Raw genomic sequence first — 48,692 nt, forward strand, 5'->3', positions numbered from 1 at the left:
GAATAAGAGGGGTCTATCATGTGGTTTGAAGCAGTTTGTTTTGCCTTTTGCAGAATAAGAGGCGTCTATCATGTGGTTTAAAGCAGTTTGTTTGGCCTTTTGCAGAATAAGAGGGGTCTATCATGTGGTTTGAAGCAGTTTGTTTTGCCTTTTGCAGAATAAGAGGCGTCTATCATGTGGTTTGAAGCAGTTTGCTTGGCCTTTTGCAGAATAAGAGGGGTCTATCATATGGTTTGAAGCAGTTTGTTTGGCCTTTTGCAGAATAAGAGGGGTCTATCATGTGGTTTGAAGCAGCTTGCTTGGCCTTTTGCAGAATAAGAGGGGTCTATCATGTGGTTTGAAGCAGTTGTTTTGATTATTGCAGAATAAGAGGCGTCTATTAATCGGAATGGTTTTTTGAAAAATACATATTAAATAGATGAAAGCAGGTTATAACAATGGCAAAAGTAGTTGGGTTTGAATTAAACTGTCAGGATCCGGAAAAAGCGGCTGAGTTTTATTCCAAAGTTTTTGGGTGGGAGATAGAAGAGCCGAAGTGGGGCTATCGACCGGTCCATACTGAAGAGAATCAAAATCAAACAATTAATGGGGGAATCAGTAAAGGGCCAAGTGATTACCCGCATGGAACCAGGATTCAGATTGAAGTAGAATCGATTGATGAAACCATATCACTTGCAACAGAGAATGGAGCAATGGTTGTAAGAGCTAAAATGGAGTTTGATGACTTTTATCTTGCCTATTTGGCGGATCCGGTTGGGCTGGGGATCGGACTAATACAGAAAAAGCGATAATGGAGAAGGATTAAGGTGCCTGCCTTGTTTCTGTCACTGTAAAGGAGAACGTTAAAATGGAAATATTGATTGAAAAAGCAATGATGAAAGATGCAGTGCAGTTAACAGACATTATGAAAGCTGCATTTGATGAGGAAGCTCAAAAATGGCTTACAGGTGATGAACAAATATCAGATTTTAATATTCAGCCTCCCGGATATGATTCCCTGCAAATGACGAAATATATGATTCAGGAACTGGATTATTATAAAGTAATTTATAAAAATGAATTAGCAGGCGGGATTATCGTTACGATTTCCGGAAAATCATATGGACGGATTGATCGGATTTTTATGCGGCCTGATCTACAGGGGTGCGGAATTGGTTCAGCTGTCATTACGTTTATAGAAAATCATTATCCCTATGTGAAGGCATGGGAACTCGAAACATCGGCCAGACAAATTAATAATCATCACTTCTACGAGAAAATGGGCTTTCAATTATCTTTTAAAACGGATGAAGAGTATTGTTATGAGAAACGAACCGGTCCTTCGAAACAGGATCTTAGAGATTCTCAATTTGAGAACTCCGATATGGGAAACACTGAATTTTACAAAGTGAATATTGCGGAAAGTTCGTTCAGCAACAGCAGCCTGAGTAAAGCACATTTCAGCAATTGTAATTTAAGTCATTCAAAGTTTCAAAATATTAATCTCCAAAAAACGCTGTTTGCCGACTTGAATCTATCCGAAAGCAGGTTCATGCATGTTACATTAAGCGGAGTGCAATTTACTGAGACAAATCTTCGGGGTGGAGAGAATCCCGTTTCATTTCATGGATGTAACCTGGAAGGGAGTAAAATAACGAACTGCCGTATGAAAAATGTTGAAATTTCCGATAGCAGCATTGCTGGAATGAAGATCAATGGTATTCCGGTGGAAGATTTATTGCGTGTTTATGAACAAAATAAATGAGGGCCGCACGATTCTGTATTATGATAACTTGAAATGAAGCGGGGAGCTTTTGGCATGAGTAAGCTTGATGTAATGGAAATGGTTAATCAGTTATTAGAAGAAGCAAAGTTCCTATTAAAGGATAATTTTAAAGGTTTTTATTTGCATGGCTCACTGGCGATGGGCGGATTTAACCCTGATAAAAGTGATGTTGATATTTTAGTTGTAACGTATCATTCCTTGTCATCTGTTATTAAAAGTAAGATGGCAAAGTTACTCTTAAAGTGCTCCAATGCACCATTCCCCATTGAAGTCAGCTTTTTGAATGAAAAAGATCTCAGCAATTGGCAGCATCCATGTCCATTTGATTTTCACTTTAGTGAATTTTGGCGGGAGAGATTTGAAGAAGAAGTGGATCCGCATAGCGTTTCAGGATATGATCCTGACTTGGCTGCTCATATTACAATCCTTCATCATCGAGGGATTTGTGCTGCTGGCGAATCTATAAAAGCAACCTTTCCTAATGTGCCGAGAGAGGACTACCTGTCTTCTATCCTGGGGGATTACCGTGATTGCCTTGAAAATCTTAAAGAGGATCCTGTTTATAGTGTCTTAAATATGATTCGGGTATATTGGTATCTCAAGGAAGATGTTATATCATCCAAGTATGAAGCCGGGGAGTGGGCACTGAAGTCAATGCCGGATGAGTTTATATCTGCTATTCAAAAGATAGTGGGAATATATTGTTCAGCTGCAAATGATCATACTGACATAGATTTTACTAAGCTTTATGATTTAAGAGATTATATTGATGGTGAAGTCCAGAAGCTGCTAAGCTGGTATGGCACTTAGTCGAGAGGAACAATGGCGAAAAGGCGAGTGATAAAGGGAATTGGTGGTTAATCCTGCGTCTGCTTTTGCTCCGAAAACGGCTTCCTCTGACTGCATCTTTTATTTTTCCCATTATGTACCTAATGAGTCACGATCTTACTGAAGATAAAAAGGAGGTCATACTATGAGCTTAGGTTCAACATATCTAACGATCGTAAAGAAAAGATTTCAGGCTGTGAAGGAATTGGCGGATATAACCATTCAGCGGCTTTCCGGGGAGGAGTTGAATTGGACTTTCAATGAAGAGTCCAATAGTACAGCAGTAATTATCAGGCATATGAACGGCAATATGGTTTCACGGTGGACAGATTTTTTGATCTCAGATGGAGAAAAGCCTTATCGAAACAGAGATGAGGAATTTTCAACAGCTACTGCTTCAAAAGATGAACTAATTTTGATTTGGGAAAGAGGATGGAAGGTGCTGTTTTCCGCGTTAGAAAGTTTAAAAGAGCAGGATCTTCTTAAAAATATCACTATTCGAGGCGAGAGCCATCTAGTTATAGATGCAATAGAAAGGCAGATGGCACATTATTCTTACCATGTTGGACAGATTGTTTATATCGGCAAACTAATAAAAAGTGGTGAGTGGGAAAGCCTCAGTATTCCTAAAGGGAAATCAGATCAATTTCTTAAGGAGATGCTCGACAAACATAATGACGGTAAAGGAATTGCATCCATCTAAAATTGGAGCAAAGTCTTTGAGTAAACCAAGCATAACGATCTTGGCAGGAATTTTGCTGCTGCCGACATTCATAGCGATTTTCTCACGAGCCATTATCCGTCTCGCCGATGCAGAAGGGTCAGTGCCTTCGCTGCTAAAAGTCGGGTTTAGCTTGAAATCGGCAAAGACAGCAATCAGCCATTTTAAGTTTCCGGGAATCTCCTATTTAAATGGACTTAAATTCAGTAAAATACCCAAACGGCTATTTTTATTCAATATGTTTGTAACCGCCATCTATACAATTGGAGTGCTGTCAGCACTATATGCTTCGCTGCTTACACATGATAGCTCAAGAACAGCTATTATGGCATCTGGCCTGATAAACGGTGTAGCAACAATCCTGCTATCGATTTTTGTAGACCCGAAAATTTCTGTCATGTCAGATAATGTGGTGCGCGGAAAAGCCAAGTATACGAGTTTAAAAGGAATCTCCATTATGATGGTTACCTCCAGAATGATCGGGACTGTCCTTGCTCAGATCATATTTATACCCCGGGCCTATTATATTGCCTGGGCTTCAAAGTTTTTTGTATAGAAAAAACGGCACTGCTCATTCAGTGCCGTTTTCGATTTAGATACTTTCGCTTTTGCGCTTGCTGATGAATTTGTAAGCAAAGAAAATAATGAGTCCCGCAAGGATAATCAGGACTAGAGGAAGGGCGTAGCTATTGAAAATTTCCTCTGCTTCTTTATAATGAGGGCCAAGTTTAAACCCAAGATAAACATAGAATGCGGTAATCGGAAGCATTGCCAGGAATGTATAGATTGAGAACTTCCACACATTCATTTTGGCCATTCCGCATGGAATCGATATTGCTGTACGGACAACCGGCATAAAGCGGGCAAAGAAAGCGACCCCTGAACCGTACTTCTCAAAGAACTTGTCCGAAGCATCAATCTGTTTTTGTGAAACTAAGAAGTATTTTCCGTATTTTAAAACCATGGGACGGCCGCCATATCGGCCCAGCGCATATAATGTCAGCGGCCCGATCGTTCCTCCCACAGTGCCTGCTAATACAACCAGATAATAATTAAAGTCACCCTGGAAGACCCAAAAGCCGGCCAAAGGGAGAACCACTTCTGCCGGAACAAATTCAAAGCAGAGGGCAAGCAATATTCCAAAGTAAGAGAACTGTTTTAAAAATTCAATTAAGCTGATAACAATTTCTGACATAGCCACACATCCTGTAAATTTATAAAAAGGTAATTCTTCAAGTACATAAGTCAGTCTAACGGGTAATAGGAAAACAATCAAGTATTTATCGCTGTCTAACGGTCAGTAAGACCCCGCTTCAAGACTCAGAAGAACCAAAGGAGGATAAGTGGGGGGTCAAACTGCCCGTAAAGGCCCGAAAGAAGGATAAAGACTAAGAACGCCACGTCCTCCCAAAAGCTGCCGCTTTCGGTCGTGCGATGTATCGCTGCCGTAGCTTTCCTTGTCCTGTGGCAACGTCTTTGTGACCCACTTCCTCCCAAAAGCTGTCGCATTTGGTCGTGCGATGCTCATGCTGACGAAGCCTTCCTTGTTCTGTGGGCCTCAACTAACAATCAGCAGGGAGAAAAGCACTCCCTGCTGATTGAAGTTTCACTTTATATAGACACAAAAATGGCGGCTGCCGAAATCGGAGCCGCCGTTTTTCTTAAGCTAGCTGGGGATTGCTTTTGAAAACCTCCAGATAATGAAGCTGATGTCCATCTTTTTCGTGGACTTTAAAAGTAAATCCATCCGCTTCAATCTCTGTTCCTATCTCTGCTTCCATATGCTGTGTAAGGAACCAGCCGCCAATAGTATCCACGTCTTCATGCTCAAAATCCGTGCCAAGCAGATTATTGACATCTTCAATAAGAAGCTTGGAATCAAGGATATAATGGTTATCGTTTAGCTTTCGTATCTCAGGAACTTCATCTTCATCAAATTCATCACGGATTTCACCGACTATTTCTTCAAGAATGTCTTCAACGGTCACCAATCCGGAAGTTCCGCCATATTCATCCATTAAAATGGCAATATGGATGCGTTCTTTTTGCATTTTTACAAGCAGGTCATGAATTGGAATGCTTTCAATGACATGGATGACCGGGTTAATAAAGGAGTCAAGATCAAGATTCTCCGGGGTAATCCTGTCTGTAAGACTGGCTGTCAGAAATTCTTTTACATTAATAAACCCGCGGATATTGTCCTTATCCCCATCTTCAACAGGGTATCGCGTGTAATTTTCTGTTTGGATGGTTTCCATGATTTCTGCCAGTGTATGATCTGAAGCAATCGTAATCATCTCTGTGCGCGGCACCATGATTTCTTTTGCAATTCTTTCATCAAATTCAAAGATATTGTTCACGTACTTTAATTCATTCTTATTGATCTCACCGCTCTTATAACTTTCGGATAAAAGAATTCGCAGTTCTTCTTCAGAATGGGCCATTTCATGCTCAGAAGCCGGCTTTAAACCAAATAGGCCAACAAGTACCCGGGCTGATCCATTTAAGAACCAAATGAATGGGAACATCACTCGGTAGAACCAGATAATCGGTGCTGCGAACGCCATTGTAACTGCTTCCGCTTTTTGAATGGCAACGGTTTTAGGTGCAAGCTCTCCTACAACGACATGCAGGAAGGTGACTAAAGCAAAGGCAATACCAAATGATAAAATATGGGTAAGTGACTCTGCTATTTCAAACCTCTCAAATAACGGATGCAATAACTTTTCAACCGTTGGCTCACCAAGCCAACCGAGACCTAATGCGGTGATAGTAATCCCCAATTGGCAGGCCGATAAATATTCATCCAGGTGCGTGACGACTCTCTTTGCCGCTATAGCCCTTTTATTCCCTTCAGCAATCAGCTGATCAATTCGGGAAACACGGACCTTTACAATCGCAAACTCGGTTGCTACGAAGAATGCGGTTAATGCTATTAATAATGCAATCAATAATAAATTTATGGTTGTCAACAAGCAGTCTTACTAAAAAGTAAGACATACACCTCCTAAAATGGTAATAATACTTAATAAGTTCACTACTTAAATTGTGCCCAAACAAATATCCATAATGCTCCAAAATTCAAAAAACCAATATCAGTTCAGCAATAAAAGTAGTGACTGAATTAAAGATAAGCTTTCATGTGAAATATTTTTTTTAACGTATTCATATTTTTCCGGATCTGATTTTTTCAGCTGAGAAAGTGCTTTCGTCACATCCTCCTCCAGATCCTGAATTTTTAGCCTTAGCTCTAGTACATCTACCTCTTCGGAAAATTGGCTGATGACTTTTTTCTTGATTTCCTCCAGTGACAAACCATCTGCTTTACATTTCTCGATAAAAGCAATACGTTCGATGGAGGAGTGGTCATAATAGCGATAATTTGAAGGTGAACGTTCTGCTTCTAAAAGACCCAGGGAAGTATAGTAATCAATCGTTCTCTTCGTAACCTTTGCTTTTTCAGCCAATTCTCCTATTCTTAACTTCTCAGCCCCATGAGGTTTCCTCCAAACTGTTACGTGATGGTTATGAATCTAATTATACTAAACTATCATAGAAAAGCAATGAAATTGAATGAAGAGGGGGAGGAAGAGCTCCGAAAAAAATAACACCGGATAACCGGTGTTATTTTTTGATCAGGCTTTAACAGCCTCTTTTTTTGCTTCTGTTTCCGCGACAATCACTGCACAAGCAGCGTCGCCTGTAATATTGACAGCTGTTCTCGTCATATCAAGCAGACGGTCAATACCAATGATTAATGCGATACCTTCAACCGGAAGGTTAACGGATTTAAGAACCATCGCCAGCATGATCAGGCCGACACCCGGCACACCTGCAGTACCAACGCTGGCAAGCACTGCGGTAAGAACAACCGTGATAAGCTGGGTAAGTGATAAATCCACATTGAATACCTGTGCGATAAATATAGTGGCAACACCCTGCATGATGGCTGTTCCATCCATGTTAATCGTTGCACCAAGCGGCTGCACAAAGCTGCTGATTGATTCAGGAACTTTCAGATTTTTTTGGGCAGTACTCATGGAAATCGGCAATGTGGCATTACTGCTTGAAGTACTGAACGCTACTCCCATGGCAGGTGCAAATCCCTTAAAGAAGGTTAATGGATTTCTTTTTGCAATGAGTGCGATTGAACCGCCATAGGTGATAATGGCATGGACAAGAAGGGCAAGAACGACCACGATCATATAAAGTCCCATTGCCTTAATGGCATCGAGACCCTGGCTTCCAACAGCAGAAACAATAAGTCCGAATGTTCCATATGGCGCAAATTTCATAACCAGATTAACAAGATACATCATTATGTCATTGCCCTGTTCAATCAGGTTTAAAATGCCTTTTGTTTTATTGCCGAGCATCGTTAAGGCAAATCCGACAAAAATGGAAAAAGTAATAATCTGAAGCATGTTTCCTTCCGTAAAGGCTTTTACCGGATTGGTCGGAATAATATTTAATAGTGTCTCTGAGACAGGCGGAGCTTCTTCAGATTCATACTCCACGTTTGTTACGTCAAATTCCCCGACATTTCCCGGCTGGAAGACATATGCCAAAGCTAGTCCGATAATAATCGCTATACTTGTAGTAACTAAGAAGTAGGATATCGTTTTGACACCTATTCTTCCTAATTTCTTTGGATCACCAAGCCCGGCTGTACCAAGAGTAATGGAAAAGAATACAATCGGGACAACCAGCATGTTGATTAAGTTTAAAAAGATTTTTCCAAGTGGTGTAAACACAAACTTGTCAAGCTCAGGAAATATTCCAGGCGCAAACAAATTAATCAGTAAACCTGTAATTCCCCCTGCAATCAAAGCAATAATAATTTTAGTAGATAATTTCATACGCTTTCCTCCAATGAATGATGTAAAAAAATGTAAAATACAGACACGGAAAATAATGTCCTTCCCTATATTACCCCCAAATAACATAAACCTAACTTAAAAAAGGCAACAAAAAAACACAGAGGTAATAACCACTGTGCACTTATGCAGTGTTTCCCTCTCAACACGCTTACGAGGTTAGCTGTCGGGTTCGGGTCTTGAGAGTACCCTACCTGTAAAAGGATTCACCCCAGGTACTTTATGAAAAAGTACAATTGGTTCCCCCGCTCAAATAAGATTAAGCGAAAAATATAATGTTTTTTTAATATATTAACAATAATCATAAAAGTTGTAAATCATAAGATTTTCTTATCCATGATTACTATTAAATTAATAGTAATTTTTATAGAAAAGAACAAATAAGATCAGAAGTTAAGCCAGCTCAAAAGAGGGTGTCTTTTCTTGTCCGTCACCTTTAGTTCCTTCTTATTCAGCTTGTCTTCATGTTCAGCCAGCCACTCTTTTAACTCCTCTTTATCCTTGCATTGCGTATAATAAGTCTCCCCGTTTTTACCGGTGGCACTCACAACATATCTGCATGTATTTCCCATAATGCACCCTTTTCAAAGTAATTTCTTTTTGAATTATAACAAGATATATGGGAATGTCCACTATATTTTTATAATGAGTATGGGTACATGAATTATGGGAAAAATAATCCTATTTTCGCAAAACTGTAATAAAGCCGTCCAGAATATCGTGACTCACAGTAAATCCTTTGCTTTTATAAAATTCAAGGGCCTCTGTATTTCCATTTGATACATAAATAAAATAATCTTCCACATCATTAAATTGACTTAACCATTCCATCGACATGTTAAAAAGAACTGAACCAATTCCGTATTGCCGATAGCCATCTTTAATAAAGAATTGAGATAAGCAGCCAACATTTTCTTTCCTGACTGAAGTTAGATCAAAAAAAGTGGTGAAATCATTGGAGTAGGCTTCCTTAGGAGAAACATTAGAATAAACATAGCCCACGATTTTTTCATCGTCCTTAACAATTACAATATAATTATGTATAGCAGATTTTATGGATGGAAGCAATCTTGTTTCAAAATTCATGCTGTCAAAACGCTCAGGTGTTATATGTGCCTTAGATTTTTGAAAAGCCATCAGCTCATTGCATAAATCCCGGCAAAGGCTGATATTGTCTTCTGTTATCACTTCATAGTTTAAATTCATCCCATTTCCCCCTTTAGCTAACATTTTATATTGGAATGCCTATATTCGTCCAAAAAAAGAGGGAAAATATTTTTGATAGAGAAATTATTTTTTAAACTAATATAAGAAGAGGGACCATCATGATTAAGGAAATAAATATTAAAGACCGAAAAGCGGCTGAGCAGGTTCTAAGCGTACAGCTTCCCGCGTATAAAATTGAGGCTGAAATTATTGGTTATCCTGATTTGCCCCCTTTGAAAGATACTGCTAATACCCTGCAAATTACAGGAGAGACCTTTTTTGGGTATTTTACTGGTAAAAAATTATGCGGGGTGATTTCGTTTAAACAGGAGAAAGGTGTTTTAGATATACATAGACTCATTGTGCATCCTGAATATTTTAGAATGGGAATTGCACAAGAGCTGCTGAATTACATTGAACGGAGGCCGATGATTGAAAAAATGGTTGTCACAACCGGCTCTAAGAATACTCCAGCTGTCGCATTTTATCTGAAAAGTGGATTTAGAGAGGTTGAAAAAATAAAAATAAATGATTCACTGACTATTACTGCTTTTGAGAAATTATTATAGGAAAGCCGTGAAGGTTGAAAGGAGCGAATATATGAATTTTAACTTAAGAGAAGCTATTGAAATTCTTGAACGTACACCGGATACGCTGGATGCATTACTAAGCGGTCTCTCTTCAGAATGGCTTTATGGCAATGAAGGGGAAGGCACTTGGAATGCAGCCGAAGTGGTTGATCATTTGATTGATGGCGAAGAGAAAAATTGGATTCCGCGACTGTCATTTATTCTGCAGGAAGGGGAAAGCAAGCCATTTCCTCCATTTGACCGTTTTGCTCATTTAAGTTTGTCAGGGGATCTGCCGCTGGAAGAAAAGCTTGAGATCTTTAAGACTCTTAGAATAAAAAATTTGGCCACACTGAGGGGGATGCCTGATCTGGAAACTCATTTCGAAAAGAAAGGCCTTCACCCTGCATTTGGTCCAGTAAGAGTCAGGGAATTGATTTCAACTTGGGCTGTTCATGACCTTACACATATTACACAGATTACAAGAGTATTGGCAAATAGGTACAGGACTAATGTTGGTCCTTGGGTTGAGTATTTGGGCATTCTAAAAAAGTAAGCATTACACGATTGTTAAGTATTGTAAATCAGCAAAATTTCGGGACCAATACATCATGCCATGGCCGAGTGTGTTCATTTATACTAAGGGTTGATTGTGACTTTTCTGTTTATTCTAAGTCCTTTCAAAACATTATGGAGGCGAATGAATGCTGAATCGTAAGAGAAAAGGTCTGCTGTTATCGTTGATTCTATTTGCTGCCATTCTCATTGTAATGCAGCCCATCCAAGATTCAATAACAAAGGCAGCTGCGGGAGATGGGTCCTGGTCATCACCTTATTCGGTTTCACAGGGAATCAATGCACAAAATAACTCATCCAAAACTGTTCAAGGCTATGTGGTTGGACAGCCGACTGCAACAAATACGGTTATCACCAGCGGGTTTCCAAATGACTATGCTTTAGCCCTGGCGGATAGTCCATCAGAGACTAGCTTGGCTAAAATGATTTATGTTCAAATCCCATCCTCCTTTCGCTCAAGCTTTGGTTTGAAATCAAATCCATCTCTGATGGGAAAGAAAATGAAAGTAACGGGAACGCTGACTGCCTATTTTTCTCATCCGGGGCTTAAGGACGGTACTGCTTTTGAACTGGATGGCGGTGGAGCAACTGACCCGGAACCCGGACCTGGCGGGTATTATGATGCTGCAAATGGGAAAACAGGTGAGTCTTTAAAATCAGCTCTTCATAACATCATTGATGACCATACTGAAATTTCCTATTCCAATGTATGGGAAGCTCTTCGTGAAACAGACGAAGACCCGGCTAATCCGAATAACGTCATTCTCTTATATACCGGCCGTTCTCAGGGCAAATTCACCAATGGATCTGGAGTCAATGACTGGAACAGGGAACATGTGTGGGCTAAATCGCACGGGGACTTTGGCACAGCGATGGGGGCGGGAACTGACCTTCATCATTTGCGGCCAACAGATGCTTCTGTAAATAGTTCGAGAGGAAATCTAGACTTTGATAATGGGGGATCCCAGCATTCTGAAGCACTTGGTAATTACTATGACTCAGATTCCTGGGAACCACGGGATGCTGTAAAAGGCGATGTAGCCCGGATGCTGTTTTATATGGCTGTCCGCTATGAAGGTGACAGCGGAGAAGTGGATTTGGAGCTGAACAATGCAGTCAATAACGGTTCTGCTCCTTATCATGGCAGAATGTCTGTCCTGCTCGAGTGGCATAAGGAAGACCCAGTCGATGATAAAGAACGAAGAAGAAACGAAATCATCTACTCTGATTACCAGCATAACCGCAATCCGTTTATAGATCATCCTGAGTGGGCATCTGCGATATGGGAATAATGCACTATCCGTTTTAGTAAATAATTCAGTTAAAATAACATTTTAATTCACAGGTAAATTAACACAGTAAAATACACACAAAAAAGCTCGGAGCATATGGCTCTTGAGCTTTATTTTTTGTATGTGGCATATTCCAATAAAGTACTCAATGAATGCTTAATAATGATTAATGTCTTTTACGATTTCCTCCCAGTAATCCCAGGCTTCAAGGTATTCCTGAAAATCACTTGGATGATGTTTTATGCAAGTTGCCATTCTAAGATATAAACCAACTAGTGCCTCTTCATATAAAACAGAAGGATTTATTTCAGTTTTAGATTTCAAAAAGGCTGCTGCACTAAGAAGGGTTTCTTTTGTTAGTTCCTCTGGGGATGAACAAAAAGCATATATTAAATCATATAACGGCTCGCCAATAACAGGGGTGGGGTCAATTACACCACTTAATTCTCCATTACGAAAAATGAAATTATGTACTCCGCAATCCCCGTGCAGTAAAAATGGCTCTTTGTCTTTACTGTTTTTTTCAGCAAGGTCCAGTACGAGATTATAATGACTATTATCTAATCGTGAATGGAGGATTTTATTTGCTTCATCGATGCTATCAAGGATAAAACTCTGCCAAGATTCTGATGGCTGATCCGCCCAGCCCCAGCCTTCACTGCTTTCAACGGGTTTGTAATGATTTAAAAGCCCTTGCACCAGTGTTTGGAGGGTTTCTTTTTTGTTTTTTCTAACATAATTGGCAGTGCCTTCAATGAAGGAATAAATGATGTACTTGTATAATGGTTCAACGAATAAAAGTTTTGGCAATAAATCAGTCTTCTTGTAATCATTAAGGAAATTTGCCTCCGATTTAATAATTTGTGGTTCATTTTTCTTAATGACATACTTTATATCCTCAAAATGCAGAAGGTACAATTCACTTACCGTACCACCATTTAATTGTTCATGATAAGTTGGCTTTGAATGGAAAATGTTATTGTCCATTAGCTGATGTATTATTTCTTGTATATTCATATTTCTCCCCCTTTCTAGGATACCTCTTCTGCTTCTCTCTATATATTATTATAAGTTACCTGTTGCTTGCTGTTTCTCAAAAAAAAATCGAGTATAATTGCGAATTCATTTTCATACTCGATTCCGAATGTTAATTCTATTATTTCTCCAAGATATCTGACCTGCTTGCCGTTCTAGGTACTTTAATATTTCACAAATTATCAATATATTCTGAAATGAATAAGGGGGTTAAACGGTTATAATTAAATTAAGGGGAAAGCGTTTTCATTCCTCCTTTCAAATTTTATAAAAGGCGAAAGGGTGCTGAAAATGAACTATTTAGAAATAAAGAAGAAGCTGGAAGCTGCAAAACAAGAACTGGAGATCAAAATGCACGGTCAGGCTGCATCAGAGAGTGAAAAGGAAACTCTTCAAAAAAGGATTGACAACTATGAGTATATGATTGAATTAACAGAAATGAATCATTTTGAAAGAGGGAATATAATCAGTTAGGGAGGCGGTGCTGAAAGCCGTTTCTTTTTTTTGTGAAAGGCCATGATGAAAATAATATTGATTTTTTTAAAAAAAACAAACGGGGCAGCCGTTTTCGCTTCTTTTATTGAGAGAGAATAGTTAAAAAAACTTATTCCTAATATAATTAAAACTGTTCAATACTTGTATAATGATAATAAAATTATTAACTCAATTATTAGGAGATGTTAAATTGGATTTCTTAGGTTTTATTACTTTGTTGATAGCGGGCTTTACTGCTTGTGCTGAGTTTACTTCATACGCTTTAGTGCATCCAGTTATCCGTCATTTACCTCAAAAGCAACATATATTTTTTGAACAAGCTTCCCTGAAAACATATGGACGTATTATGCCTATATTAATGCCTGTAAGTGTCATTCTAACCTTATCCTTTGCAGTATTTACTAAAGAACTTGGAACAATCGAGCTTGCAAGCCGTTTTTCTTCTGCTGGAATGTTCATCTTAGCAACAATAATAACTATTAGATATAATGTTCCTATTAACAAGGCAATCAAACAGTGGGATGGAGATAACCCACCCGCTGCTTGGAAGGAAATAAGAAAACGATGGATGTTCTTTCAATCTATTCGTTCTTGGTTGCTTCTTATTGGCTTTGTGTTACTTTGTTTCTCAGTTACAATTTAATTAATATTACATATAAAGGATTAAACATTTTGTCATTACCTTATTGAACAAACGGGTGTGCCAGTTCAATAAGGAATGACCAAAAGGACCTTATAAGGGGGTCTTTTTCTTTTGTTCAAAAATTAATATACCTTTAAACAAAGCTTTATGAAAAAAAGATTGACAAGAGATAAACATGGGAGTAATTTATATTTATTAATTTCATAGCAAACCTTTTTGCTGAATCATTTGAGCGGGGGAACCAATTTTGATAAACCTTGTTTATCTTGGGGTGAATCTTAGCATATTAAAGCTAAGAAGGGATACTCTCAATCCCTAATCCGACAGCTAACTCCGTAAGCCAAATCGAGAGAAGGGTTAATGGAAACCATTGGCCATTCTTTATTAAGAGTGGTTTTTTTGTGTTCATTTTTCAAAAAGAAGGGAATTTCTTCAATGAAAAAACAGTATGCTGTATTTGGTTTAGGCCGCTTTGGCGGCAGTCTGGTAAAGGAATTCCATGAGTTGGGTGTGCAAGTTCTTGCGATTGATGTGGATCAGGAGAAAGTGGATCAATACGCACAGTTTGTGACATACGCCGTTCAAATCAATGGTATTGATGAAGCTGCCATTAAACAGACGGGAATTAAGAATATTGATCATGCATTTGTTTCATTTGGTGAAAACATTGAGTCCAGTATATTGACATCATTGCTGTTAAAAGAATTGGGAATTCCAAAGGTCTGGGCGAAGGCACATAATGAGTATCATGCCAGAGTGCTCGAAAAAATTGGCGTTGATCGTGTGATTCATCCGGAGCGGGATATGGCAAAGAGGATTGCCCACCATATTGTTTCAGAAAAGATGATTGATTATATTGAGCTGTCTGAAGATTATAGTATGGTGGAGATTGTGGCTACAAATAAGATTGCCAACAAATCTCTATCAGATCTGAATATAAGGGCTAAGTATGGCTGTAATATCGTGGGGATTCAGCGCGGGAAGGAAATAATCGTTACTCCGCCCGCTGAAGAGGTCATTTTAAAGGGAGACGTCCTGATTATAATGGGACACAATAAAGGGATTGGCAGATTTGAGAGGCATGGAGTTTAAGCTTTTCAATTATGTTTACCATTTAAATGAGGAGATTATGGACCATGTACAAAGAAACCAGAAGGAGTAGAAGAATTAAGCGGCCCGGCACCTGGATCAGGATGAATCCTGCTCAGGCTTTATCTGTTGGCTTTTTAATACTAATAGCGATTGGCACCCTGCTGCTTATGCTGCCTTTTTCCACTAGTGACAGGCATCATCTATCGTTTATTGATGCATTATTTGAAGCAACTTCTGCTGTATGTGTGACAGGTTTAGTCGTCGTAGATACACAAACAACTTTTACGGTTTTTGGCCAGGTAGTTCTTATGGCGCTTATACAAATAGGCGGACTTGGTTTTATGACCTTTGGAGTTCTCATTGCCATTATGCTTGGGAAAACTATTGGCTTAAAGGGGAGGCTGATGATACAGGAATCATTAAATCAGCTTACAATTGAAGGGATGGTACGTCTTGTAAAATTTGTGGTGGCTTTTACTCTGATTGTAGAAGCAATTGGTGCAATCATTTTGGGTGTTCGCTGGGCTGAAGATTTTGGGTTTCCACAATCTTTATACTATGGGGCTTTTCATTCGGTCTCAGCTTTTAATAATGCAGGGTTTGATATAATGGGCGACTTTAGCAGCGTCACCGGTTATGCAGGGGACTTTACTGTCATTATGACGTTAAGCTCGCTGTTCATCATTGGGGGGATTGGCTATATCGTGCTGCTTGATTTAAAAATCAATAAAAGTTTACGGAAACTTTCTCTCCATACGAAATTGGTTTTGCTGATGACACTGATTCTTAATATTTTAGGCACAGTTTTCATATTCTTTTTGGAATTCAATAATCCCGCGACAATTGGTGACTTGGGAATGAAGGAAAAACTGTTAGGATCTTATTTTCACGGAGTCGTTCCAAGAACAGCTGGTTTTAATTCGCTTAATACGGGTGAGCTGACAATGGGCTCGCAGCTTATTACCATGCTTCTAATGTTTATTGGCGGAGGATCAGGCGGAACCGCAGGAGGCATTAAAGTAACAACTTTTGCCTTGATCCTGCTTGCTGTCAGAGCGCTCATTAAAGAAGATGAAGAAGTTAATCTGATGGGCAGAAGAATCCCTAAGGAATTAATTTTTCGGGCATTTACGATTACAGTGTACTCTATGGGATTAATAGCACTGGTTCTATTTCTTCTTTCTTTGACAGAGAATGCACCGTTGAATATGCTTTTATTTGAAGTTATTTCCGCTTTCGGCACAGTTGGGATGTCTCTTGGCTTAACTCCTGAACTGAGTCCATTAGGAAAACAATTAATTGCTTTGATGATGTTTGCTGGCAGGGTGGGTCCTTTAACTCTTGCTTTCGCACTTGCCAGAAGAAGAGAAAAAGCTAATTTTAAATATGCTGAAGAAAAAATCATGATTGGATGAGTAGATGATGATTTAATGAAAATAAGAAGAAAAATAGACGTAATAAGTAAAAAAAAAATTGAGATTGTGCAGGATAGAGTGGGATGCTCTTCCTGTTTTTTTGTGAAGCTTGAAGCCGGAGATTAGTACAGTGGGGGGGAATGTTCGTCATCAGGCGGTCAGGCCGAAAAAGAGTGCAGCGAAAAGAAAAAGATCCCATGCTAGTGCGAATACCAAATTTCATGCATCTAAATCGATTCAGTTCCTTTTATAATAATATACATATATTTCTGTTTACCGGCCGATGGTTATTTTCAGTGAGTCATACAGGGGGAAGATGATGGCAAAGATTATGCAGATTTCAGATGAACTGAAGGAATGGATTACGGGTGCGCTAAAAAATGAAGTGAGTCCGATTTCCCTTGCAAATGCTTTGATCAAGAAGGGATTTTATAGCCGGTTTTCTTATGAGACTTTATTTAAAATTGTTGGAAATGAAGCAATTGGGACGACAGAAGGGCAGCAGATTCGATATAATTATGAAATCCCGGAAATAGGCAGGAAGGGGAAAATCTTGCATGCCAGTGACAGGGACGTCAAAGTGCTTTCCAGGAATGAAAAGCCGTTTGTCCTCCACTTGGATTCTGTGCTCAGCTCAGTAGAATGTGATGAGCTCATCAGTCTTTCAAGGAGCCGCCTGCAGCCATCCCGTGTAGTGGATACGGGTTCTGGAGTTGAAGGGCAGGTTCCGGCAGAACAAGCAGGAGCATGGCTTTCCGCTTCAGGGAAAATGAGCTGGTCGAAAGGATCGAAAAGAGGATAGCCGAATTGACGGGTTATCCGGCAGAAAATGGCGAATGCCTCCAGATCTTAAACTATGGATTGGGTGAAGAATATAAGCCTCATTTTGGTTTCTTCCCTCCCCATATGGTGGATGCCGGCAAGGGCGGACAGCGAGTTGGCACATTCCTCATATATTTGAACGAAGTGGATGAGGGCGGTGAAACCGTTTTTTCTAAAGCCGGACTTTCGATTGTTCCCAAAAAGGGGTCGGCCATTTACTTTCATTATGCCAATGAGCTGGGGCAGCTGGACCAATTATCAGTCCATAGCAGTCTTCCTGTCAAAAAGGGAGAAAAATGGGCGGCAACCAAATGGATTAGGGAAAGAAATATTTACCAGAGTTATTAAAGCAGGCTGTTTCGGCATGGTTTGTTTGCATTATATATATTATTTACTGAGTTTATTGGAGCGGAAGGTGCGAGATCCTCGAAAATGCTATCGTATTTTCTTCGTGCGGTGTTTACTCCAGGAAGCTTAATCAACGTCCAGCGGGAGCAGCGGGACAGGTGAGACCTCGCAGAAGCGGAGCGTCGAGGAGGCTCACCGACCGCCCCGTGTTTCCCTGAGCAGCCTGGAGCGTAAATCAGCGGACAACAATTTATACGGAAAAGAGCTTAAAAGAAAAACCAAAAGGAAGTTTGATAAGGTGAAACTCATCAACAAACTATTCTCAAAGCAAAAAACATCTTCAATTGAATTTTGCCAGCGGAATCTGGATGAATTTTTAAAAGAAGATAATTTAACTGAATTTAATGAATTCCTGAGCCAGAAGAATATTATTTATAAAGAATACGAATGTCAGAGCAAATGCAAAGAATGCAGGCTGTCTCCCTATGCTGTAGTGGACGGAAAATTGATTGCAGCGGAGAATTCGGATGAATTATTAATAAAACTGAAAGAAGAAGTAAAGAAATAAAAGGAATCGGAGCAATCCGGTTCCTTTTTTCATACAATATTCAAATAATTGTTTGAATAAGCTCACAGACGAGGTATAATATATTCAAATGAATGTTTGAATAATGAGGGGAGAAAAAATTGGGCTCTAAAGATACATGCGAAATTTACTGCTTTGATGAAGACAAAGTGAACCGCATTCAGGGGGAACTGGTGAAGGAAGATCTTTCAGGTGCTGCCCAATTATTTAAGGCTCTTGCTGATGAGAACAGGGCAAAAATTTCTTATGCACTAACCCGGGATGAAGAGCTGTGTGTCTGTGATATTGCCAATATCATTGGCGCGACAGTTGCAACGGCATCCCACCATTTGCGGACATTGCATAAGCAGGGAATTGTTAAGTTCCGGAAAGAAGGGAAATTGGCTTTTTATTCATTGGATGATGATCATATCAGGCAATTAATGATGATTGCACTTGAACACAGAAATGAGGTGAAAGCCAATGTCTGAACAAGCTGGAATTGCGGAGAAAGAGACGGTAACCTACCGTGTTCAGGGCTTTTCCTGAGCAGGCTGTGCCAAGACGTTCGAAGAGAACGTGAAACGCCTGGATGGCGTTTTAGATGCGAATGTGAATTTCGGAGCTTCCAAAATAACCGTTACTGGGACAGCTTCAATGAAGGCGGTCGAAAAAGCCGGAGCCTTCGAAAATCTGAAGCTGCGTGCCGAGAATGAAAAAGCGGTTGTGCGCGAGCCGTTCTGGAAGCAGAAATCAAATTATAAAGTCTATATATCAGCTCTTATTCTCATTATCAGCTGGTTTTTAAGCGAACAGTATGGAGAGGATCATCTATACCCGATCACAGGGTATGCAGCAGCTATAATCATAGGCGGTTATACTTTATTCCTGAAAGGCTTCAAAAATCTTGCGAGATTGAATTTTGACATGAGCACCCTGATGACGATCGCTATTATAGGTGCAGTGATCATTGGCGAGTGGGGAGAAGGAGCGATGGTTGTCATCCTTTTCGCCATCAGTGAAGCCCTTGAGCGTTTCTCAATGGAAAAAGCGCGTCAGTCCATTGAATCATTGATGGACATTGCCCCTAAAGAAGCATTGATCAAACGGGACAATGAAGAAATGCGGATTCATGTGGATGATATTCAAATTGGTGACATCATGATTGTGAAGCCGGGAGAAAAATTGGCCATGGATGGCGTGGTCTTGAAAGGAACCTCTTCCCTGAACCAGGCAGCGATTACAGGAGAGAGCGTGCCTGCCGTTAAGACTGCAGGTGATGAGGTTTTTGCAGGTACACTAAATGAAGAGGGATTGCTTGAAGTAAAAGTCACAAAGCATGCTGAAGATACCACCATCGCTAAAATCATTCATTTAGTTGAAGAAGCACAGGCGGAAAAAGCGCCTTCCCAGCAGTTTGTCGATAAATTTGCCAGGTATTATACGCCTGCCATCATTGTTTTAGCACTTTTAATAGCGGTTGTTCCTCCGCTGTTTGGCGGGGATTGGAACGAATGGATTTACCAGGGGCTAGCAGCACTCGTTGTCGGCTGTCCGTGTGCGCTTGTCGTATCTACACCGGTAGCCGTCGTTACGGCCGTCGGTAATGCAGCAAGAAACGGTGTCCTGATTAAGGGCGGCATCCACCTGGAGGAAACAGGGGCGCTTAAATCGATTGCATTTGATAAAACAGGCACATTAACAAAAGGTGTTCCTGCAGTTACAGACATCATCACTATTAAAGGTGATGAAAGACAGCTCCTCCAAATCACGGCTGCCATAGAGAAAGGGTCACAGCATCCCCTTGCTTCAGCAATCATGAAAAAAGCAGAAGAAATGGGCACTGATTTTACCGGGCTGGACACAGAGGAATTCACCTCTATTACCGGAAAGGGAGTAAAAGCCGCAGTGAATGGTGTCCTCTACTATGCCGGCAGCCCCAATCTGTTTGAAGAGCTTCATAGCGGCATGGAAAGCACTATTCAAAAGCAAATAGCAGATCTGCAGACCCAGGGTAAAACCGTTATGATTCTAGGGACAGCAAGCGAAATGCTGCTATTAATAGCTGTTGCAGATGAAATACGGGAGCATTCGAAAACGGTCATCAGCAAACTAAATGATATGGGAATTAAAACAGTTATGCTGACAGGCGACAATCACAGAACGGCTTTGGAGATCGGAAAGCAAGCCGGCGTTTCCGAGATTAAAGCGGATTTGCTGCCGCAGGATAAACTGGCTGTTATTAAAGAACTTCGTGCCGGCCATCAAAGTGTGGCAATGGTCGGGGATGGCGTCAATGATGCGCCTGCTCTTGCTGCTGCGTCTGTCGGGGTTGCCATGGGCGGTGCCGGAACAGATACAGCACTAGAAACAGCAGATATTGCCCTAATGTCAGATGACTTGAGCAAATTGCCTTATACGATTAAACTCAGCCAAAAAGCGTTAAGGATCATCAAGCAGAATATCACGTTCTCACTTGGAATCAAGGCACTGGCTTTATTGCTGGTTGTTCCGGGCTGGCTGACCCTATGGATTGCCATATTCGCGGACATGGGAGCAACCTTGCTGGTCACCTTGAATAGCCTGCGGCTTCTCAAAATAAAGTGAAACTTCAATCAGTGGGGGTTTCACTGATTGTTAGTTGAACCAATCGGGCCTTTACGGGCAGTTTGACCCCCGCTTATCCTCCTTTGATTGCTCTGAGTCTTGAAGTGGGGGTCTTACTGCCCGTTAGACTGCGATAAAGAAATGAAAAGAGTTATGCCTTCGGGCATGGCTCTTTTTTGTGATCTGGAATAAATAAAAAAGAAGGAGCATTATTGCTCCTTCCCTGCACCAAGCTCTTCTGCCAATTCCACAATCGCTTTGTTGATTCTCCAGACGAAATAAAGATGATGAATCAAATCACGCTGGGATTGCTGCCTTGGTGGTGCCATTCGTTCAATTTGTTCTCTTTCCCGGTCCAGACTATAGACAAGTGTGCCGTCTCCGCTTTCTTTAATCAGGTCCATTAATGTTTCAATATTTAATTCAAGTTTCTCCTCAATTCTTGTGAAAACATCGACCAGCTCATCAGGATAGTCGAATCCTTTCCGGTAGGAGGAAGCCACCAGATGTCTTGCATAGTAATTGATGGCTGAAAAAAGGGTGATCCATCTGTTAACGTCAGCATGGCGTGGCGATCCGGGTTTCTTTATCAGCGATTGCGCTTCGACGTTTATGGTTTTAAGCTTTTGATCCAATAAGAAGCCTTTGCCTGAAAGCTCCTTAACATTCACATCTTCCCGGAAGCTTCGCACATATGCCGTGACATACGGTTTCAGTTCTTGAAGATAATCATTTATCGTATCGGCCACTTTATCCTTCGTTTTTTTAGGAAAAATAAATAGAGATACGCCGAATGCAATGCCGGCACCGGCAATCGTATCGATAACCCTGGCACTGATAAGGGAGAATGATATTCCGCCAAGTAAAAGGTCATACATAAAAGCGACCAGCATCGTAATAAACATGCTCATTAATGTATAAGAGACTTCAAATAAATAAAAAGAGAAGAAAACTGCTGCAAAAATGAGCGTGATTTCCAGCACAGAATGGCCGCTGACCACTCTGGCAAGCGTAAATCCAATCACTGCCCCGATAATCGTTCCAACTGACCGCTGAAAACCTTTCGTATAAATGCGCCCGATTGATTCGGTTCCGAGCAGAACGATAAAGGCTGTTAAAAGAACCCAATAAGGCTGGTCAGGCGAAAGAATCTGTCCAGCAATGATGGATATGATGGCAGCAGTTAATGCCTGAAATGCTTTTTTGGTGGAAGGTTTGAGGCTCTTATCTTCTTTAGATGATTCATCCTCATCGGGCGTCTCTTCAGATACTTCTATTTCATTGTCTTTTACTTTATGAAGCGCCTGCTGTATAGTTATGCCGCCCTCAATGACATGGTTTGCAAGGGACTCGATCCGCCTGATCAAGTAAAGCCATCCTGCCGGTTTGTCTTCCCTGTTGAACAAATCCATAATAAGCAGGCGAAGTGCCTGTACAGCAAGCTCTGCTTCACGAAGATTTTGTTCTTCATATTGATGGGCAAGAACTTCAGCGTCACGGAGAGAGCGGGTTACCCAGACCAGGAGGTTTCTCAGCTCTTCTATGTCAAGGGCATTCGCTTTTTTTAAGTTCCGGATGGAGTCAGTCAGCGTTTCAATCAGCATGCCTGTATCAAATATATATAACCTCAGCTGGGATGGGGTCAGCCCGGGCCATAATTTCTGCACATCATCCTCATTGATATACTCTGAAACGATTACAGCATAATCCCGGAGTTTCAGCACGTTTCTCCGCAATTCTTCCCGCTGATGAGCAGTCATACGCTCTTCCTGCATTCCCTCAATTAAGAGATTGAAGGTAAAATTACTTTGGAAATGAAAGGAGCGGATGCTTCTTTTCAGGTTTTTCGCGGTGTCCTGAAAAAGAATGAAATTGAACAGGAAAGCATACGCGACCCCAATCCAGATCCCGAAGTAAAAGGAAGGAAGCTGGCTGGCTGATAATTGCAGAATAGATGAGAAATAAAGTGTCATGAATGCGATCATGCATAATGAGAAATAGCGGACACCAAAGCGGGTCAAATAAAAGCTTAAAAATATTAATGCAACCATTGAAATATCGGTAAAGATTGTGCTTTCTGCCAGCAGTGAACCGATTGATACTCCTGCCATTGCTGAAAATCCAAGGAGGCCGGTTGTGAGCATTTTCCCTTTTTTAGAGTCATCCATCACAATCATGATGCCAAGCATGCCGGCCATTCCGGAAACAATTGCCGGAGTAAGGGCGAGAGCGGCATCTGCCCCAGCCAATTGGATAAGAAATAAAGTTGTAAATACTGACGCCATTAAACTTAAGGTGGCTCGTCCGGCTTTTTGAAATCGGATAAGTCCGGGATCGGACGCCAGCAAGCTTCCAAGCCACCGGTATTTGATTTGCAGCTGCTTCATTGTTTCACCAATCTTTTTTTAGAGAGTTAAAGTGTATTTTACCATTCGTACTTTTATTATCCAAATGAACCAACTTAAGCTTTTTCTGTTTTTTAGGTTTTAAAATCGAACAAATGTTCTATAATAAAGTATGGAGGGATTTATTATGCCGCTAAAAGATAGAGGGAAAATAAAATGGCAGCCTGCTCACTTCATGCCGGAACACCGGGCGATGCTAAGAAAGCTGGAAAGAGATCAAATGGCGCAAAACAAGCCGCTCATTGATGAATATGAATTGGAGGAATATGAAAACAAAATTCACTATGCAATGGAATATGCTTATCTTTTGAAAGTAAAAGTCTGGCGGGAAGGATTTTTCCTCGAATACAAAGGAAGGGTAAACCGACTGGATGGCATCAGCAGAAAAATTTATCTGCAACTGGAGAGCGGGGATCTTGAGAAAATTAACTTTGATGAAATAGCCGGGGCGGAAGTGGAAGAATGAATAATATTTTATAATTGCAGCAGACTCGAGGAACTTACCTCGAGTTTTTATATGGGCCGTGGACCGCAAACAAATACACCCACTTTTTTCAATTTTTAGATATAATAAGAAAGAGCAGCTGGGAGTGAGTAGCGTTAAAGTACATCAAACATTTTTTCGTTATAAGGAGTCTTATCAATGAATGAATTGTTAACAGATTTACTTGATGATCTGCAAAAGTCAAACGGTGGCCATATTCTTTACCACTATGATCAAATGGATTGCTATCTTCAGTATGCGGTCTCATACATAACGGCTGGTGTCAGATGCGGCGGACATGTTTTGTTTGTGGAGAATGATCGGAATTATTTTCTTATTGAAAAAGAATTAACTAATATGTTGGGAGAAGAGGAATTAAACAGGGTTCATTTTACGAACAATTTTGATTTTTATTACTCTAACGGTAATTTTAATCCTGGTACAGTGTTCAACTTTTTTCATAAACACATTCAGCCATATTTAGATAGCAATACTAAGATATTTACATGGGGTTTGGTTGAGTGGGGGAACGTGAAGGACTACATTCCGTTAGTGGAACAATATGAAAAAAACCTAAGCAATGCCATTTCTGACCATGGCCTGATTTCCCTGTGTGCTTATGATAACAGAAATACGCCTCCGGAACTAAAGGAGAATTTAATGCGCTGCCATGATGTGCTCATAACAGATAGAGAGTATAAATACCTATAAAATGTTTTTAGGAGAAACCGATGGAAAAGATCACATTTCATGATATTTATAAACCGGGACACAGTGTTCTGGAAAATGACCTAATTATTCATAACCATAATCCTGACATGCTCCTTCAGTATGACAGCAATTTTATTGCCTTTAAAAGAATGCCTTCCGTTCAGGAGTTTGAAGAGGCACATCAATATTTAAGAGATTTTCATCAGAAAAAGGGCCAAAAGCATGTAAGATTTTATTTTCCGGATGATGAGGAGCTTTCTGGAGAGCTTGTGGCTTTCTTTCAGCAGGATAAAGATTATACGGTTGGGTTCCTGGAGTTATTTGCGATTCTTCCGGCTGAATTTCCGGAAGTCCAGGAAAGGGAAGAAATTAAAATTGAAAATGTTACGGATAAAACATGGAACGATTATTTGGAATTTCAGTATGAGCAGGATTCGGTATATGGGGAAAACTTCGCAGAGAAAAAGAAAGCTCAGCACTTAAGAAATTACAAAGATGAAAGTATTCAGCAGCTTATTGCATTTTATAAAGGAAAGGCAGCCGGATCTGTTGATGTCATTATCAAGGAACGAACAGCTGAAATTGATGGATTGATGGTCCATGAGGATTTTCAAAAGAAAGGCATCGGCAGCTCCCTGCAGAAATCCGTGATGGATCAGTATAAGGATAAAACGATCATTCTTGTGGCGGATGGAGAAGATACTCCAAAAGAGATGTACCGAAGGCAAAATTACCGGTATATTGGAAAGCAGTATAACTTATTAAAAGTATACGAATGAAGGGAAACCTGGTTCAATATTAGCCAGGTTTTTTTGTGTCAATAAAACATTGTTTTACAGTAAGAAGCTTGAAGAGTATTGATTTCGTGGTGAATTCCGGAAGATTTGTCGAAAAAAATCAGGAAAAAAAGAATAAGTACACATTTCATACGTAACAGTGTTATGTTACAATCGAATCATCAGAAAGGAGTCCTGGAATTGAGCGATGAATTAATTTCAAAAAAAGAGGTTCTGGATTTAACTGGGATTTCATATGGACAGCTTTACCGGTGGAAAAGGAAGAACCTGATACCTGAGGACTGGTTTGTCAGGAAATCAACTTTTACAGGGCAGGAGACTTTTTTTCCAAAAGAGAAAATACTCGAGCGGGTTGAAAAGATACAGAAGATGAAGGATACCCTTTCTTTGGATGAGCTGGCTGATTTGTTTTCATTGAATGCTTCGAACCTGAAGCTGCCAAAGGAAAGTCTGATGGCTAAAGGAATAGCTTCTGATCCGGTTATGAATATCTTTCTGGACACACAGGGGGAGATTCACGAATTCAATTATTATGAGATTTTAAAGCTTTATATACTTTCCAGCCTGCTGGAATCGGGGGATATCCATATCGAAGAAGGGAAAATGCTCCTTCAGCTATTAAATGATCATCAAGAGATTCTGCAGCAGCCCAAAGCTGTGATCTGCTTCATTCGAAAACTCGGCATGTCCAGCTGCCTGGCTTCAATGAACGGGGAACAGGTCCTTCTCGAAAAAGGGACAAAATTGGCAGCCGCTATATCGGTAGAGCAATGTGCTGAGGAATTAAAATCCAAATTGGCATAGGAGGAAATGCTGTGGAAATGAAAACACTGGGGAACTTAATCATTAATGGAGTTGGATCGGTTAATGGAGGAACTTTTAATAAAGTCGAAATCAATGGAAAGGGCACGGTAAATAGTGATATAGAATGCGAGAGATTCAATTGCAACGGTACGGGGACGATCCATGGAAACGTAAAAACCGAAAAAGGAAAGATCAGCGGTGCAGCCAAGATCCATGGAGCAGTTAAAGCTGAATCTTTAAATATCAACGGCTCCGCATCCATTTCAGAAGCTGTCCACAGCCAAAAGCTTGAGGTTGCCGGAAATTCCTCCATTGGAGGTTCTGTAAAAAGCGATGAAATGGTAGTGAACGGGAAAGCAAAGATTGCAGGAGACTGTGAAGCGGAGGTTTTCCGCGCGGAAGGGGCTTTTAAGATAGATGGTTTACTAAACGCAGAAACGATTGATATTAAACTATTTGGAGAAAGCAAAGCGAAAGAGATTGGCGGAAGAAAGATAAAAGTGGCACAGCATAGAGAAAGCCTGTTTAAATTGATCAAATCACTCTTCCCCCTCAAGCTCGAGGCAGAATTAATTGAAGGTGATGACATCGAACTTGAAGGCACCTCAGCTCTTGTCGTCAGAGGCAAAAATGTCAAAATCGGCAAAAATTGCGAGATTGGACTAGTGGAATACTCGGGAGAATACGAATGTTCACCAGACTCAGTGGTGAAAGAATCCCGGTTAATATAGAATCATGAATTCCTAACCTGATTGGTTAGGTTTTTTTTATTTAGGCTGTTACCAAAAGGCTTTTTGAATAGTATTTACTGAGTTGATTGGAGTGGAAGGTGCGAGATCGTCGAAAATGAATTCGCATTTTCTTCGTGCGGTGAATACTCAAGAAAGCTTATTCTAAGTCTTGCGGGAGCAGCGGGAGAGGTGAGACCCCGCAGACGCGCATCTTGAGGAGGCTCACCGCTCGCCCCGCTTTTTGCTGAGCATCCTGGAGCGGAAATCAACGGACAACATTGATAGGCGAAAAAAAATTTATACGAAAAGAGCCTTTTTTAAAAGGCAAGATATTCATAATCCAAATGGTACCGGGCACACTAACAAACAAGATTCGTTTTCCAAAGGAGATTTACTGTGTTCCGGAAACATTACAGTCACCATAAAAAGATAAGTAAGAGTATTCACTCTAATATTCAATACTTAACAGAGCAGTTTGGCAACAGCTCCGATCTATCAGTCCGAAATATAATACTTTCAAACCAAGGAAAAGCAGCCCTCATACATCTCCAGGGGATTGTTGACGACCAAAGCCTGCATGACAATGTTCTGCATCCTATTCTCGCATACAGTTGTGAACAAAAATCTATTCAAAATTGGTCCGTGGAAATAGCTCAGATCATTTCGGTATCTAAGGTGAATATCATTGATGAATGGCCCGTATTAGTTGACGGTCTGCTGAGCGGGGACACGGTTATTTTGATAGAGGGGCATCCAGAGGCGATCCTTGCGGGAACAAGAAAGATTCAATCAAGGTCTATTACAGAACCTACCACACAAACGGTGGTGAAAGGGCCAAAGGATGGATTTACAGAGAATTTAGGGACGAATATTTCGCTGATCCGTGCCAGAATACAAAATAACAATCTAAGGATTGAACAGACAAAAGCAGGGAAAGTGACCAAAACCGATATAGGCATTTTATATATGGAGGGCATAGCGAAAGAGGAAATCGTCAAGGAAGTGAAGGAAAGAATCAGTAAAATCGATATGGACAGTATATTGGACACAAATTATGTGGAAGAAGCCTTAAAGGACAACAGGAAAACGATCTTTCCTCTCTTCCAGAATTCAGAGAGGCCAGATGTGGTCTCTGCTAACCTTTTAGAAGGCAAAATTGCGATCATTATACAGGGAACACCATTTGCATTGATTCTGCCGGCTTTTTTTATCCAATTTTTTCACTCTCCTGAAGACTATTATGCTAATTACCTGGTGAGTTCCTTTTTAAGACTCATTCGGGTCGGCTCGTTTTACGTTAACATGTATGCATCGGCCATTTATTTGGCCCTGATCACGCACCACCATGGCTTAATCCCTACTACTTTAATGGTGACGCTCATGGCACAAAGAGAACAGGTTCCGTTTCCGGCCATTGTGGAATTACTGGTAATGGAACTGGCCTTCGAAGTCCTGCGGGAAGCCGGGATCCGAATGCCAAGGGCCATTGGTCCGGCTGTTTCCATTGTAGGGGCACTTATTCTCGGGCAGGCTGCAGTCGAAGCAGGCTTTGTTTCAGCGGCAATTGTGATCATCGTGGCGACGACAGCTATCTCAAGCTTTACACTGCCTAACCCTAATATTGTGAACGCCGCACGCGGATTGCGTTTCATTCTTATTTTTGCCGCTGCTTTTATTGGATTCTATGGAATTATCCTGTTTTCTTTATGCATTATTTTGCACCTTTGCAGCCTTAAATCAGTAGGAGTCCCATATCTCACTCCACTCTCACCGGTCAGAGTCAGCGGTTTGAAAGACAGTTTAGTCCGGATAGGCACCTCTTCCAAGTGAGGCTCCTTGATTCGGAAGTCAATTAAAAGAGCAGGGATGAACGTATGAAAAAAGTCATTTCGGTCCTGTTGATAATGGGTTTACTAACGGGCTGTTCCAATTATAGAGATTTAAATGAAGTCGGTTTAATAATCGCCATTGGCATAGACCTCCCCCAGGAAAGGGAATCAGGCTATCGGGTCACGTATCAATTAATCAATCCTGGTTATTTTTCGCAAAATGGGGCTGTAAGCAGCCTTCCGGTTATTAATTACACAGTCGAAGCAGAAACGTTTATTGAAGCGTACCGGATGGCATTTTTAATCATTCCAAGAGAGAACAGTGTTACTCATCTTTCTTTGATTGTGATTGGAGAGGCTCTTGCAAGAGAGGGGCTGGGGCTTATATTTGATGTGTTTGAAAGAGGTGAATCACGCTCTTCGTTTCCGGTTTTTATTGCAAGGGACACGACTGCGGAAGAAGTTCTGGGGGTCATTGAGCCGCTGGAATCCAATCCAACGAAAAGCATCATCAGTACCAGCGAGAATAATGAAAAGATGTACGCCATCTCAGAAATCGTTCCCATTTACCGGGCCATCTCCCTTTTATCAGGTGAAGGGCAGAACCTTATGCTGTCAGGCATTCATTTGAACAAACCGCTTAAATCTCAGAATCAGACGGATAACCTGCAGGACATCAAGCCTCCGGTCGTGGAGGTAACTGGCTTAGCCTTGTTTAAAAAAGATCAATTAGCCGGCTGGTTTGACGGCAAAATCGCAAGAACAGCCCATTTAATTAACTCAGCCGCTGAGTATACATCCTTTCCGCTGCCGTGTAACAGTAAAAAAAATATGACCGTCACGACAAAAGGTATAAAGTCAACCATTAAGACAGAGTTAAAACCAAAATTGACCCTGGCAGTTGACGCAGATATTAAGGGCTATATTGCTGAACTGGAATGCTATATTAAAATTGACAGTGAAGAAGAAATAAGAAAGATTGAGAAAAAATTAGAAGAAGAGGCTGAAAGCCAAATAAGGGAAACAATCAAAATGGCGCAGGAAATGGAAACCGATGTATTCGGTTTCGGCAGAAAACTATCAATAAATAATCCGAATTACTGGAAAAAACATAAGAAAGAATGGAATACGCTATTTAAAAATGCGGATATTGAAGTAAATGTGAATGCAAAAATTTCGAACGCAGGGTTGCTGACAGATCCATATAAACTACAATAATTCTGGATGTGAAGTAAATGCCGAAAGATAAGATTGATGGAATACAATTGTTCTGCTTGATGGTCCTTTTTATGTTTGGGACAGCCGTGTTTCTGGATCTTGGAAGCGGAGCCCGCCAGGATGCATGGATCGTTACGATTCTTTCACCCATTGCCGGGCTGGCAATCTTCGCTGTTTACTATCGACTTTACAGACAGCATCCGGATTTGCCGCTGACAGAATACGTGAAAAAAATTTTAGGAAAATACCTGGGAAGCCTTATAAGCTATATGTACATTATCTATTTCATTTATCTCGCGTCCAGGGTTTTGCGTGATGTTGAGGAATTGCTGATCAGTTCTCCTTATGCCAAAACCTCCATTATTACATTGGGTATCTGTATGGTGTTTGCATTGATATACGCAGTTCATTTAGGTTTTGAGGTATTTGCAAGAGCAGGGATTATCTGTTTCGCCGTCATGACAGTCACTTTATTGCTAATCCTGATATTCTATGTGATCAGTGACTTGATTCACCTCGAAAATTTAAGGCCTGTTTTGGCTAATGGATGGAAGCCGGTCATCGGGGAGATTTTTCCGGTTAATATGACGGTTCCCTATGGAGAATTGGTTCTATTTACGATGATCCTTCCTTTAATGAAACGGAAGACAAAGATTTTGAAAACAGGAAGTATGGCAATTGCTTATGTAGGCATTTATTTAACTATTAATACTATAATCTTAATTTGTATTCTTGGTGCAGACCTCCTTGAGCGTTCGGCCTTTCCGGCATTGGCTGCTGTTGGTTATATTGAAATTGGGGGATTTATTCAGCGTCTGGATCCTTTTATCATCCTATTGATTGTATTTCTGGGGTTTATTAAAGTGGGCATGTTCTTCTATTGTGCGGTAATCGGAATGAATAACCTTTTCAAAATGAAGCCAAATGTTTTTACCTCCTATTTTATGGGCGGGATTATTTGTCTTTCTTCCATTATGATTGCACCAAGCTATCAAAGCCATCTGGATGAAGGATTAAAAGTAGTGCCTTATTTCCTGCATATTGCTTTCCAATTCGCCATTCCTGCTGTATTGCTAGTATTGGCGTCAATCCAGCGTAAATGGAAACTGGGAAAAGTGTGAATAGCGGTTATTTTTTCTTCTTTTCCTGTAACAAGTACATAACGAATAAACCAAGGATAAAAATTACCATAAGAAAATAATCTTCTCCCTGTGCGGAAGACAGGACACTTTTTATGCTTTGCCAGGATTCAAATAATGGATGACCCTGGATATAATCAAGAGAAACAATGAGGCCAATTGTACCGGCTAAGAGTGATAAGAGAATGAATAAAGCACGCAAATGATTCACCCACAGGTATTAGGATATGTATTTGGTTTAACATGTTTTTTCTTTTATAAACTTAATAGGAACCGAGGGTGGCGGAAAATTACGGAATGAATAAGGGATAAAAGCCTGTTCTGCAGCATAATGTACAAATTACGAAAAATATACTTTATTATTCATAGAAAAATAAATAAATTTTTTATTTTTGTAAGCGCTTTAAAGGGTTGAAGTTTTCTGAAGACTTTGATAAGATTTAAAAAACCGAAAAGGCTATGTGTAACTGGCGAGACGCGGATCACCGCGGGGGAGCACATAGTGTCGAAGCCGTTCGCCTGGGCAGAGGTAAGGGATTCTACCCTTACCTCTTTCTGTTTTAAAATCTGACAAAGTTAGTTGAAAAGGGGAGAATCCAGTGAGTACCATGACTTTAGACAAAGTGAAGACGATTAAAACGCTGAATGCCATTGCGCCAAGCGGTCTTGAAGTGTTTAACAAGGATCATTTTACAATCGATAATGAAAGCGGCAATCCGGATGCGATTGTTCTTCGCAGCTTTAATATGCATTCTATGGAATTGGGCGATCGATTAAAAGCCATCGCCCGTGCAGGTGCAGGTGTGAATAATATCCCGGTGGAGAAATGCACTGAGCAGGGAATAGTCGTGTTTAATACACCTGGCGCCAATGCGAATGCCGTAAAAGAAATGGTGCTTACCTCCTTAATGGCTTCATCCCGGAATCTTTTTGCCGGCATCGCCTGGACCAAAACGCTGAAAGATGAAGGAGACCAGATCCCTAAGCTTGTAGAAGCAGGGAAGAAGCAATTTGTCGGAAAAGAAATTAAAGGCAAAACGCTGGGCGTCATTGGATTGGGGGCAATCGGGGCACTTGTGGCCAATGATGCACTTGAACTTGATATGGATGTTGTTGGCTTTGATCCATTTATTTCTGTCGATACGGCCTGGAACCTGTCCCGCAATGTACAGCGCGCCATGAGCATCGAGCAGGTGTTTGCAGAATCTGACTATATCACTGTGCATGTTCCTTTAACTGATGATACAAGGGAAATGTTCAATGAAGATGCGTTTGGCTTGATGAAAAAGGGTGTTCACATCCTGAATTTCTCACGCGGAGAGCTTGTGAATGAAGCAGATATGACAGCTGCCCTTGAAAGCGGAAAAGTGGGCAAGTATATTACAGACTTCCCAAATGAAAATATCCTGAAAATGAAAAACGCAGTGGCCATTCCGCACCTTGGCGCATCAACGAAGGAATCGGAGGAAAACTGTGCAGTCATGGCAGCACGCCAGGTGAAGCATTTCCTTGATACAGGTAATGTCAAAAACTCAGTGAACTTCCCAAATGCTGCGCTTCCTTACACTGGCAAGCGGCGTGTCACTGCTTTTCATAAAAACATCCCAAATATGGTCGGCCAAATCACACTTTCCATTTCAAGCTACCAGCTGAATATCGCAGACATGGTCAACCGCAGCCGCGGTGATTATGCGTACACCATGATCGACATTGATAATAAGGTGAATGGCGATGTGATCCCTGGACTGCTTGAACAGATTAATCAAATAGAAGGCATTATTACGTCACGGATTATATAAAAATGCAGCCTCAATTCCGATGGGATTGGGGCTTTTTTTGAATGCACACAGAACTAAACTTTAAAAATAGTATAGGTACAGTATAAAATCAGCTATCCTTAGAATAAACTGATAAAAATTTTAATCCCCCGTATCTTTTTGTTCTCTTATTCCGTTATAGAAGCAGAGATGTATTAAAGGAGTGAACAGGTTTATGAAGCATGGGAAAGTTCAGGCTGAATTAAGGGATTCCTTAAAGCAGAAGGAAGGCTGTATTGCAGATATCTATCCTTCACTGCAGAGATATAGCCGGTTTCTTGCACAGAACCGCTGGGATGGGGACGATCTAACTCATGAAGCAATCGTCCGCGCTTATAAAAACTATTCGCCTGAGAAAATTAATCAGGCTCTTTTAAAGAAGATTGTCTATAATTGCTGGATTGACACTCTTCGAAACAGAAAGCGGGAGCAGCTGGAAGAGTCGCCTGAAGGTGAAAAGAAGAATTCCATCTCCAGTGGAGGAGAAGCAATCAGCCATCTCATTAATCGTCTAACATTAAAACAGGCAGTTATTTTTACGCTGAAGGAAGGGTTTCGATACAAAACTAAAGAAATTGCTGATATCCTGCAGACTACTGAATTTGCAGTGAAGTCCGCGATGACCCGTGCACGGAGGCAGCTTCAACACGTGGTTGAAGATAAGACTGAGGATATTTTTACAAATGAGGACGAAGAAAAGCTTTTTCATCTGATGCAGCAATCAGTGGCCGCTGAAGACCCGTCCATCCTAATAAAATCCATCCCTTTCCTGGAATCCCTGGAAAGCTATTCGAAGAAGCCTGTTCTTCCTGTTTCATCTCCTTCTAATACTCTCTGTATGGCGGCATAGATCCGCATAGAACAGGAGGGATAAAGATGACAGCAATACCATATGTCATTGAGCAGTCCAGCAAGGGTGAACGTTCCTACGATATTTACTCACGTCTTTTAAAAGATCGGATTATCATGATTGGTGAAGAAATTAATGATGTGGTTGCCAATAGTGTGATTGCCCAGCTGCTATTTCTTGCAGCGGAATCTCCTGAAAAGGATATCTCTCTTTATATTAATAGTCCGGGCGGTTCGACAACCGCAGGGTTTGCCATCTTTGATACGATTCAATATATAAAGCCGGATGTGAGAACGATTTGCACAGGAATGGCTGCGTCATTTGGGGCGATGCTTCTGCTGGCAGGGAAAAAAGGAAAACGCTACAGTTTGCCGAATAGTGAAATCATGATTCATCAGCCGCTTGGCGGAGCGAGGGGGCAGGCGACCGAAATCGAAATTTCGGCGAAACGGATATTAAAACTGAGGGAACACATCAATGGAATTATTGCAGAAAGAACTGGCCAGCCTGCAGAAAAAGTGGCTCGGGATACGGACCGTGATTATTTCATGACTGCCGAAGAAGCAAAGGAATACGGGATTATTGATGAAATTATCTATAAAAGCTAGGTAAAAAGAAAAAGCAGCCGATGGTGGCTGCTTTTTCCGTTTGATCATTTTTCCCCGGAGTAATACTCGTCAATTGCCCGAAGCCAATTAACACGTGCGATATTTCCGGCCTTTTCTCTGTCTTTTTGTTCAAAAGCTTTTAATATATCTTCATGTTCTTCAATAGAACGTTCTTTTAAAATAATAGTTTTATTATAGTACAACCGCATGACATGAGCCTGCAGCATGGAAGCTGTATTCGAAATATAAGGATTCTGAGCAAGATCGATAATGATATTATGAAACTTCTCATCCTGCTTCAAAGCTGAGAAGGTATCTCCCGCATTTAGAGCTTTGGCGAATTTATGATTGATGTCCCTGAGAATATTGATTGTCTCCTGGCTGATAACAGGAGCTGCCAATTCTGCTGCAAGGGCCTGCAGTACGCCTAAAGGGGGAAGAATCTTGCTGATATCTTCGGGGTTAACTGACGTGACTTGAGTTCCCACACCGGGGAACATTTCGACAAATCCCTGAACATTCAGCAGCTGAAGCGCTTCCCTGATAGGGGTGCGGCTGACTCCTAACGCTTTAGCAAGATCAGCATCGTTCAATTTTTCTTTCGGTTGAAGTGTCCCGTCAATAATCCACTCCTGGATCTGAGAGAAGGCGCGATCTTTAGCGGATACACGGGTAGGTGATGAGTAATTAGAGGGTATTGGCATAGCTGTGACCACCTTTTCATTTCTAGCAATTTTCCTGCGGATTTATAGTTATTTCCAAAAGATTATAAATTTAGTATATAGAAGTATCTTAAAAAATTCAATATATCGCAATTCGACAAAAAGATTTATGCGATATATTGCATAAGTATTTTGAATATGTTATCTTGAGTTATGCGATATATTACTAGAGTGCAAAAATAATAATATTAGCGCGCTATAATATCAGAAAATTTAAATTTGTTAAATTTAAAGCCTTGTCAATAGGAGGAAATAAATATGACGAACAAAATACCATTCTCATTTACTGTGACAGTTGGATTTATGCTCTTTGCCTTATTTTTTGGGGCAGGAAATTTAATTTTCCCTGCAATGCTGGGCCAATCGGCAGGAACCAATGTATGGTCAGCGAACGCAGGATTCATTATAACGGGTGTGGGTCTGCCTTTGCTTGGCATCCTGGCTTTGGGCTTCTCGGGAAAAAGTGATTTGCAATCGCTGGCAAGCCGTGTCAATCCATTGTTCGGACTAGCTTTTACAGTAGCCCTATACTTATCAATTGGACCGCTTTTTGCCATTCCGAGAACAGCTACCGTTTCATACGAAATCGGCATTAAGCCTTATCTGTCAGAAGGAAGCGGTTCAGTCGGCTTAATTATTTTTTCAATTATTTTCTTTGGGATTACAGCATTTTTCTCTTTGAATTCTTCAAAAATTGTTGATATCGTAGGAAAGTATTTAACACCTATTCTCCTAATTGTTATTGCAGTTTTGATCGGTGCGGCTTTCTTTAATCCAATGGGTGCATTCCAAGCTCCGGCTGAAGCCTATGTGAACGGTGCATTCTTTAAAGGATTCCAGGAAGGCTATCTTACGATGGACGCATTAGCAGCATTTGTATTCGGGATTATTGTCGTAAATGCTGTAAAGGAAAAAGGCGCTAAAACCAAGAAGGAGATCATGGTATCTATTGCCAAAGCAGGAGTAATTGCTTCCGGTTTGTTGGCAGTCATTTATACATCGCTTTCCTTTATTGGAGCCTCAAGTGTCAGCGGTCTGGGAGCATTGGATAACGGCGGTGCTGTTCTATCAGGTACGTCTGCGCATTACTTTGGCTCATTTGGTGCACTGCTTCTAAGTGTAATTGTGTTTGGCGCTTGTCTGACAACCAGCATCGGTCTGATCACAGCTTGCTCTTCATACTTCAATAAACTGATGCCAAAAGTTTCTTACAAAATGTTCGTAGTGGTTTTATCCATATTCAGCGCCGTTTTTGCCAACTTTGGTTTAAGCCAGCTGATCACCATTTCTGTACCTGTATTGGTGGGAATCTATCCATTGGCGATTGCATTGATGGCTCTTACTTTCCTTCATCCGATTTTTAAAGGCAGGAAAGAAGTTTATCAGGGAAGCATGCTTTTCACATTTGTGGTAGCTTTGTTTGATGGCTTGAATGCAGCAGGTATTACTTTCGCGCCAATCAATGACCTATTTAATGCAGTCCTTCCTTTATATGATGTTGGCTTAGGCTGGATTGTCCCGTCCTTGGCAGGCGGTCTGATCGGTCTTGCAACTGCAGTAATAAAGGGCAGCAGCCAGTCAAATTCTTCTGAAGTGAAGAAAGCGGCATAATGTGTGCAACCTCCAGTTTTCTGCTGGAGGTTTTTTTGTGAATTTTATAATTACGAATATTAAATAGTAATTATGAACTAAATGTTCGTTTTTAGGTTGAATTTATAAGCATTATTTGTTATATTGGCAAAGTAATCTTATAAAAAACATCACTCGTATATGCTCGGTAATATGGTCTGAGCGTTTCTACCTGGTTCCCAATGAAAGAACCGGACTACGGGTTAAAGTATAAAAAAAGATGTATTCTTTTTTGGCAGCTGCTTTAACTCTATGGTCTGGAAGGTAGAATTCATTCTGCTTTTTTAGGCCTTTTTTATTTTCTATTACCGGCACTACGGTGCATCAGACACCAGGAGAAGGGGAGAACGTAAAATGAAAAAGAAATTAGCATCAATCGCTGCCATCGCAGTCATGTCTGTATCCGTGCTTGCAGGGTGCACTTCAGCACCAAAATTTGAAACAGAAGCAGAAGGGGCACAAAAGCCAATTCTTATTCAAGGACCTATGCCGATCGAGGCAGAAAAATTTGCCCAGCGATTAGACAAGGTTAAGGTTGAAAAATCAGGGAATTTTGTTTTCTATAAAGGAAAATTGGACAAGTATCCAGTCATCGTTGCCAAGACAGGAAAGGGTATGGAAAATACAGCTGCAGCTACCGCGATTGCCATTGAAAAATATGATCCAGCTGCAATCATCAATCAGGGAACATCCGGCGGCCATGATCCGAGCTTGAATGTGTATGATATTGTATTAGGCGAAAGAACAGTCAATATCGGATCACTGAAAACGGGGCATTTAGAAGAAGGAGAAGGAATCGAACCAACCAATTGGATTCCAATGGACCTCATGGCTTCTGAAGGAAGTGCGGGGGAAGACCCTGATGCAGAAAAGATCCGCTACTTTGAAGGTGATGAAAATCTGCTGGCCGCTGCCAATGCCGTAAAAGATAAGTACACCAAGGGCAAGGTAGTTGAAGGAACTATTGGTTCAGCAGACTTATGGAATAATGAAGTGGACCGAATTAACTGGTTCCATGAAAACTATGAAACATCTGTGGAAGAAATGGAAGGTGCTGCAGCAGCGCAGATTGCCGGAGCATATGATGTTCCATTCCTGGGAATTCGCGTCCTTTCCAATAACAAGACAAACGGGGGCAAGTACGATCCCAACACCGCGGCAGCAAATCAGGATTATGTGTATGAAGTTGTAAAGCAGTATATTAAAGAGATAAGTGGTAAATAGTTTGAAGTGTGAAGCTGTTTGGATAATGAAATCAGCGTTGGAACCTGGTTTCGGTTTCGGACAGGCAGAGTGAGGTTTGAGTCCATCTTCGGACACAGAAGGCGGGAATCCAGGGATTTGAGTCAGAACTTGGTCCATCTTCGGACACAGAAGGCGAAAATCCGAAAGTTAGAGTCAGAACCTGGTCCATCTTCGGACACAGAAGGCGAAAATCCGGAAGTTAGAGTCAGAACCTGGTCTATCTTCGGACACAGAAGGCGAGAATCCGGGAGTTAGAGTCAGAACTTGGTCCATCTTCGGACACAGAAGGCGAGAATCCGGGGATTTGAGTCAGAACTTGGTCTATCTTCGGACACAAAAGACGAGAAACAGGGATTCTGAGTCCAAACTCAGGCACCGACCCAATCAGAACCTGCCACCAAAATGATAACGCAAAAAAGAGTCTTCCCCAAAAGGGAAGACTCTTTTTTTAAGCTTCTAACCAGGTCTGTGACCATTTTTCTATTTCTTTCATTAACGGCTCCATGGCAAGGCCTTTTTCTGTTAGGGAATATTCAATTCTTACAGGAGTTTCAGGGAAGACATTGCGTTTTACGACTCCCTCATTTTCCAGGTCCTTTAGCCGGTCTGAAAGAACTTTGCCGCTAATCCCGATAGAAGATTCGATGCTGCAGAAACGCTGTGGGCCGCTAAGTAATTGATAGATGATTAATCCGGTCCAGCGCTGGCTCAGTATGCCAATGGCTTTTTCAAATCTTGGGCAAATTAGTGATTTCTCCATCCGTATCACTCCTTGTTTATTATTATAATCATAAACCAAAAATAATTAAATAACTAATAATAAAATAATTACTTGACGACACTAAATATAAATAATATACTAACTTACATAAAGTAAGTAACTAACCAAGGAGGAAAAAACATGAACAAAAACGAATTAGGTCATTTCATCTTGCGTGCCATTTTAGGATTTATTTTCTTTATTCATGGTTTATCAAAATTTCAGGGAGGCATCAGCAATACAGCTGGTTTCTTCGATAGTATCGGCATTCCAGGCTTTATGGCTTATATTGTTGCCGTTATCGAGCTGGCAGGAGGCTTAGCGCTTATATTAGGAATCGGCACAAAACTAGTTTCAGTATTATTTGCTGTTATCATGCTCGGAGCAATCTTTACCGCTAAGCTGCCTCTAGGTCTGCTTGGAAATGGTCAAATGGCCGGCTATGAATTAGATTTAATCCTGCTTGCAGCATCAATCTATTTTGTTTTAGCGAAGGAATCACCACTGTCTGTTGATAGCAAGCTAATACAATCTAAAGCAAATTAATGGGAGGAGAAATTAACATGAACTTTCACCAAAAGCCGATAACCTTTGTTGCGCAGGTCCATATAAAAGTTCAGGATCTGGAACGGTCCCTGGCGTTCTATAAAGACGTAATCGGATTTAAAGTGTTATCAAAAACAGATAGAACGGCCGAGCTGACTGCTGATGGCAAAACACCATTGCTTACCATCGAACAGCCTGAAAACGCTGAACCCAAGATGGGAAGAACAACTGGTTTATATCATTTCGCTCTGCTGCTTCCAAAACGCTCCGATTTGGCTAAAATAGTGCGTCATTTCGTCGAGATCGGGCTGCAATTTGGATCATCCGACCATCTTGTCAGTGAAGCACTTTACTTATCTGATCCAGATGGCAATGGAATAGAAATTTACATTGACCGCAGTCCTTCCGATTGGACTTGGAAAAATGGGGAAGTTATGATGACCGTCGATCCGCTGGATTTTCCTGACCTGCTCTCCATTGGTCAGCAGCAGTCCTGGAAGGGCTTGCCCGCCGGCACAGTCATGGGGCATATTCATTTACATGTGGCTGAACTGGCTAATACTGAAAAATTCTATACAGAGGGACTGGGATTTGAAGCGGTCTGCCGATATGGCACACAGGCATTATTCATTTCAAGCGGAAAATACCATCATCATATTGGTTTGAATACATGGAATGGAGTGGGAGCTCCGCAGCCCTCAGAGAATAGTGCCGGACTCCAATCCTTCAAGCTCATTTTTGAAAATGAAGCAGCTATAAATCAGGCAGTGGAAAATTTGAAAAAACTGGGCGCGGCGGCAGCAGTTGAAAATAATCGGGTAATTACGGAAGACCCTTCAGGGAATCGAATTATTTTAGGAGTATAAATTATCATCAGGTGGTGTGAGTGATGGGTTTTTTTAATCAATTATTTGGGAGAAAATCTAAGGAGGAACAAACAATGAGCGAGAAATTAAACATTGGAATTATCTTAGGAAGCACACGTCAGGGGAGAGTTAGCCCTCAGGTCGGTTCATGGGTAAAAGAGATTGCCGATAAACGCGGTGATGCCGAATATGAGATTATAGATATCGCTGATTTCAAGTTGCCATTCTTAGGTGAAGCGGATTCGCTAGGAATTGCTGCATGGAATGAGAAGCTTAGTAGCCTGGATGGATTCATTTTCATTGTTCAGGAATATAACCACAGTATTACAGGCGCATTAAAAAATGCACTTGATCTGGCCCGTGAACCGTGGAACAATAAAGCTGCAGGAATTGTAAGCTATGGGTCAACCGGCGGTGCGAGAGCTGCTGAACATCTGCGAGGAATCATGGGTGAATTAATGATTGCTGATGTGCGTGTGCATCCAACATTGTCTTTATTTACTGATTTTGAAAATGGTACAGTATTTAAACCTCAAGATCTTCATCTCGATAATGTGAACGCAATGATTGACCAGGTGATATCCTGGAGTGGTGCATTAAAAAACATTAGATAGAGCAAAAGCAGAACCCTCGAGGTTCTGCTTTTTTAATCTTATTCTGAATAGTGGTTTTTAGGGCGGGCAAAAAGGAAATAATTAAACAATACAACGAGAAGGGAGTGGTCCTGGTGTGGAATGCTGCATTTTGGGGCGCAGTTTCAGGGTCAGCGGTCCTGCTAGGGGCATTGGCAGCCATGTTTCTGCCCATCCGGAAGAAATTAATCGGGTACATTATGGCATTCGGTACAGGTGTCCTGATTGGTGCAGCCTCATTTGAGCTTCTTGGGGAGTCTGTCCATAACGGCGGGTTATTGCCTACCGGCATTGGATTTATGGCGGGGGCTATTACTTTTACCCTCTTCGATATAATGATTTCCAAAAAAGGGGCACAGCACAGGAAAAGGTCCGGCCATAAAGCAGCAGCCAGCAGCGGAATTGTGCTTTTCGCCGGAACCATTATGGATGCCATACCAGAATCGATCATGATCGGAACAAGCCTGCTTGAAGCAGATTCGGTCAGCTTTCTTTTGGTCACCGCCATTTTTATCAGCAACTTTCCTGAGGGGCTTTCAAGTACTTCAGGAATGAAAAAAAGCGGTTACTCAAAAAAGAAAATCATTCTCCTTTGGAGTTCGGTATTTGTCATTTCGGGAATGGCATCAATGGCTGGGTACATATTTTTGGATGGAGCTTCAGAAGAGGTGCTGTCAGGGATTGCCGGATTTGCCGGAGGTGCCATTATTGCCATGGTTGCATCCACGATGATGCCTGAAGCCTTTGAGGACAGCGGTCCGGTGACCGGATTTATTGCAGCGATCGGCTTGCTGGCTTCATTGGTCCTGGATTATTTTTCTTAACATCTTTTCGAAAAATCATGAATGTTTGACACCTCATGTGGAAAAGGCAAAGCAGGGGGTGTTATTCATGAAGATAAAAAATATTGTTAGGGAACAGCAGGAAGATGTGCATATTGAGATCGGCAGCTACAAAATGGTCATTGAAAAGCGATATCAGGCTGTTTCATTTGTAAATGACATGCTCCTCGGTGTTCTTTATTTAATCGGAAGTATACTATTTTTGACAGATGTCAGCCAGACGGTTTCCATCTCGTTTTTCCTTGCTGGAAGTATCATGATGATCATCCGTGCAGGCTTAAATTTATTGAAGGATCTTCATATTAATAAGATATCACGAAAATAAAACGGGTTTTGCAGAACGCCAAAACGGCAATACTAGCGACATAGTTAAAAATATATTTATTTTTAAAGGAGAATCGAGATGGCTGAAGAAACAGATAAGGTAAGCAGTGGAAAGAAAGCGGATGTTGGCGATACGATTAGCATCATAAGCGGATCTGAAAAAGGGAAAAAAGGCAGAGTAGTCGTAGTCCGGGATAACTCAGTCATTGTAGAGCTTGGGGTCAATCCGAAAAAGGATGAGCCCATTAAAACGGTGATCAGCCATAAACGCTACAAAGTCGTTAAATAATGGGGAGGTGCAGGAATGAAACCTGAATCAAAACAGACCTCTGCCTCCATACCTCCAGATGTCCGGGAAAAAATTATTAGGTTGGACAGGGATGAAAAAGCCAAGCGGCAAACAAAACGGCCTCAGTAATAGGATTTCCATGATAGACGAAAATGCTGTCATGGATTTTTTTACTTTTTAGGAATTATAAAATCGCGATAGGTTTATAACCTTGTGGATGAATTTATCTACGTCTAGCTTCAGCGCCTACCCCCTCGAGGTGTCGGGGGTGAGCAAGGCGCTTGCGCTTTTGTTCTTGAATGGGGGAGTGAAAATGCTGATTGGACATATAAGGGAGATTGTCCGTTATCCGGTGAAAAGCTTTCATGGGGAAAGCGTGAATAAAACGAATGTAATGAATTATGGACTGTATGGGGATCGCAGTCATGCCTATCTGGATGAGTCCAGGCCAGGTAAATACTTGACGATTACTCAATTTCCGGAAATGGTGCGGTATAAAGCTGAGTTTATGGGTGAGGAAAATAAGGACAAATATCCGCCTGTTAGAATTACAGCTCCGGACGGAAAACAGGTCCCCTGGGATGATGAACAATTAATTAAAGAAATAGAAGAACATTCTTCCGCAAAAATTAATCCGGTGCAGTACAGTCCTATACATGTTCCAGAAGGGGCAATTGAAGAAGAGAATATTTTAGTGATAACAGATACTTCCCTAAAGAAAATGAAAGAGCTATGGGGAAAAGAGAAGCTGGACTTCCAGCGGTTTCGCCCGAATTTAGTGCTTTCCCTGGTAAAAGAGGAACCTTTTTTGGAGGATCAGTGGTTTGGGAAGACGATGAAGATTGGCAATGTGGAGTTAAAAGTTAAGCGGCATTGCGAACGGTGCATGATTATTACAGTAGATCCTGAAAGCGGAGAAAGGGATCCAAGCCTCCATAAAAAGGTGATCAGTAAAAGGAATAATCACTTCGGTGTGTATTGCTCCGTCCTGAAAACAGGTGAGATCGCATCAGGGGATAAGGTTTACCTTTTTGAGTGAGAACATGTAAACTGGAAACAAATGTTTCCGGGAGTGAAAAGATGTTTCAGGCTATTATTTTATTTATACTGGCCGGTTTAGCCGAAATTGGCGGAGGGTATTTAATCTGGCAATGGATACGCGAAGGAAAGCCTCTTTCATGGGGCATCGCGGGCGGATTGATTCTGGCATTATACGGTGTTATTGCAGCATTCCAAGCCTTCCCGTCTTTTGGAAGAGTATATGCTGCATATGGAGGTGTGTTTATCATTCTGTCCATTTTATGGGGATGGGGCATAGATAAAAAAACACCTGATTTTTATGATTGGCTTGGTGCAGGGATTTGCCTAATCGGGGCATATGTCATCCTGTTTGCACCTCGTCAATAAAAAGAGCCCAGTTCATGAACTGGGCTATTTTTAAGCACTTTGACTCAATCTCTTCCCCTTTTTCTGCATCCCTGCAGCAAAAATGAGGACGAAAATACTTGCGGAAATTAAGGTCCCATGAAAAACCCAGACCATTTTAGCCAACGATAAAACTTCAAGTAAAAGCGGCGCGGCAACAAACCCTAGGGCAAAACCCAATGATTTTAAAAGCATGCCGACTCCAAAAATCCTGCCTCTGATGTGGTTGTCTGTCTTCTGCAGGATGGTGGCATGCAGTGTCGTGAAGCACGCATCAAAAATACCGGTTAAAAAGGCAAACGGCAGAATGACAGCTAAGCCAGTATTGGACAGGAAGGTGATAAATCCTGCGGACATTAGCATGGCTGCTGTAAAGCAGGCAAAATAAAGGCGGTTCCCCTGAAGGCTTTTCAATCTTGGCAGGATGATAGTTGCCAGTACGGAACCGATCCCCCATACCCCCCATATTAATCCGTAATAGAAGCTTTGTTTGCTGCTGTCGATCTCTTCTGCCAGCAGCGGAATCCCTAAATTATGCGAAGCTCCTGCAAATGCCCCGATAAGAAAGACAATATTGACAAGCAGCAGCATTGGTTTAAGTAAGATAAATGAATAAACTTCCTTCAAATCCCGGCCAATCCCGGCCAGCTTTTCCTTATAGCCGCTGCTGATTCCTTCTTTCAAGGCCGGTTCAGATGTTTGCCACTTCATTTTTACCAAAACCAGTGCCGAAATAACGTAGGTGGCGGCATCAAGGATTAAAGTGACCTCATAGCCAAGGAAATCAGTGATGACTCCAGCACCGATAAAGCCAAACACCAGGCTGACAGACGTTAGTCTTGATATTAACGCATTTGTCTCCAGCACTTTATCCTGCCCAAAAATCTGTGGAATTTCTGCGCTGTAGCTTACCGCAAAAAAGCTAGACGTCAAACCAATAAAGAAGCAGACAATGAGAATCATGATGGGGTTGGGAAACGGAATTAAGCATAGAATGATAACGGCCCGGAAAACATCCGTCCAAATCATTATTTTCCGCCGGTCATATCGGTCGGCGAGAATCCCTGAGAAAAGGCTGGATAAAACGCCCCCAAGTGTCCTGAAGGCCATTGTGGCAGCAAGCCAGGCAGAGCTTCCGGTGGCCACATACATGAGCACATTAATGGCAATCAAGTCCATGAACGTGCCCAGATCAGAAAAGGCTTTTACATACAGAAAAATTTTGCGGTTCATGTGTGTCTCCCTGGTTTTCAAAAATGGTTTCTGTTTTATTTTAAAGATTTTGAATTTAATTCGCAATACGAAATTTCAGATATATGCTAAAAAGGATATTCTCATAGTGATGTTGAATAAGTGTGACATAGAAAGCGAAAGCAGGGGGATATGGATGATTGCCTATTACGGTGAACTTTGCGCAAAAATGTATGAGAGTGATAAATCAATGGCTGAAGGTGCAGAATTGAGTTTCTACCTGTCATATATAAAAGACCGTGAAATGAAAGTATTGGAGCCGATGTGCGGCAATGGCCGAATGCTCATTCCTTTCATGCAGAATGGAATTGAGCGATGGCTTTGATATCTCAGAAGACATGCTGAAGGTGTGCAGGGAAAAAGCTGCTGCATTAAACTTAAAGCCCGCTATATTTCTAGAGAAAATAGAAGAATTTAAAAGTGAAAAACAATATGATTTAATTATGATTCCTTATGGTTCTTTTTCGCTTTTGCCTGATTCACTGGTACATAAAAGTCTAAAGAATCTTAAGAATGCCCTCAATGAAAAAGGAAAAATGTTACTCACTATTGTGGAAAAAGACCATGAGATAGAAGAGGTTTCCGAATGGGCGGAAACGAACAGGAAAGAGTTTGGCGGACAGACCATTATAGAATACAGAAAAATAGCATATGAGGAAGAAACGAAAATCCTACAGATCAAGCTGAAGTATGAAGCCATTCGAAAGGGGATCACGGAAAAAACAGAGATGATGGACTTTCCTATACGGCTCTATGAACCGGGTGAATTCGAGAAAGTGCTCAAAAGCAGCGGATTTAATAATATCGCAGTTCATGAAGTTAGAGATGGATATGGAGATGGACAATCTTTTCCGGTTTATGAATGTGCGAAATAATGGAAGGGGGATAAGAGTGACCTATACTGTCTTAAAAACAGACAGATTGATTTTAAGAAAAATGAAAAGAACTGATCTGCCTTATCTTAAAGGAATCTTTTCAGACCCGGTGGCCATGAGATTTTATCGCTCCACAAAAACAAAAGAGCAGGCTGAAGATTGGATCAGCTGGACGCTGCGTAATTATTGGACATATGGGGTCGGCCTTTGGATTGCGGAAGAGAAAGCTTCAGGCAGGTTTTTGGGGCAGTGCGGGATTACCCCCCAGGATACAGGCGGAGTTACTGAAATGGAGATCGGCTACTTGTTTGCCAGGCGTGAATGGGGAAAAGGCTATGCCACGGAAGCGGCACTAGCCTGTAAAGAGTATGGGTTCACCAGCTTAAACTACAGGAAGCTGGTTTCCATTATTAACGTCCATAATCTTGCATCTATCCGTGTTGCAGAGAAAGCGGGCATGAAAAAGGAAAAAACCTTCCATAAAACGGGAAATAAGATGTATGTATACTCGATTTCCAATGGTTAAAAGATGTTTTTATAATGTTCATTAAACACCTTGAAAAGTCTTTCATCTCCACCGCGGTCTGGATGGAGGGCTTTTAATAGCTTTTTGAATTCTTTTCTGACTATTTGCAGATCCTCATCAGGCTTCAGGTCCAAAAGCTTTGCCGGCTTAATTTCTTCATCAACAATCAGTTTTTGTGCCTGAATCATTTTCTTCAAGGATTTCACCTTTGATTCCTCTATTTGGACACGGGTATTCAGGATTTCGATTTGCCCTTTCAGGTCTTTAACCTGAAGCAGGACTCCTTCGAGCTTTTGGCGATACAGCACTTCTTTTTCCTGAATGATGAAATCAGCTAGATCCTTCATCTTTATGGAGTAGCTGACTTGCCTCCTCGCGCTTCGTTCCGCTTTTATTTTTCCTTCTTCAATCCAGCGCTCAACGTCTTCACTATTCGCCTTTATTCCAGATTTATGCAATTGCCCTACAGCATCAGTAATGTTCATTTTTCTTGCTCGCTCTCTATAAAATCTATACAGCAGTCAAAATAATCATATCACTGATCACTTTCAGAAAAATGACAGGAGGATAACATAGTATTAAAGTTTATTTACATGATTGTTTCTGCTAAATGGAAAGAATCACCCATTATAGGTGATTCCTTTGCTGAAATCTACTTTATGGGACGCTCGAGCGTCAGGATTTCATCCTCCATTGAAGCATATTGCTGTTCCACCACATGCTTTACATCAGCGATTGCTGCATTGTAGAAATGCAGGGCCAAAGACTCCTTAACAAAATCCAATACTCTTTCCGCAGAGAACTCAGATAGATCTTCATCTCTCTCCTCGGAAAAGAAAATCTGGATGTCCTCTATCATCTTTTGCTGCTGCTCTTTTGTTATTTTAATAAACATAGCATGTCTTCCTTTCGGGTTGGGACCATGCTACTATACACGGAAATTTTAAAAAATGGGAGGGTGGTATTTTGCCGGTTATGCGTCATCCCCGTAGACATCAAATAAAGAGCTGTAGTAATCTTTTGCATAAGTGTTCTTGTTTGCTTTCTTTTTCGGATAGAGGGAAATAGGAATAGATGACAGGGCAAGAATAGAACTGCATAATAAAACCAGATAGAATATTCCAGATAGAATGAACATGAAGGAAACCTCCTTTAGTTGTTAAGAAAAGCTTAATTTATGAAACGCATTTCATAGCAAGAAAAAACGTGAAAAAAACAGGTGGGTTTATGGCAAATATTAAAGATATCGCTAAAAGAGCGGGAGTGTCAGTAACAACCGTTTCGAGGGTGCTCAATAATCATCCCTATGTGAGGGAGGATAAGCGGGAAGCGGTACTGCAGGCGATGGAGGAATTTAATTATCAGCGGAATATCAATGCTGTTCATTTGAGCAAAGGGGAGACCCTTCTTATTGGAGTGGTTGTTCCTTTTACCAATCATCCTTATTTCGGTCTGCTGGTAGAAGGGATTGCCAATGAAGCCATGAAAAACAACTATAAACTAGTTCTTTTTCAGACGAATTACGAGGAAAACAGAGAAATCGAAGCTTTAAAAATGCTGCAGCATAAGCAAATTGATTCCTTAATCATTTGTTCAAGAATCTGCGGCTGGGAGGTCATCAGCCAGTTTACCGAGTATGGCCCCATCGTCCTTTGTGAGGATGCAAGGAATCAGGATGTTTCCTCAACCTTTATCGATCATTACATGACGTTCACTAATGCTTTAGAGTATTTACATAATAAAGGGCATCAGAAAATCGGGTATTGCATTGGAAGAAGGTCCGGCGCCAACAGCAGGCAGCGAGGAAAAGCCTACGCAGATTTTGTAAGGCGGATTGGGGAGTCTCATAATGAAGACTATATCTTTTATGAGTGTCTGAATTTTGAGCATGGTGAGGAAGTGGTCCAGCGGTTATTAAAAATGGATGATCCTCCAAGTGCGCTGCTGGTAACAAGTGATTTTGCTGCTGCCGGAATCGTCACATCCTGCAGAGAAAAAGGGATTCGCATCCCTGAGGAACTCGCGATTATGGGGTTTGATAACCAGCCGATAGCCAAAATAATGCACATCACCACACTTGAAATCCCTCTGGTGGAAATGGGAAAAAAGCTGATGCTTCAAGCGATAGATAGTGAAAGCCGTACTCATGTGGAAATATCGGTGAAGCTGATTGAGCGGCAGACTGTTTAGGATGGCGGGGGTCAGTTGGGGTCGGGCGTGGAATAAGGAGCAGCTTTGGATAAATAAAGACTTAAACCAGAAATCTGAGTCAGAACCCGGAGCAACTTCGGACAGAGAAAGCAGAAAACGGAGTGTCTGAGTCGGAACCCGCCCCAACTTAGGACAGAGAACGCCGGAAACCAGGGATTTAAGTCAGAAGCTGGAGCAACTTCGGACACAGGAAGCAGAAATCGCAGGATCTGAGTCAGAACCCGGAGCAACTTCGGACACAGAAAGCAGAAAACGGAATGTCTGAGTCAGAACCAGACCCAACTTCGGACACAGAAAGCA

General features: G+C 41.2%; 55 protein-coding genes, 1 pseudogene and 4 riboswitches. Of the genes and pseudogenes, 41 read left to right on the top strand and 15 right to left on the bottom strand.

Annotated features, from left to right (window positions below):
• The first annotated feature begins 437 nt into the window (after nucleotides 1–437).
• The 5 genes from AC3WTL_RS01445 (at nucleotide 438) to AC3WTL_RS01465 (ending at nucleotide 3,870) form a co-directional block, all read left to right on the top strand.
• Nucleotides 438–791, top strand: coding sequence for a VOC family protein (locus tag AC3WTL_RS01445; protein ID WP_197216743.1), 354 nt, complete (start codon nucleotides 438–440; stop codon nucleotides 789–791).
• A gap of 56 nt (nucleotides 792–847) precedes the next feature.
• Nucleotides 848–1,744 (top strand): GNAT family N-acetyltransferase, encoded by an 897-nt coding sequence (locus AC3WTL_RS01450; RefSeq protein WP_492368829.1) that lies wholly within the window; start codon nucleotides 848–850, stop codon nucleotides 1,742–1,744.
• Between the two features lie 54 nt (nucleotides 1,745–1,798).
• Nucleotides 1,799–2,575, top strand: a complete 777-nt coding sequence (locus AC3WTL_RS01455; RefSeq protein WP_248347992.1) for an aminoglycoside adenylyltransferase domain-containing protein — start codon at nucleotides 1,799–1,801, stop codon at nucleotides 2,573–2,575.
• A gap of 163 nt (nucleotides 2,576–2,738) precedes the next feature.
• A complete protein-coding gene (locus AC3WTL_RS01460) occupies nucleotides 2,739–3,296 on the top strand; it encodes a DUF1572 family protein (RefSeq protein WP_226617585.1) in 558 nt (185 codons plus the stop codon).
• A 16-nt stretch (nucleotides 3,297–3,312) separates the two neighbouring features.
• Entirely contained in the window at nucleotides 3,313–3,870 is a 558-nt protein-coding gene (locus AC3WTL_RS01465; RefSeq protein WP_492368830.1) for a lipid II flippase family protein, read from the top strand.
• Between the two features lie 36 nt (nucleotides 3,871–3,906).
• On the opposite strand, the gene AC3WTL_RS01470 is transcribed toward AC3WTL_RS01465, so the two are convergent.
• The 6 genes from AC3WTL_RS01470 to AC3WTL_RS01495 all read right to left on the bottom strand — a co-directional run bounded on the left by AC3WTL_RS01470 (nucleotide 3,907) and on the right by AC3WTL_RS01495 (nucleotide 9,397).
• The gene (locus AC3WTL_RS01470) at nucleotides 3,907–4,509 is read right to left on the bottom strand and encodes a DedA family protein (RefSeq protein ID WP_048010002.1); all 603 of its coding nucleotides are present in this window, start codon (nucleotides 4,507–4,509) and stop codon (nucleotides 3,907–3,909) included.
• A 466-nt stretch (nucleotides 4,510–4,975) separates the two neighbouring features.
• Nucleotides 4,976–6,286 carry a hemolysin family protein gene (locus AC3WTL_RS01475; RefSeq protein WP_283913339.1) on the bottom strand — a complete coding sequence of 437 codons (1,311 nt, stop codon included), beginning with the start codon at nucleotides 6,284–6,286 and terminating at the stop codon, nucleotides 4,976–4,978.
• Between the two features lie 123 nt (nucleotides 6,287–6,409).
• A complete protein-coding gene (locus tag AC3WTL_RS01480; protein ID WP_048010004.1) occupies nucleotides 6,410–6,781 on the bottom strand; it encodes a MerR family transcriptional regulator in 372 nt (123 codons plus the stop codon).
• Between the two features lie 168 nt (nucleotides 6,782–6,949).
• Nucleotides 6,950–8,173, bottom strand: a complete 1,224-nt coding sequence (locus AC3WTL_RS01485; RefSeq protein WP_283913338.1) for a dicarboxylate/amino acid:cation symporter — start codon at nucleotides 8,171–8,173, stop codon at nucleotides 6,950–6,952.
• A gap of 150 nt (nucleotides 8,174–8,323) precedes the next feature.
• Nucleotides 8,324–8,467: riboswitch (cyclic di-AMP (ydaO/yuaA leader) on the bottom strand.
• Nucleotides 8,468–8,577: 110 nt separating this feature from the next.
• Complete coding sequence (locus AC3WTL_RS01490; RefSeq protein ID WP_048010006.1) at nucleotides 8,578–8,763, bottom strand: hypothetical protein; 186 nt, start codon at nucleotides 8,761–8,763, stop codon at nucleotides 8,578–8,580.
• A gap of 109 nt (nucleotides 8,764–8,872) precedes the next feature.
• A complete protein-coding gene (locus AC3WTL_RS01495; RefSeq protein WP_492368831.1) occupies nucleotides 8,873–9,397 on the bottom strand; it encodes a GNAT family N-acetyltransferase in 525 nt (174 codons plus the stop codon).
• Nucleotides 9,398–9,516: 119 nt separating this feature from the next.
• Here AC3WTL_RS01495 and AC3WTL_RS01500 point away from each other — a divergent pair, with 119 nt between their 5' ends.
• From AC3WTL_RS01500 to AC3WTL_RS01510, 3 genes are all read left to right on the top strand, one after another.
• Nucleotides 9,517–9,966 (top strand): GNAT family N-acetyltransferase, encoded by a 450-nt coding sequence (locus AC3WTL_RS01500; protein WP_222499628.1) that lies wholly within the window; start codon nucleotides 9,517–9,519, stop codon nucleotides 9,964–9,966.
• Between the two features lie 31 nt (nucleotides 9,967–9,997).
• On the top strand, nucleotides 9,998–10,522 hold the full coding sequence (locus AC3WTL_RS01505) for a DinB family protein (protein WP_222499626.1): 525 nt from the start codon (nucleotides 9,998–10,000) through the stop codon (nucleotides 10,520–10,522).
• Nucleotides 10,523–10,670: 148 nt separating this feature from the next.
• Nucleotides 10,671–11,834, top strand: coding sequence for an endonuclease (locus AC3WTL_RS01510; protein ID WP_492368832.1), 1,164 nt, complete (start codon nucleotides 10,671–10,673; stop codon nucleotides 11,832–11,834).
• A 156-nt stretch (nucleotides 11,835–11,990) separates the two neighbouring features.
• Here the strand turns inward: AC3WTL_RS01510 and AC3WTL_RS01515 are convergent, their stop codons facing one another.
• On the bottom strand, nucleotides 11,991–12,851 hold the full coding sequence (locus AC3WTL_RS01515; RefSeq protein ID WP_222499622.1) for a phosphotransferase: 861 nt from the start codon (nucleotides 12,849–12,851) through the stop codon (nucleotides 11,991–11,993).
• A 309-nt stretch (nucleotides 12,852–13,160) separates the two neighbouring features.
• Between AC3WTL_RS01515 and AC3WTL_RS01520 the strand changes: the two genes are divergently transcribed.
• From AC3WTL_RS01520 to AC3WTL_RS01560, 9 genes are all read left to right on the top strand, one after another.
• Nucleotides 13,161–13,343: a DUF3896 family protein gene (locus tag AC3WTL_RS01520; RefSeq protein ID WP_053071361.1), complete on the top strand. Its 183-nt coding sequence runs from the start codon at nucleotides 13,161–13,163 to the stop codon at nucleotides 13,341–13,343.
• Between the two features lie 211 nt (nucleotides 13,344–13,554).
• On the top strand, nucleotides 13,555–14,007 hold the full coding sequence (locus tag AC3WTL_RS01525; RefSeq protein WP_250800757.1) for an anthrone oxygenase family protein: 453 nt from the start codon (nucleotides 13,555–13,557) through the stop codon (nucleotides 14,005–14,007).
• Between the two features lie 207 nt (nucleotides 14,008–14,214).
• A riboswitch (cyclic di-AMP (ydaO/yuaA leader) is annotated at nucleotides 14,215–14,364 on the top strand.
• Nucleotides 14,365–14,442: 78 nt separating this feature from the next.
• A complete protein-coding gene (locus tag AC3WTL_RS01530) occupies nucleotides 14,443–15,099 on the top strand; it encodes a potassium channel family protein (RefSeq protein WP_222499618.1) in 657 nt (218 codons plus the stop codon).
• A 44-nt stretch (nucleotides 15,100–15,143) separates the two neighbouring features.
• Entirely contained in the window at nucleotides 15,144–16,514 is a 1,371-nt protein-coding gene (locus AC3WTL_RS01535) for a TrkH family potassium uptake protein (RefSeq protein ID WP_163140993.1), read from the top strand.
• Between the two features lie 319 nt (nucleotides 16,515–16,833).
• Complete coding sequence (locus AC3WTL_RS01540) at nucleotides 16,834–17,316, top strand: hypothetical protein (RefSeq protein WP_248347987.1); 483 nt, start codon at nucleotides 16,834–16,836, stop codon at nucleotides 17,314–17,316.
• Between the two features lie 5 nt (nucleotides 17,317–17,321).
• Nucleotides 17,322–17,684, top strand: coding sequence for a 2OG-Fe(II) oxygenase (locus tag AC3WTL_RS01545; RefSeq protein ID WP_248347986.1), 363 nt, complete (start codon nucleotides 17,322–17,324; stop codon nucleotides 17,682–17,684).
• Nucleotides 17,685–17,982: 298 nt separating this feature from the next.
• Nucleotides 17,983–18,252, top strand: a complete 270-nt coding sequence (locus AC3WTL_RS01550; RefSeq protein ID WP_222499615.1) for a DUF1450 domain-containing protein — start codon at nucleotides 17,983–17,985, stop codon at nucleotides 18,250–18,252.
• Between the two features lie 119 nt (nucleotides 18,253–18,371).
• On the top strand, nucleotides 18,372–18,740 hold the full coding sequence (locus tag AC3WTL_RS01555; protein WP_163140991.1) for an ArsR/SmtB family transcription factor: 369 nt from the start codon (nucleotides 18,372–18,374) through the stop codon (nucleotides 18,738–18,740).
• Nucleotides 18,733–20,856, top strand: coding sequence for a heavy metal translocating P-type ATPase (locus AC3WTL_RS01560; protein ID WP_492368833.1), 2,124 nt, complete (start codon nucleotides 18,733–18,735; stop codon nucleotides 20,854–20,856). Before AC3WTL_RS01555 ends, AC3WTL_RS01560 begins: the two co-directional genes overlap by 8 nt.
• 209 nt (nucleotides 20,857–21,065) lie before the next feature.
• On the opposite strand, the gene AC3WTL_RS01565 is transcribed toward AC3WTL_RS01560, so the two are convergent.
• The gene (locus AC3WTL_RS01565) at nucleotides 21,066–23,243 is read right to left on the bottom strand and encodes an FUSC family protein (protein ID WP_492368834.1); all 2,178 of its coding nucleotides are present in this window, start codon (nucleotides 23,241–23,243) and stop codon (nucleotides 21,066–21,068) included.
• 145 nt (nucleotides 23,244–23,388) lie between these two features.
• Between AC3WTL_RS01565 and AC3WTL_RS01570 the strand changes: the two genes are divergently transcribed.
• The 8 genes from AC3WTL_RS01570 (at nucleotide 23,389) to AC3WTL_RS01605 (ending at nucleotide 30,956) form a co-directional block, all read left to right on the top strand.
• Nucleotides 23,389–23,727, top strand: coding sequence for a YolD-like family protein (locus AC3WTL_RS01570; RefSeq protein ID WP_076261786.1), 339 nt, complete (start codon nucleotides 23,389–23,391; stop codon nucleotides 23,725–23,727).
• 177 nt (nucleotides 23,728–23,904) lie between these two features.
• Nucleotides 23,905–24,456, top strand: coding sequence for an MEDS domain-containing protein (locus AC3WTL_RS01575; protein ID WP_492368835.1), 552 nt, complete (start codon nucleotides 23,905–23,907; stop codon nucleotides 24,454–24,456).
• A gap of 20 nt (nucleotides 24,457–24,476) precedes the next feature.
• On the top strand, nucleotides 24,477–25,235 hold the full coding sequence (locus tag AC3WTL_RS01580; protein WP_222499609.1) for a GNAT family N-acetyltransferase: 759 nt from the start codon (nucleotides 24,477–24,479) through the stop codon (nucleotides 25,233–25,235).
• 198 nt (nucleotides 25,236–25,433) lie between these two features.
• The gene (locus AC3WTL_RS01585; protein WP_048010748.1) at nucleotides 25,434–26,057 is read left to right on the top strand and encodes a YhbD family protein; all 624 of its coding nucleotides are present in this window, start codon (nucleotides 25,434–25,436) and stop codon (nucleotides 26,055–26,057) included.
• A gap of 17 nt (nucleotides 26,058–26,074) precedes the next feature.
• On the top strand, nucleotides 26,075–26,788 hold the full coding sequence (locus AC3WTL_RS01590) for a polymer-forming cytoskeletal protein (protein WP_222499761.1): 714 nt from the start codon (nucleotides 26,075–26,077) through the stop codon (nucleotides 26,786–26,788).
• A 396-nt stretch (nucleotides 26,789–27,184) separates the two neighbouring features.
• A complete protein-coding gene (locus AC3WTL_RS01595) occupies nucleotides 27,185–28,618 on the top strand; it encodes a spore germination protein (protein ID WP_492368836.1) in 1,434 nt (477 codons plus the stop codon).
• Nucleotides 28,619–28,662: 44 nt separating this feature from the next.
• A complete protein-coding gene (locus AC3WTL_RS01600) occupies nucleotides 28,663–29,835 on the top strand; it encodes a Ger(x)C family spore germination protein (RefSeq protein ID WP_492368837.1) in 1,173 nt (390 codons plus the stop codon).
• A gap of 17 nt (nucleotides 29,836–29,852) precedes the next feature.
• Nucleotides 29,853–30,956, top strand: a complete 1,104-nt coding sequence (locus AC3WTL_RS01605) for a GerAB/ArcD/ProY family transporter (protein WP_492368838.1) — start codon at nucleotides 29,853–29,855, stop codon at nucleotides 30,954–30,956.
• Between the two features lie 7 nt (nucleotides 30,957–30,963).
• Here AC3WTL_RS01605 and AC3WTL_RS01610 read toward each other — a convergent pair whose 3' ends face one another.
• Nucleotides 30,964–31,176, bottom strand: a complete 213-nt coding sequence (locus tag AC3WTL_RS01610; protein WP_248347975.1) for a YczF family membrane protein — start codon at nucleotides 31,174–31,176, stop codon at nucleotides 30,964–30,966.
• Nucleotides 31,177–31,427: 251 nt separating this feature from the next.
• Nucleotides 31,428–31,506, top strand: a riboswitch (ZMP/ZTP riboswitch).
• Nucleotides 31,507–31,573: 67 nt separating this feature from the next.
• Here AC3WTL_RS01610 and AC3WTL_RS01615 point away from each other — a divergent pair.
• The 3 genes from AC3WTL_RS01615 to clpP all read left to right on the top strand — a co-directional run bounded on the left by AC3WTL_RS01615 (nucleotide 31,574) and on the right by clpP (nucleotide 34,249).
• On the top strand, nucleotides 31,574–32,773 hold the full coding sequence (locus AC3WTL_RS01615) for a phosphoglycerate dehydrogenase (RefSeq protein ID WP_283934834.1): 1,200 nt from the start codon (nucleotides 31,574–31,576) through the stop codon (nucleotides 32,771–32,773).
• Between the two features lie 193 nt (nucleotides 32,774–32,966).
• Nucleotides 32,967–33,641: a sigma-70 family RNA polymerase sigma factor gene (locus AC3WTL_RS01620; RefSeq protein ID WP_492368839.1), complete on the top strand. Its 675-nt coding sequence runs from the start codon at nucleotides 32,967–32,969 to the stop codon at nucleotides 33,639–33,641.
• Nucleotides 33,642–33,667: 26 nt separating this feature from the next.
• A complete protein-coding gene (gene clpP, locus AC3WTL_RS01625) occupies nucleotides 33,668–34,249 on the top strand; it encodes an ATP-dependent Clp endopeptidase proteolytic subunit ClpP (protein ID WP_035329466.1) in 582 nt (193 codons plus the stop codon).
• 44 nt (nucleotides 34,250–34,293) lie between these two features.
• Here clpP and AC3WTL_RS01630 read toward each other — a convergent pair whose 3' ends face one another.
• On the bottom strand, nucleotides 34,294–34,953 hold the full coding sequence (locus AC3WTL_RS01630; RefSeq protein WP_048010756.1) for a GntR family transcriptional regulator: 660 nt from the start codon (nucleotides 34,951–34,953) through the stop codon (nucleotides 34,294–34,296).
• Between the two features lie 276 nt (nucleotides 34,954–35,229).
• On the opposite strand from AC3WTL_RS01630, the gene brnQ reads away from it, so the two are divergent.
• Both brnQ and AC3WTL_RS01640 read left to right on the top strand, forming a co-directional pair.
• Entirely contained in the window at nucleotides 35,230–36,582 is a 1,353-nt protein-coding gene (brnQ, locus tag AC3WTL_RS01635) for a branched-chain amino acid transport system II carrier protein (protein ID WP_492368840.1), read from the top strand.
• A gap of 133 nt (nucleotides 36,583–36,715) precedes the next feature.
• Nucleotides 36,716–36,819: riboswitch (purine riboswitch) on the top strand.
• 135 nt (nucleotides 36,820–36,954) lie between these two features.
• A complete protein-coding gene (locus AC3WTL_RS01640; protein WP_048010758.1) occupies nucleotides 36,955–37,824 on the top strand; it encodes a 5'-methylthioadenosine/S-adenosylhomocysteine nucleosidase in 870 nt (289 codons plus the stop codon).
• A 469-nt stretch (nucleotides 37,825–38,293) separates the two neighbouring features.
• Here the strand turns inward: AC3WTL_RS01640 and AC3WTL_RS01645 are convergent, their stop codons facing one another.
• The gene (locus AC3WTL_RS01645; protein WP_492368841.1) at nucleotides 38,294–38,605 is read right to left on the bottom strand and encodes a winged helix-turn-helix transcriptional regulator; all 312 of its coding nucleotides are present in this window, start codon (nucleotides 38,603–38,605) and stop codon (nucleotides 38,294–38,296) included.
• A 141-nt stretch (nucleotides 38,606–38,746) separates the two neighbouring features.
• Between AC3WTL_RS01645 and AC3WTL_RS01650 the strand changes: the two genes are divergently transcribed.
• From AC3WTL_RS01650 to AC3WTL_RS01685, 8 genes are all read left to right on the top strand, one after another.
• Nucleotides 38,747–39,151 (top strand): DoxX family protein, encoded by a 405-nt coding sequence (locus AC3WTL_RS01650; RefSeq protein WP_048010761.1) that lies wholly within the window; start codon nucleotides 38,747–38,749, stop codon nucleotides 39,149–39,151.
• A 17-nt stretch (nucleotides 39,152–39,168) separates the two neighbouring features.
• Nucleotides 39,169–40,017, top strand: a complete 849-nt coding sequence (locus tag AC3WTL_RS01655; RefSeq protein WP_492368842.1) for a VOC family protein — start codon at nucleotides 39,169–39,171, stop codon at nucleotides 40,015–40,017.
• 23 nt (nucleotides 40,018–40,040) lie between these two features.
• Nucleotides 40,041–40,631, top strand: coding sequence for an NADPH-dependent FMN reductase (locus AC3WTL_RS01660; protein ID WP_492368843.1), 591 nt, complete (start codon nucleotides 40,041–40,043; stop codon nucleotides 40,629–40,631).
• A 113-nt stretch (nucleotides 40,632–40,744) separates the two neighbouring features.
• On the top strand, nucleotides 40,745–41,473 hold the full coding sequence (locus tag AC3WTL_RS01665; RefSeq protein WP_222501541.1) for a ZIP family metal transporter: 729 nt from the start codon (nucleotides 40,745–40,747) through the stop codon (nucleotides 41,471–41,473).
• Between the two features lie 67 nt (nucleotides 41,474–41,540).
• Nucleotides 41,541–41,816, top strand: a complete 276-nt coding sequence (locus AC3WTL_RS01670) for a YrhK family protein (RefSeq protein ID WP_048010765.1) — start codon at nucleotides 41,541–41,543, stop codon at nucleotides 41,814–41,816.
• A 78-nt stretch (nucleotides 41,817–41,894) separates the two neighbouring features.
• Nucleotides 41,895–42,104, top strand: a complete 210-nt coding sequence (locus tag AC3WTL_RS01675; protein ID WP_035329457.1) for a DUF2187 family protein — start codon at nucleotides 41,895–41,897, stop codon at nucleotides 42,102–42,104.
• 313 nt (nucleotides 42,105–42,417) lie between these two features.
• Complete coding sequence (locus AC3WTL_RS01680) at nucleotides 42,418–43,143, top strand: MOSC domain-containing protein (protein ID WP_492368844.1); 726 nt, start codon at nucleotides 42,418–42,420, stop codon at nucleotides 43,141–43,143.
• A gap of 41 nt (nucleotides 43,144–43,184) precedes the next feature.
• Entirely contained in the window at nucleotides 43,185–43,511 is a 327-nt protein-coding gene (locus tag AC3WTL_RS01685; RefSeq protein ID WP_248347974.1) for a YnfA family protein, read from the top strand.
• Between the two features lie 30 nt (nucleotides 43,512–43,541).
• Here AC3WTL_RS01685 and AC3WTL_RS01690 read toward each other — a convergent pair whose 3' ends face one another.
• On the bottom strand, nucleotides 43,542–44,762 hold the full coding sequence (locus AC3WTL_RS01690; RefSeq protein ID WP_492368845.1) for an MFS transporter: 1,221 nt from the start codon (nucleotides 44,760–44,762) through the stop codon (nucleotides 43,542–43,544).
• A 154-nt stretch (nucleotides 44,763–44,916) separates the two neighbouring features.
• Here AC3WTL_RS01690 and AC3WTL_RS01695 point away from each other — a divergent pair.
• Both AC3WTL_RS01695 and AC3WTL_RS01700 read left to right on the top strand, forming a co-directional pair.
• A pseudogene (locus AC3WTL_RS01695) lies at nucleotides 44,917–45,655 on the top strand (class I SAM-dependent methyltransferase).
• Between the two features lie 16 nt (nucleotides 45,656–45,671).
• Entirely contained in the window at nucleotides 45,672–46,181 is a 510-nt protein-coding gene (locus AC3WTL_RS01700) for a GNAT family N-acetyltransferase (RefSeq protein WP_492368846.1), read from the top strand.
• Here AC3WTL_RS01700 and AC3WTL_RS01705 read toward each other — a convergent pair.
• The 3 genes from AC3WTL_RS01705 to AC3WTL_RS01715 form a co-directional block, all read right to left on the bottom strand.
• Entirely contained in the window at nucleotides 46,178–46,666 is a 489-nt protein-coding gene (locus tag AC3WTL_RS01705; RefSeq protein WP_048010768.1) for a J domain-containing protein, read from the bottom strand. The two genes, AC3WTL_RS01700 and AC3WTL_RS01705, sit on opposite strands and share 4 nt — an antisense overlap.
• A 167-nt stretch (nucleotides 46,667–46,833) precedes the next feature.
• Nucleotides 46,834–47,076 carry a DUF2164 domain-containing protein gene (locus AC3WTL_RS01710; protein ID WP_197249463.1) on the bottom strand — a complete coding sequence of 81 codons (243 nt, stop codon included), beginning with the start codon at nucleotides 47,074–47,076 and terminating at the stop codon, nucleotides 46,834–46,836.
• Nucleotides 47,077–47,154: 78 nt separating this feature from the next.
• The gene (locus AC3WTL_RS01715; RefSeq protein ID WP_163140928.1) at nucleotides 47,155–47,319 is read right to left on the bottom strand and encodes a hypothetical protein; all 165 of its coding nucleotides are present in this window, start codon (nucleotides 47,317–47,319) and stop codon (nucleotides 47,155–47,157) included.
• A gap of 89 nt (nucleotides 47,320–47,408) precedes the next feature.
• On the opposite strand from AC3WTL_RS01715, the gene AC3WTL_RS01720 reads away from it, so the two are divergent.
• A complete protein-coding gene (locus AC3WTL_RS01720; RefSeq protein WP_197249464.1) occupies nucleotides 47,409–48,371 on the top strand; it encodes a LacI family DNA-binding transcriptional regulator in 963 nt (320 codons plus the stop codon).
• Nucleotides 48,372–48,692 lie beyond the last annotated feature (321 nt).

Source organism: Cytobacillus sp. EB106-05-05-XG126, assembly GCF_058791715.1.

What these genes read in the sequence shown, in the direction of transcription:
- AC3WTL_RS01715 (WP_163140928.1), bottom strand. Translation starts at nt 47,319, where the DNA reads ATGTTCATTCTATCTGGAATATTCTATCTGGTTTTATTATGCAGTTCT.
- AC3WTL_RS01720 (WP_197249464.1), top strand. Translation starts at nt 47,409, where the DNA reads ATGGCAAATATTAAAGATATCGCTAAAAGAGCGGGAGTGTCAGTAACA.
- AC3WTL_RS01630 (WP_048010756.1), bottom strand. Translation starts at nt 34,953, where the DNA reads ATGCCAATACCCTCTAATTACTCATCACCTACCCGTGTATCCGCTAAA.
- AC3WTL_RS01660 (WP_492368843.1), top strand. Translation starts at nt 40,041, where the DNA reads ATGGGTTTTTTTAATCAATTATTTGGGAGAAAATCTAAGGAGGAACAA.
- AC3WTL_RS01565 (WP_492368834.1), bottom strand. Translation starts at nt 23,243, where the DNA reads ATGAAGCAGCTGCAAATCAAATACCGGTGGCTTGGAAGCTTGCTGGCG.
- AC3WTL_RS01500 (WP_222499628.1), top strand. Translation starts at nt 9,517, where the DNA reads ATGATTAAGGAAATAAATATTAAAGACCGAAAAGCGGCTGAGCAGGTT.
- brnQ (WP_492368840.1), top strand. Translation starts at nt 35,230, where the DNA reads ATGACGAACAAAATACCATTCTCATTTACTGTGACAGTTGGATTTATG.
- AC3WTL_RS01520 (WP_053071361.1), top strand. Translation starts at nt 13,161, where the DNA reads ATGAACTATTTAGAAATAAAGAAGAAGCTGGAAGCTGCAAAACAAGAA.
- AC3WTL_RS01605 (WP_492368838.1), top strand. Translation starts at nt 29,853, where the DNA reads ATGCCGAAAGATAAGATTGATGGAATACAATTGTTCTGCTTGATGGTC.
- AC3WTL_RS01540 (WP_248347987.1), top strand. Translation starts at nt 16,834, where the DNA reads ATGGCAAAGATTATGCAGATTTCAGATGAACTGAAGGAATGGATTACG.
- AC3WTL_RS01490 (WP_048010006.1), bottom strand. Translation starts at nt 8,763, where the DNA reads ATGGGAAATACATGCAGATATGTTGTGAGTGCCACCGGTAAAAACGGG.
- clpP (WP_035329466.1), top strand. Translation starts at nt 33,668, where the DNA reads ATGACAGCAATACCATATGTCATTGAGCAGTCCAGCAAGGGTGAACGT.
- AC3WTL_RS01575 (WP_492368835.1), top strand. Translation starts at nt 23,905, where the DNA reads ATGAATGAATTGTTAACAGATTTACTTGATGATCTGCAAAAGTCAAAC.
- AC3WTL_RS01670 (WP_048010765.1), top strand. Translation starts at nt 41,541, where the DNA reads ATGAAGATAAAAAATATTGTTAGGGAACAGCAGGAAGATGTGCATATT.
- AC3WTL_RS01455 (WP_248347992.1), top strand. Translation starts at nt 1,799, where the DNA reads ATGAGTAAGCTTGATGTAATGGAAATGGTTAATCAGTTATTAGAAGAA.
- AC3WTL_RS01535 (WP_163140993.1), top strand. Translation starts at nt 15,144, where the DNA reads ATGTACAAAGAAACCAGAAGGAGTAGAAGAATTAAGCGGCCCGGCACC.
- AC3WTL_RS01460 (WP_226617585.1), top strand. Translation starts at nt 2,739, where the DNA reads ATGAGCTTAGGTTCAACATATCTAACGATCGTAAAGAAAAGATTTCAG.
- AC3WTL_RS01705 (WP_048010768.1), bottom strand. Translation starts at nt 46,666, where the DNA reads ATGAACATTACTGATGCTGTAGGGCAATTGCATAAATCTGGAATAAAG.
- AC3WTL_RS01445 (WP_197216743.1), top strand. Translation starts at nt 438, where the DNA reads ATGGCAAAAGTAGTTGGGTTTGAATTAAACTGTCAGGATCCGGAAAAA.
- AC3WTL_RS01650 (WP_048010761.1), top strand. Translation starts at nt 38,747, where the DNA reads ATGAACAAAAACGAATTAGGTCATTTCATCTTGCGTGCCATTTTAGGA.
- AC3WTL_RS01485 (WP_283913338.1), bottom strand. Translation starts at nt 8,173, where the DNA reads ATGAAATTATCTACTAAAATTATTATTGCTTTGATTGCAGGGGGAATT.
- AC3WTL_RS01620 (WP_492368839.1), top strand. Translation starts at nt 32,967, where the DNA reads ATGAAGCATGGGAAAGTTCAGGCTGAATTAAGGGATTCCTTAAAGCAG.
- AC3WTL_RS01495 (WP_492368831.1), bottom strand. Translation starts at nt 9,397, where the DNA reads ATGAATTTAAACTATGAAGTGATAACAGAAGACAATATCAGCCTTTGC.
- AC3WTL_RS01680 (WP_492368844.1), top strand. Translation starts at nt 42,418, where the DNA reads ATGCTGATTGGACATATAAGGGAGATTGTCCGTTATCCGGTGAAAAGC.
- AC3WTL_RS01530 (WP_222499618.1), top strand. Translation starts at nt 14,443, where the DNA reads ATGAAAAAACAGTATGCTGTATTTGGTTTAGGCCGCTTTGGCGGCAGT.
- AC3WTL_RS01580 (WP_222499609.1), top strand. Translation starts at nt 24,477, where the DNA reads ATGGAAAAGATCACATTTCATGATATTTATAAACCGGGACACAGTGTT.
- AC3WTL_RS01655 (WP_492368842.1), top strand. Translation starts at nt 39,169, where the DNA reads ATGAACTTTCACCAAAAGCCGATAACCTTTGTTGCGCAGGTCCATATA.
- AC3WTL_RS01505 (WP_222499626.1), top strand. Translation starts at nt 9,998, where the DNA reads ATGAATTTTAACTTAAGAGAAGCTATTGAAATTCTTGAACGTACACCG.
- AC3WTL_RS01515 (WP_222499622.1), bottom strand. Translation starts at nt 12,851, where the DNA reads ATGAATATACAAGAAATAATACATCAGCTAATGGACAATAACATTTTC.
- AC3WTL_RS01450 (WP_492368829.1), top strand. Translation starts at nt 848, where the DNA reads ATGGAAATATTGATTGAAAAAGCAATGATGAAAGATGCAGTGCAGTTA.
- AC3WTL_RS01675 (WP_035329457.1), top strand. Translation starts at nt 41,895, where the DNA reads ATGGCTGAAGAAACAGATAAGGTAAGCAGTGGAAAGAAAGCGGATGTT.
- AC3WTL_RS01600 (WP_492368837.1), top strand. Translation starts at nt 28,663, where the DNA reads ATGAAAAAAGTCATTTCGGTCCTGTTGATAATGGGTTTACTAACGGGC.
- AC3WTL_RS01645 (WP_492368841.1), bottom strand. Translation starts at nt 38,605, where the DNA reads ATGGAGAAATCACTAATTTGCCCAAGATTTGAAAAAGCCATTGGCATA.
- AC3WTL_RS01470 (WP_048010002.1), bottom strand. Translation starts at nt 4,509, where the DNA reads ATGTCAGAAATTGTTATCAGCTTAATTGAATTTTTAAAACAGTTCTCT.
- AC3WTL_RS01685 (WP_248347974.1), top strand. Translation starts at nt 43,185, where the DNA reads ATGTTTCAGGCTATTATTTTATTTATACTGGCCGGTTTAGCCGAAATT.
- AC3WTL_RS01690 (WP_492368845.1), bottom strand. Translation starts at nt 44,762, where the DNA reads ATGAACCGCAAAATTTTTCTGTATGTAAAAGCCTTTTCTGATCTGGGC.
- AC3WTL_RS01710 (WP_197249463.1), bottom strand. Translation starts at nt 47,076, where the DNA reads ATGTTTATTAAAATAACAAAAGAGCAGCAGCAAAAGATGATAGAGGAC.
- AC3WTL_RS01570 (WP_076261786.1), top strand. Translation starts at nt 23,389, where the DNA reads ATGCCGCTAAAAGATAGAGGGAAAATAAAATGGCAGCCTGCTCACTTC.
- AC3WTL_RS01510 (WP_492368832.1), top strand. Translation starts at nt 10,671, where the DNA reads ATGCTGAATCGTAAGAGAAAAGGTCTGCTGTTATCGTTGATTCTATTT.
- AC3WTL_RS01640 (WP_048010758.1), top strand. Translation starts at nt 36,955, where the DNA reads ATGAAAAAGAAATTAGCATCAATCGCTGCCATCGCAGTCATGTCTGTA.
- AC3WTL_RS01590 (WP_222499761.1), top strand. Translation starts at nt 26,075, where the DNA reads ATGAAAACACTGGGGAACTTAATCATTAATGGAGTTGGATCGGTTAAT.